We start from the raw sequence: 40812 nt of genomic DNA, 5'->3' as shown, positions 1-40812 counted from the left end.
TTAACCCCTGTCAGCTCTAGTATCTCTTTTGTTGTCTTTCCTTCAATTTTCAATTCAATTACTTTCTCTTTGACTTCAAGAGAATACGCCATTTTTTTCTTCATCAAAAGCACCTCCGCTAAATTTATTATATAAAATAAATTCAACGGAGGTGCCTCTTTTTTATATTCTCATTCTTGGGGGTCAGTGCCCTTCTGTCACAACCTCTTTCTATTTATTCTCTCTATTCTTCCTTCAACAAGCCCTTAAACAAGCCTAAAGCAAAATCATTAGCATCAAATGGTTCTAGGTCGTTGATGCCTTCTCCTAAACCGACCAGTTTTACTGGTAGATGAAGTTCGTTACGGATTGCCAGAACAATCCCACCCTTGGCGGTACCGTCCAGCTTGGTCAGCACCAGTCCAGTAACATCTGTTGTTTCTTTGAACTGTTTGGCTTGTGCCATTGCGTTCTGTCCAGTTGTTGCATCGACTACTAATAAAACTTCATGAGGGGCATTAGGGATTTCCCGCTGAATGACCCGCTTGATTTTTTCCAGCTCGTTCATCAGATTAACTTTGTTCTGCAAGCGACCCGCTGTATCAACCAGTAGGATATCGGCATTTTCGGCTTTTGCTCGAGCGACTGCATCAAAGACAACTGCCGCTGGATCGCCGCCGGCATTGCCGCGAACGACTTCTACTCCGGCCCGTTCGCCCCAAACAACAAGCTGATCAATGGCGCCGGCCCGAAAAGTATCGGCAGCTGCCAACAGAACTTTTTTACCGTCTTCCTTAAATTCATGGGCTAGCTTACCAATACTGGTTGTCTTACCAACACCATTCACTCCTACAAAAAGAATAACAGTTAGCCCGCCTGCCTGAATATTCAGGGCATTGTTCTCATCGACACCCTCAGCTTCATACAGGTTTACCATTTTTTCAATGATTGTATTTTGTACTTCTGCCGTTTTCTTCGCATTGCGCAGTTTTACTTCCTGACGCAGCTCTTCAGTAATTTTAATCGCTGTCTCAAAACCGACATCAGCACCGATTAGTGTCTCTTCCAATTCTTCAAAGAAGTCTTCATCCACACTACGGAAATTCGCCATCAGCTCATTGAAGCGCTGAGAAAAAGTTTTTCTGGTTTTTTCCAGTCCTTTTTCATATTTCTTCTGAACCTGAATTTCTTCTTTTTCCTCTACTTCAGCTACTGGTTCAGTAAAAGGTGCAGACTCTTCTGATATCGGCTGTGCAACAGATTCATCGGGTTCAGATAACTGATAATCAGCTGTATTTTCAGTATGTCCATCCGCCGTCGGGACAGTTTCCACTGATTCTGGTTCGGCCTGAACTTCTTCTTTTAGCTCTTCTTGCTCCTGCTCGGCCTTTTTATCCGCTTTAAAAGCGTTTTTTATCTTATCAAAAAATCCCATCACTCTGCTCCCTTCAGTGCATCCAGCACATATTTCTGCACGACATAGGCTACACCGGCCTGATCGTTTGTTTTGGTTACTACATCTGCTGCAGCTTTAACCATTGGTACAGCATTTTCCATTGCCACGCCAATTCCGGCATATTCAATCATTGGCAAATCGTTTTCTTCATCACCAATTGCCATAACTTCTTCTTGGGAAATAGTCAAATCTCTAGCTAGCAGTGAAATTCCATACGCCTTTGTAATGCCTTTTGGCATAAATTCCAATAAATTACTGCGGGTTTTAATCACTTCATACCGCTCGTAAAATGCCGCTGGAATTTCTTTAATCCGCTCATCCAGATAATCTGCATCAATTGCTACAACTGCCTTATTATAAATCCGATCTGTAGTCATTTGTTCCAGCTTCGTCGGTTCAAAAGTCAATAAATTGTTCAACTGTCCGTAAATAGACGTGTACTCAGATGACGTAGGCAGTTGAAGAACTGTTCCGTCAGACAGAACGTCTAATGGGACATTTAATGCTACTGCCAATTCATGAAGCTCATGAATATTCTCCAAAGGCATCAATGCCTTTTCAATGATTTCACCCGTATCATTCTTTTGAACCAATCCGCCGTTAAAGGTAATACTATAATCTCCCGGCTCTGTTAAAGCCAGCTCTTCCAAATAAATTTCAATACCAGCCAAAGGACGGCCTGTGCAAAGGACAACCTTTATCCCTTGTGCTTTTGCCTGCTGCAGGATTTTTTTATCTTCTGCGCTAATTTGCTTTTGGCTATTCAGCAGTGTTCCATCCAAATCAATGGCAATCAGTTTGATCATTTCATTTCCTCCTGCTTTCTATGCACTGGTGGAGATTGCTCCGCCTTCTTTTACATCCTCCAAACGAACCGAAACTATCTTAGAGACACCTGATTCCTGCATTGTTACACCATACAGTACATCCGCAGCCTCCATTGTTCCTTTTCGGTGGGTAACCACTATAAACTGTGTTTCGTCTTCAAAATCACTAAGGTAATGACCAAAGCGGGAAACATTGGCATCATCCAATGCTGCCTCAACCTCATCCAGAATACAGAAGGGAACTGGTCGAACACGAATAATTGAGAACAGCAGCGCAATGGCTGTCAACGCCCGCTCACCGCCGGAAAGTAAACTCAGGCTTTGCAGTTTTTTACCTGGCGGCTGCGCTTCAATTTCAATCCCTGTATTTAACAAATCATCTGGATTGGTCAAAACCAGCTCGGCTCGTCCACCACCAAACATATTCGGAAAGACAACCTTAAACTGAGCACGAATTGCTTCAAAAACTTCACTGAAACGAAGCTTCACTTCCTGATCCATCTCCTCCATTGTTTCAAAGAGCTGATCCTTCGCATCCAGTAAATCGTCCCGCTGTGTTGCCAGGAACTCATGACGTTCGTTCACTTGCTCATACTGCTCAATCGCATTCAAATTGACTGGCCCTAGTCGATCAATTGCCTGCTTCAACCGTCGAACCTCAGTTTTAGCCATTTCAGCAGCCATTGTCAGCTGGTAGTCCATTACAGCCTTTTCATAGGTCATATTATATTCTTCCTGTAGATACTGCAGAGCATTATCCAGCTTAATCTCAGAACGATTCTTAGTAACTTCTATCTGTGTTTGATTCGTTAAGGTCTGCTGCTGCAGCTTGTGTTCTTCTGTTAAACTATTGTCCAAAGCGTCTACCTGATCCTGCAGTCCCTGACGTTTTATTTTCCCGTCCTGAATACTTGTTTCCAGATCAGCTCTTTTCGCTGCCAGCTGTTCCAACTGCACTTCTAAACTGCCTTCGGTTACCTGATGGTCAGTAGAATGATTACTCAGCTGCTGCAGCTGCTGTTTCAAGCCGCTTTCCCGCAAAAGCATTTCATCCAGCTGTGCCTGCTTGTCCGATGTTTGTTCCTGCAAATGCGTCAGCTGTTCACCGACAACTGCCTGTTCTGCCTGAATCCGATTTAGACGTTCCTGAGCATTAGCCTTATAGGTTTCCATCTGACTGGCTTCCTGATCAATCTGCTTCATTTCCTGATCAAGGCGTTCTTTTTCACCTGTCAGCTCCTGCTGCCGCTGTTCAAGCTCCTGATGTTTTTCCTGATATTCCTCTAAGAACTGGTGCAACTCCCGGCTTTCAAACTCAAACAGTTGTTTTTCCCTAGTCAGGCGGTTGACTGTTTCTTCTTTATTCGCCCGTTTGTTTTCCAGCTCCTGCTGGTTCAATCGGCTTTTTTCTCCAGCTGAACGCAGCAGTTCCAATCGTTCTGTCGTTCCTTTGACTTTTTCTGTCAACTGCTGAACCAATGCTTCACTATCAGCAAGCTGCTGTTCTAAGCGCTTCTGCTGCTCAGTTAACGCCTGAAGCTCTTGAGTTTGAGAAAACAGACTTCCCTGATTTCCCTTTTTGGTTGCTCCTCCAGTCATTGAACCGCCGGGGTTCATAACATCTCCGTCAAGTGAAACTACACGATACTGATAATGAACCAGCTTAGCTAAGCGATTGGCACTTTCCAGATTTGCGGCAAGAATAGTAACACCTAGCAAATTTTGAATAACTGGACTAATCTTCTCTGGATATTGAACACGTTCACTGGCAATTCCTAGAAATCCTTCTATACTGTCTATTTTTTCGCGGACTGCTGCAGACATTTGTCTCGGTTTAATTGTTGTCAGCGGCAAAAAAGTGGCACGTCCGCTATGCTGCTGCTTCAAAAAGGTAATCGCAGCCCGGCCATCGGTTTCATTTTCAACAATAACGTTTTGGGCAGCCCCCCCCAGAGCAGTTTCCACTGCTAGTGCGTACTCTTTAGGTACTTCAATCAGCTCAGCTACAGCCCCGACAATCCCATTCAGCTGATTCTTTTGCTTCAGAACTGCTCGAACGCCTTGATAAAAGCCAGCATAATTCTCCTGAATTTCCTGTAGACTCTTTCGGCGAGCCTTCACCTGCTGCACCTGATTCATCATCTGATACATTTGCTTCTGTCTGGTTCCCAGCTCCTGCTGTTCCTGCTCCTGCTGCTTTCTCGCAGCTGTATATTCTGAACGCTGCTGCTCCAGCTGTGCTTCTGATTCTGCCAACTGTTCAATAAGTACTTCCTGCTCATTAGAAGCTGCGGTAAGCTGTGCTTCCAGTGATTCATGTTTTTCCACAGCTTGCTGATTTTTAGCTGTTTCCTGCTGATACTGGCGCTCCAAATACTTCAAGTCATTCGTTGTGTTTGCCTGGGACTGCATGACCTCTACATATTCGCTACGCAATTCTTCCAGCAATTCTTTTGAAGATTTGCTGTACTTCTCGACTTCCTGCTCCGCTTTTTCTATTTCGATAGTCAGCTCCTGCTGCTCCTGCTGTTTTATATTTCTTTTTTCTTTCAACTTTTGGAGCTCTTCACGAAACTGCTGAATCTTTTCTGCCGTTTCTTCCAAGGACTCCTGGTACTCACTAGTGGTCTTCAATGTATGCTTAGACCGTTCAATCAGTACCTGCTTCTGACCTTCTGTCTGCTTCAAAGCTTCGGTAATTTTTAAAAGCTGCTGCTGTTGTTGTTCCAGCTGTTCGTCCAGACGGTTTCTCTGACTTCTCAATTGAAGCAGTTTCCCTTCTGAATGATGAATCCGCTGACTGATTTCAGCTAATCCGGCTTCTACATCTGCCAGCTCTTTGGCTTTGCCTTCCCAGACAGCCTTGGTTTCTTCAATTTCAGAGACAGTTAAGCTGACATCAATTTCCGTCAGTGTTTTTTTCAGCGCTAAAAACTCCTTAGCTGCTTCGCTTTGTGCAGCAAGAGGAGTCAGCTGATCTTCCAATTCATAAATAATATCCTGAACACGATTTAGATTATCTTCTGTTTCAAATAATTTTTGTTCAGCCTTTTTTTTCCGCTGCTTGTACTTCAACACGCCAGCAGCCTCTTCAAAAATACCGCGGCGGTCTTCTGGCTTACTGTTGAAAATCGCTTCGACCTTCCCTTGAGAAATAATCGAGAAAGATTCCTTTCCTAAACCGGAGTCCATAAATAAGTCCTGAATGTCTTTTAAGCGGCATGCCTGCTTATTGATAAAGAAATCACTTTCCCCCGTTCGGCGATAACGTCGCGTTACGCTTATTTCAGAAAAATCCAAGGGTAAATAATGGTCTCTATTATCAAGAACCACTGTTACTTCTGCAATGTTTAACGGCTTTCTGCCTTCCGAACCGGCAAAAATAATATCCGGCATCTTACCGCCCCGCAGACTCTTGGCTGACTGCTCACCCAAAACCCACCGGACAGCTTCCGTGATGTTGCTCTTGCCGCTGCCGTTCGGTCCGACAACTGCTGTCACGCCGTTTTCAAATTCTATTACTGTCCGATCGGCAAAGGATTTGAATCCCGCGATCTCGATTCGTTTTAAAAACAAGAGTACATGCTCCTTCCAAGTAGTAAAAGCTAAAAAAGTCGGGTAGTCCACAAGCAATATAGGAAACTAGACGATGATGCCCTTCAGCATCAGCTAGAGTTTCTCTTATTGCCGCAGTGGGCTGACTTTTGAAGCTGGATAATGTAAAAGCTGAGCAAGCTGTCAAACTTTGAACAAATCAATAAATTTTAAGTAAGCCGCTGGCAGTCAGCTCATTTAAAATTCATTGATTCATATTTTGCAGTTGCTTCTGTTATTCAGAGTATTCCTTCAATGCTCTTTCGGCCGCATCCTGCTCCGCTAGTTTTTTCGATTTCCCTTGACCTGTTCCAATCAGTTGATCATTTAGGAAAACCTCGATATGGAAGACACGTTCATGAGCCGGGCCCTCCTCCTTCACTAGACGATAGTCAATCGTCACATCTCCCTGACGCTGCAAAACCTCCTGCAGCCGGGTTTTATGATCCATCTCATGTGAAAAAGCACCTGCATCGATTTTCGGGAATATAACTTTGGCTGCAAATTCCCTAACTGCTTCCAAATCCTGATCCAGATATAACGCACCTAAAAATGCTTCGAATACATCACAAAGCAATGCCGGGCGCTCTCTGCCGCTTGAATTTTCTTCACCTTTACCTAAAAGAACATAGGTATCAAAGTGACATTCCTTTGCGAATTTGGATAAGCTATCTTCACGGACAATTGCTGCCCGCATTTTTGTTAGTTTCCCTTCAGAAAGCTCTGGAAAGCTATTGTACAAATATTGTGAGACCAATAACTCAAGGACTGCGTCCCCTAGGAATTCCAGACGTTCGTTGTCGGAAAGCTTCATATATCGATGCTCATTCACATAGGATGAATGGGTAAAAGCCTGCTCTAATAAATTGACATCATGGAAAACAATGCCGTAACGCTCTTTCAATTCAACTGTTAACTGATTGTTCATTCTCCACATTCCTTTAAAATTATTTGCAACCTTCTCTATTATACTTTTTTTGATGGAATATTGAAAGGTTGTCACTTAAACTGTCCGCAATACTTATGAAAAAACAGCTGCTGAATCGTTCTAACTAAAAAAGCAAAGAGCAGGACTGTAACCACAAAGGATTACGTCCTGCTCTTTATTCACGAATACATAACTGGGTAAGCCAAGTATCCCATACTAACCATTTGACAAGAAGCACTCAGCAAAGCTCAGTATTTGCGAAATTCTTAACCTATTTCCAGCCTGCTCTATTTTATCAATTATAGATGATTGACAATATAATCTACAGCGGCACCCACGGTTTCAATTTGCTCTGCATCTTCATCAGAAATTTCTGTTCCGAATTCATCTTCCAACTCTAAAACAAATTCCATCACACTGATTGAATCTGCATTCAGGTCATCTTTAATATTCAGTTGATCTGTCACATTCTCTGCATCAACATCAAAGTGATTTGAGATAATCGTCGCTACTTTTTTTAATACTTCTTCACGAGTCAACTGCTTTCACCTCCACTGCTTTAACAAACATTAATCTTTAAAAGTCTTAAGCACTATGGTACATTTTACTCAGAAATTTATCATTTGTCTACATTTTTTTCAATTTTATTACAGTTGAGTTGCAATTCAACTGCAAAAATCAGCATTAGAACGCTGTTTTTACCTACTTGCCTTCGTAATATTCCACTAGCTGAGCAACAACATCAGTAATCAGCATTGTCCGAATTTGGCGAATCGTATAACGAACCGCTTCCGGCCCTGTAGCACCATGCGTTTTAACAACTGGAGCTTTCAGTCCAAAAAGAACCGCACCCCCATGCTTGGAATAATCCATCTCTTCTTTCATACCCTTTAAGGCATTTTTCAGCATCAAGGCACCCATCTTACCCTTAACACCTTCTGCTAAAATTGAAGTTTTTAACAACGACATCATGTTCAGCGCTGTGCCTTCTATTGACTTCAGTACTGCATTCCCGGTAAACCCGTCTGTCACAACAACATCCGCAGGTCCATTCAGTAAATCTCTAGCTTCTACATTACCAATAAAATTAATCGTTTTATTTTCAGACAGCAGCTCAAATGATTTCTTAGTTAGCTCACTACCCTTATTTTCTTCTGTTCCATTATTCAACAGACCAACTTTGGGACTTTGAATTCCACGAACTCGACTTGCATAAAATGAGCCCAGCACTGCATACTGCACAAGATGCTCCGGCTTATTATCGGCATTCGCACCTAAATCCAGCATATCAAAACCGCCATTCGACTGACCTAATACAGGTAGCGTAGACATCAAGCCCGGACGCTCCACATTTTTAATCCGTCCGACAATAAACAAGCCTGCCGCCAGCAAGGCACCTGTATTTCCTGCTGAGAATACTGCATCTGCTTGACCTTCTTTTACTGCCTGAGCCGCTAGAACCATAGAAGCCGTTTTTTTACGGCGAATTGCTTTGACTGGTTCGTCATCACTCGCTATTTTTTCATCTGTATGAATAATTGTAATATTTTTTTCATCTGTTACATATTCTCTGATTGCTTCTTCTTTACCATAAAGTAAAAACTCAATATCTGGAAAATCTTTCTTTGCCAGCATCACACCTTCAACGATTGCTTGAGGTGCATTATCTCCACCCATCGCATCAACGGCGATTCTCATAAATGATTCCTCCTATTTCTTTGCTCAATCTAATTAAGTATAGCATATTTTCTGCTAATCAAAATACTGATGCTCTCCTTCAGCGGGCTGAACCTCCTCAGCCAAATCCCTATAGTCGGGAAGCAGCCACCATTGCTTTTTCTTCCAGATTAAGCTGGCTTCCTGACGGGCTGCTTCCAGAATATTAAAGTCTGTCACGATATCGCCAATTGCAAACTCGGGCAAGCCTGATTGGCGGGCACCAAAGACTTCTCCAGGCCCTCTAAGCTCCAAATCTTTCTCACTAAGAACAAATCCATTGTTTGTTTCCGTCATAATCTTCATTCGCTCAATTCCCATCTCATTTTTAGGATTGGCAACCAAAATACAATAAGAGGCTTCTGAGCCACGACCAACACGACCTCTAAGCTGATGAAGCTGAGCCAATCCAAAACGGTCCGCATCCATAATCAGCATAATTGTTGCGTTTGGAACATTGACTCCCACTTCAATTACGGTTGTGGACACGAGCAGTTGCAGCTTATTCTCTTTAAACTGCTGCATAATCTCATCTTTTTCCTGATTTTTCATTTTTCCGTGAAGCAGTCCTACTTGATAGTCAGGGCTAAAAAATTCCGACATATGTTCAAAAATTTCTGTTGCATTTTTAACGTCTAATGCCTCAGATTCCTCAATTAGCGGACAAATTACATATGCCTGATGTCCACGGGCCAGCTCTTTTGTCGTCCATTCCAACACTGTATCCAGCTGAGGCGGACGTATCCAGCGGGTCTCTATGGGAATCCGGCCAGCCGGCATCTCATCAATAATCGAAACATCCATTTCTCCGTAAGCAGTAATTGCTAACGTTCTTGGGATTGGCGTAGCTGTCATAAACAGAACATCCGGCTTTTGTCCTTTTTCCCTTAAAATTTTCCGCTGATTCACACCAAAGCGGTGCTGTTCATCTGTAATAACAAGTCCAAGACGTCGAAAAACCACATCATCCTGAATCAAGGCATGAGTACCAATAATCACATCAATTTCTCCAGAAGCCAGCTGCTCTAAAATCTCCCGGCGTTCCTTCGCCCGGGTCGAACCTGTCAGAAGTGCTGTACGAACCTCTAATGGGTCAAAGAGCTGCTGAAGGCTTTCCATATGCTGCTGAGCTAAAATTTCTGTTGGAACCATCAGGGCACCTTGGAAACCAGCCGTCATCACAGCATACAGCGCAATAGCTGCAACAACTGTTTTACCACTCCCAACATCCCCTTGCAGCAGCCGCTGCATATGCTGAGGACTCATCAAATCCCGACAGATTTCATTGGTTACTTTCTTCTGCGCCTGCGTCAACTCAAAAGGCAGCTTTTTAGTAAAAGCCTTTAACCGCTGCACGTCATATTGAATAGCTAAACCGTTTTTTTCTGCCTTCTCCTGCTTCTTCAGCCCCTGCATCTTCAGCTGAAAAAGCAAAAATTCCTCAAAGACCATCCGCCGCTTGGCTAAATGGCTTTCTTCCGAATTTTTCGGAAAATGCATAGCAAACATTGCTTCCTGACGATCCATCAAACGATATTTCTGCATCAGCTCCAGCGGCAGAGTCTCTTCCACTAGATGACCATATGCATCAAATCCAGTGCGTATCAGCTGAATCAGACTGCTTTGGCGAACACGTTTATTCACATGATAAATAGGCGCAAAATCTTCACCTTCATTTTTAGAAGCAAGTATCTTCATGCCATTTAGCGCTTTTCTTTTGGCATCCCACTTCCCGTAAACAGCAATTTCCTCTGACAAAATGATTTTGTCTTTTAAATAGGGCTGATTAAAGAAGGACACATTAATCACCGCATGATCCTGCATGATTCGAAAATTCAGCCGGCTTTTTTTATAGCCGTAGCGACTGAGAACAGGCTCTGAAACAACTAACCCTTTTAATGTAACTTTTTCCTGATCTTGTATTTCTTCTATTTCCTTCTCCTGAATATCTTCATATCGGAAGGGATAGTAGGTAAGCAAATCCAGCACCGTATAAATGCCCAGCTCACTAAATGCCTCAGCTCTTTTCGGCCCTACGCCTGAAAGAGTATGAAGAGGATCTGTTAGCTTCATCATCACGCCTCCTTTCTCATTATGTTTGTCTCTCTATGTATCACTCATTTACTCTTCTTAAATATCAGTAAAAACGAAGGCTACTGTCATTAACCCCAACTGTCCGTACACTACTTGAATCAACTAGAAAATCTGCAGGAGTTTGTTCAGCTCTTGAGTAATTAGCAGGAGCCAGTTCCATAATACTCCTTACCATGCATGCTACCAGCTCGGCTCATTGCCGAAAAGTGCTTGCTCATGAAGCTGGATATTCGCTAAATACTCCCTTTACCAATAAAATAAAGAATAGGACAGAAGCAGCCGCTAAGACAAGAAGTCTTGTAGAATTCTTCTTGTCTCCTGAAGCGAATCACTTCTGTCCCAATCGCAGGCTCTTTATAATTGTACGAGTAAAACGGTTATTTTAAACAATTTTTACTCACAGATGTACTCAATCATTCAGCTGAAAATAGGTACGGATAAACCGGCTGATTTCCTTCGTGAATTTCTGTTTCTAAATCTTCATACTCAGTGGTCAAGTCGGCAGCAAGTTTTTCAGCTTCTGCGGCAGTTCCGCCTTCACCGATGATGATTGTTACAATTTCTGTATCCTCATCCACCATACGCTTCAATGTATCTAAAGAGGCAGTATACATATCCGGCTCAGAAATCACTATCTTGCCGTCAACCATTCCCAGATAATCATCTTTTTTGATTTCAACATGATCTATTGTTGTATCACGAACTGCTGTCGTTACTTGTCCGCTGACAACACTATCCAGCATCGCAGTCATGCTTGCTTTGTTTTCCTCAAGTGTTTGCTGTTCATTAAAGGCCAGCATCGCAGTCATGCCTTGAGAGATTGTTTTAGATGGTACAACAACGACTGGAATATCTGCCACCTCAGCTGCCTGGTCTGCAGCCATGAAGATGTTTTTATTGTTTGGCAGAATGACTACCTTGTCGGCATTGACTTCTTTCACCGCTTTAAGGATATCTTCTGTACTTGGATTCATTGTCTGTCCGCCGCTGATAATGTAGCTGGCACCTAAACTTCTGAATAACTCTTGTACACCTGATCCAGCAGCAATTGCAATCACTGCGTATGGAACACGGGCTTTTTTCACAGGAGCAGCAGTTCCCTGCTGGTCATGCTCAAGAATTGTTTCATGTTGCAGGCGCATGTTGTCAACCTTTACTTTTACCAGAGAACCAAATTTTTGTCCGTAATTCATTACTTCACCAGGGTGTTCCGTGTGAACATGAACCTTGATGATTTCATCATCGTTGACTACTAACAGCGAGTCTCCCAGACCATCCAGATAATTTCTAAATGTATCGTAGTCAAAGTTGCTGTCTACAGTTGGTCCTTCACCAATCTGAACCATGATTTCGGTACAATAACCAAACGTAATATCCTCTGTTGACAGCTGTCCTTGCACACTGCGGTGATGCTCTGCATTCACCATCTCATCCATTTCACCTGGTGTCGGTTCATAAACTGCTGCTGGGTCATAATTACCGGAAAGAGCGTCTAAAAAACCTTCATAAATAAACAGTAGACCTTGGCCGCCGCTGTCGACTACACCGACCTCTTTTAGTACAGGAAGTAAATCCGGCGTCTTATCAAGGGCACGCTTGGCTCCCTTAACTACAGCCTCCATTACTTCAATACAGTCATCTGATTCCTTTGCTTTGCGTTCACCAGAACGCGCTGCTTCACGGGAAACCGTTAGAATAGTTCCTTCGACTGGCTTCATTACCGCTTTATAGGCTGTTTCCACTCCATGTGTAAGAGCTGCTGCCAAGTCCTTGGCATTCAAGGTTACAACATCTGGAATATGCTTTGAAAAGCCTCTGAATAATTGCGACAGAATAACACCGGAATTTCCCCGGGCTCCCATCAGCAAACCTTTAGATAACGCAGTTGCTAATTCCCCAACCTTCTCAGAGGGAGAATCGGACACTGCCTTTGCACCACTGGTCATCGATAAATTCATATTTGTTCCTGTATCGCCGTCCGGCACAGGGAAAACATTCAACGAGTTGACATACTCTGCATTTACGTGCAGACGAGAAGCACCTGCCTGAACCATTTCTTGGAACTGACTTGCGCTGATTTCTGTTACATTCACCTAAAATATCCTCCTTTAGATCACTGCAGGTCTATTGAGCTGCTGCTCATTTCCGGCAGCAGGCTGTCCTAGTCTGGCAGCACACGAACCCCTTGCACAAACACATTGACAGAATTTGCAGTAACTCCCAGTAATGTTTCAAGATTATACATTACTTTTTCCTGCACATTGCGGGAAACCTCAGAAATTTTCGTACCGTAGCTTACGATTGTATAAACATCGACAGCCACGCCATTTTCTTCCTGACGGACCACAACGCCCTTCGAATAGTTTTCTCTACGTAAAATCTCATTCAGATTATCTTTAATTTGATTTTTACTAGCCATGCCGACGATTCCGTAAATATCTGTAGCGGCACCACCAACCACAGTGGCAATCACCTCATTGGTAATCTCAATGGTACCTGCTGATGTTTTGATTTTTACAGCCATTGATGAAAAGCCTCCTTATAAGAGCATACTTGCCCTATTTTCTTCCTTAACATTCTAACATAGCTGAAGGTTAATGAAAAGAAAGGAAATCCAAGAATCGAGGGAAAGCGCTCGGCTTTATACAAAAATAAACATTCGTCATTAGAATAAATAAGTCAATATGTCACTATTATTTTAGACGGCCTATAGCACATTCACCTATCAGGAAACACATTAAAACAGGATACCATCCAATAGAGTCAAGTGCGCCCGCCGCTAAACCCTGTGATTTCAGCCTTGTTTCTCAAAATAGGATGCTTTTACCTCAGTGTACATCAGTTGTTCTCATGGAAATTTTCAGGAAAGACCTGTAAAAACAAAAATTTTCTTGCAAAATTAATCTGAATATGATAAATTAGTCAGGTATGAGCAGAAGACTATCGCTCCAAGATCAAAGCAAAGGAGGAAATTAACAATGGCAAAAGTATGTTACTTTACTGGTCGTAAAACAAGCAGCGGAAATAACCGTTCTCATGCTTTGAACGCAACAAAACGTACTATTAAACCAAATCTACAAAAAGTTCGTGTATTAGTAGATGGTAAACCTAAAAAAGTTTGGGTGTCAACTCGTGCTTTGAAATCTGGTAAAATCGAGCGTGTTTAATAGATTATAATTCAAAACCTGTTTCCGATACGGAAACAGGTTTTTTTGTTTGGGCTGGGTTGACTTCTACGGGAACTTTTAACTACCAGCTGCAATCGAAATAGAACTGCAATTGTTAAAATCACTTTCTCTAAGGAGCCTCGCTGAGTACAAAGAATAGTATCCCCTAACAGCATAAGCAACTGGAACAGAACCCAGTAGAATTTCGTTACGAGGCGTATGCAGCCCGATTTTAATCATACTCGATTTCTTTGCTGGATGACTTCTCGGAAAGAAACAATCCTGCTGTTGTCAAAAGCGTACCCAGTGCTACTGCCAGTGTAAAGCTTTCTTTTAGAAACAGAACAGAAGTTATCACTGTAATGGCTGGAACAGCATAGATATACATACTTGCCTGCACTGCACCCAACACACTGACGCTGTAGTTCCATGTGACAAAGCATATTGCAGAAGCACCAATCCCCAGAAATAGGATATTGAGTACCGCATCGCTAGACCATTCAGAAATCCGAGGAAAAGATTCCTTTGAAAAAAGAAGAATCGGCAGCATAAAAAGAAGTCCGTAAAAAAGAGTCCGGCGTGTTGCCAACAATAAGTTATGTCCAAATTCACTGATTTTTCTGGATAAGAGCGAATATGCTGCCCAGATAAATGCTGCTAAAATTCCTAAAAAATCGCCAACAGGGTGTATTTTCAACTCGGAAAAGCTACCAAAGCTAATAATAGCAATACCTGATAAAGCCACTACTAAGCCCACATAAAAATAACCATTCACTTGCTTTTCCGCAGTCAGCCATTTTGCAAGTAATACTGTGAAAAAAGGGGCCAACGAAACAACTACGCCTACGTTAGAAGCATTTGTATAAGTCAACGCAATGTTTTCCACAAAATAATACGATGTAATCCCCAGCAGTCCGGCCAAAGCAAAAATCCCTTCCTCTTTTTTCCCTTGAGGCTTCAATACTTTGGGGCAAATCAGCCATAGAAAAAGATACCCTAATAAAAATCTGGAGAATAATAACTGAAACGGAGTAAATTCCGCGAGTAAAAGCTTGGAGGAGATAAACGTTGTCCCCCATACGCCTACTGTAAAAATCGCTCCAATGTGTCCTCTTGCTTTTCCATTTATCCCTTTATGCATTTAATCCCTCCTGATGAAAAATATCCATATATTGTTTTGGTGTCACACCAATCAAATGCTTAAAATATCTCGAAAAATGACTCTGATCTGAAAAACCGCTATCTGTTGCTGCCTGGGCAGGCGGAATTCCTTGTTCCAACAGTTTTTGTGCTTTACTAATACGAACTGTCCGCAAGTACTGATGAGGGGTAACCCCTTTATTTTTTACAAATTGGCGTATCAATGTAAACTGATTAACCCCGAACTGTTCACTAAGCTCCTCCATCACGATTGCTTCAGCATAGTACTTGTTAATATAGCTGCACACCTGCTCAAGCATGCCTGAATACTCATAGGCTTGTGTCCCCTCATAGTCAGAGTATTCAATAAGCATTCTTTTTAAACATTGATCAAGAGCCTTTGTTTTCCTATGACTATCAGCTGATGTCACCATGAGAGAATGCAGCTCTTTTAACGCTGTTAGATTTGTATAAGCTGGGATGACATTTTGAGAAAACAAGAGCCGTTTTCTCAACCCAATAATTCGTTCCGTCAGCTCCAGCATAACCAGCGGACTAATGTGAATACTTCGATAATCCAGTGTCTCTTCACCCAGCTGTTCGCAAAAATGATTATCGTAAGGATTAATCAACAGCAAATCGCCAGCTTCAACTATATATTCCTGTTGCTTACACGACAAAAAGCGCCGCCCCTTTTCAATAAATCCAATAACGTAAAATTCATGAAAATGATTAGGGAATTTCTGTTTAACGCCTTGAAACTGATAAGCTTCTATAGATAAATCTGAATCAAATACGACAAGTCGTTTTTCCATACTACCCCTCCCCTTTGCCCTATTATACTTAAAATGACTTTCGTGTATTGTACAAAATTGACATTTTTCTAAAAAAATTACCGATCTCCGAAAGCTAGATTTGTGTCTAGCTTTCAGAAATCGGTTTAAATGAAAAAATTTGACTATTTTTATTAATGCTAGTCTTTGCTCTGGATCACTGCAATCACACCCGCTGTAAAGGTAAAGCTTGCAGTATCTCCAATAAACTCATTACTGGCGTACGAGGTAGGCACAGGTACTTGCTGCTCATGAAGTAAATACCTGCTGTCTTTTAATGTAAGATCACTAACAGCTGTTAAACAACAATAAGCTAGATAAGACATCTCAGGTTCACGATAAACAGTATACTCTCCTGGTAAGTAGTAGCTGATTGTATTCTGCTGATTCTTCAAATGAATCTGTCGAATAAACGGCTGAAAACGAGGCTCCAGCGGCAGCCATAAATTAGCTAAAAAGTGATCCAGCCGTCCGCCGGTAGCTCCAATTATTGTAATCTCAGCATTTGGCATCTGTTCCAGCACCTTTGCCAGCGCTAATTGGGTGTCAGTGTCATCCTTTTCCGCTCGGGCCGGATAGAATTCTTTCGCTTCCTTTTTCACAAGCTGCTTCTCCTGATTGGACAAAGAATCAAAATCTCCTACAGCTAGATCCAATGGCCAATTATTCTCCAATATAAACAAGCTGCCCCGGTCTACTCCTGTAAAAAAGTCATAATCTGTTTTCTCAAGCTGAGGCCAGTCAGCAGATGAGCCGCCGGCGACAATCAAAACCTTCATTTATTCAACACATCTCTTAACGCATCGATACGTTCCTTTGGATTTTCCGCATTATAGATATAGGAACCGGCGACAAAGACATCAGCACCAGCTTCCTTACACTTCGCAGCTGTTTCAGGTACGATACCGCCATCTACTTCAATCTCGTAAGTATAGCCTTTCGTTTCCTTCCATTCCTTCAGTCGAGCAATTTTATCCAACTGACTCTCGATAAAGCTTTGACCTCCAAAGCCCGGATTCACCGTCATAATTAATACTAAATCAGCCATATCCAAAACATGCTCAATAGCGCTCAAAGGAGTCCCTGGATTAATGACTACACCAGCCTTTACACCAGCTGCTTTAATCATCTGCATCGCCCGATGAATATGAGGCGTAGCCTCCTGATGAACGGTAATAATATCTGCTCCTGCCTCAGCAAATGCATCAATGAATTTTTCCGGCTGCTGAATCATTAAATGAACATCCAGCGGCAGCTTTGTTACTGGACGAATCGCTGAGACTACATTAGGACCCAGCGTAATATTCGGAACAAATTGACCGTCCATGACATCTACGTGAATGTAGTCTGCCCCCAGTTTTTCTACTAACTGGATGTCTCTTTCTAAATTCGCAAAATCTGCACTTAAAATCGATGGTGCTATTTTCATTCTTGCTCTCCTCCTAAATTGCAGCGTTCCTTTCTCCCACACGAAGGGTAAACGCAGCAGCTAATTTCCTTTACTTTTTTTCTTATACACAGGTCTACGATCCTCTATTTCAGATAAAAATTGTAGATAGTTGTCATATCTGACTTGAGCAATAGTTCCTTCTGCTACTTCTTTTTTGACTTCACAGCCCGGCTCTTTTCGATGCATGCACTCTCTAAATTTACAGCCTGTTGAGGCTTTAACAAATTCGGGAAACTGTTTTGGCAGTTCAACTGCATCCATCTCCAGAAATTCAATCGAACTAAAGCCTGGTGTATCCGCCACCAAGCCATCGTACAAGGGAATTAATTCCACGTGACGCGTTGTATGTTTCCCACGGCCCAGTGCTTCGGAGATTTCTCCAGTCGTCAGCTGAAGTTCAGGTGATATCTTATTCAAGAGTGTCGATTTTCCTGCACCAGACTGTCCCATAAATACAGTCAGCCGATCAGGGAAATATTGTTCCAGTTCACGAATTGAGCGCTGATCTTCATCAGAGCGGTCGCCAATAATTATTGGATACGACGATTGATAAACCTGCCGGATATTATCCAGCTGCTTAAGTCCTGCTTCCTCTAGTAAATCAATTTTTGTCAAATAAATGACTGGCTGAATTCCTTTGTGCTCCAAGGCAACTAAAAAACGATCAAGTAAATTATACGAAAAATTCGGTTCGATCATACTCATAACTACAACACCAATATCAACATTCGCTACAGATGGACGGACCAGTTCGTTTTCTCTGGGAAGAATTTCCAGCAAGTAGCCATCTGTCAGGTTATCGCTTTCAAAAATCACATCATCCCCTACCAAAGGTGTAATTTTTCGGTTTCTAAAATTCCCTCTGGCTCTGGTTTGATATGTTTCACCTTCTGCATATACATAATAAAAACCACTTAGTGCTTTTCTGATTTGACCGTTCAATCTATCACTCCTAACCACTCCGAATATACAAGAAAAAAAAAGAAAAAGCAAGAACAGCACTGAAACAGCTCCACGGTTCTTCACTCAAAAAAACATAAAAGAGCTTGAAGTATATCACTCCAAACTCTTTTATTAAACGAAACATCCAATCAACAAATTACTGATCTGTCTCTTCTTTATTTTGATCATTCTGGGGCGTCGGGTCAGCTGGACCACTTGAATAGATAATTGTCACTGTGGATCCCTTCTTGATGCTTGAACCAGCAGAAGGGTCTGTTCGTATCACCGTATCCTTGGTCTGTGTTGAATTTTCCACTTGCTCAACGACCACAAAACCTTCTTTTTCCAACTCAGATTTTGCAGCCTGTCTAGTCATTGTTCCTACATTAGGAACCTTAACTAATTCTGCGCCCTTACTTACAATCAGCTTGATACGACCGGTCTTAGGGTCGAACGTAGAGCCAGCAGCAGGTTCTTGGGAAATAACAGAACCGCTCTCTACAGAATCACTGGCTTGTTCTTCCTTAGTAATCCGGTCGGCACTAATTCCCTCTGCTGCCAAAGCATTTACTGCATTATCATAGCTGTAGCCAGCATAATTGCCCAGGGTAATCTTATCTGAGCCAGTACTAACAGTCAGGGTAATCTTATCATTTGATGGATCAAACGATGTTCCTGCTCCTGGATTTTGAGAAATAACCAGCCCTGGACCTACTGTGTCACTGGCTTCTTCAGCATAATTGATATTACCTTCCTTGATACCTAAAGTCAGCAAAGCTGCTACCGCATTATCATAGCTATAGCCCACATAGTTATCCAACGTAACATTTTCAGGTCCCATGCTGACCACTAGTGTCGCCTGATCGGTCTTTGGATCGACCTCTGTATTCGCTTCAGGTGTTTGACGGATGATCTTATCCGCACTAACTTCAGAGCTGTTTTCCTTTTCAATCTTAATATTGCTTTCAGGGAAGCCTAATTTCTTCATTGCTTCAATGGCATCCTTATAGTTATCGCCCGTATAGTCTGCCATATTGATTTTCTTATTTCCAGTACTGATGTACAGCGTCACTTCCCGGCCTTTTTTAACCGATGATTTTGCTTCAGGGTCTGTTTTAACAACGTTTCCCTCGGCGATTGTATCATCAGGCAGTTGCTTCACATCGTCAACTACAGTCAACTCAGCATCTTCCAACAATTTGCGGGCCTCCGCTTCTGTTTTGTCCCGAACATCAGGAACCTTCACTTCACCTTTGCTGCTGCCGGCATAAAATAAGCCTACCCCTATCGCTGCAATGGCCAGCAGCAGAAGACTAACGATTATGATAATCTGTTTTTTCTTCTTTTTGGGTTTTCCAACAGTTACTTCTTCCTCCGGTGTTTCTGCTTCTACAGCCTCTTCTTTGGGCCCTTCCATCGCTGCGAATGCCTCCGGCATCTCCTCTGTCAACGGCGTCAGCACCTTGGTCTCTCCCATAAGTGCTGTTGGCTCCCACCTTGGTTCATTTAGACGATTAGCGGCTAATACCGTATATAAATCTTCAGACATTTCCTCCGCTGTCTTATACCGGTCAGCAGGATCTTTAGCTGTCGCATGTAAAACAACGTTTTCCAGTGATTGGGGAACATTTGCATCAAATGCCCGAACAGAAGGGATTTCCTCTTGAAAATGCTTCAATGCAATCGTCACCGCAGACTCTCCATCAAACGGAACGTTTCCTGTCAGCATCTCATAAAGTATTACACCCACGGCATAAATATCTGACTGATTGGTTGCCATGCTTCCTCTAGCCTGCTCTGGAGACAGATAGTGTACAGACCCCAGCATTGTATTAGTCTGAGTAATCGATGTTTCAGAAAGAGCAATTGCAATCCCGAAATCCGTAATCTTTACTACGCCATCTTCGTCTATCAGAATATTTTGAGGCTTTAAGTCACGGTGAATAATCCGATGTTCATGAGCCAGTGCAACTGCAGATAAAATCTGCTCCATAATATCTACAACTGTACCATACATCATTGGGTAACGGGTTTGAATATAACGCTTCAAATCCATGCCTTTAACGTACTCCATTACCAGATATTGTAAGCCGTCTTCCTCACCCACATCATAGACACTAACGATATTCGGATGGACCAACTCAGTAGCGGCAAGAGCTTCACGCTGGAAGCGCCGAATAGCTGCCTGATCGTTTTGGAAGTCAAAACGCAGTACCTTTACTGCTACATCCCGATCGAGAATCAAATCATGAGCTAAGAATACATTGGCCATACCGCCGCTGCCAATATTTCCAATAATCTGATAACGGCCATTTAGTTTTCTGCCGATTTCTATCATTGGTTCCCCTCCTTATCCTTATCAAAGTGTATGACTAATACCGTAATATTATCCATGCCTCCAGCCTCATTAGCTAGAGAAATCAGCAAGTTCACTTTTTCCTCTAAAGAGTGTTCGGAAAGCAGTGTTTCCAAAATCAGCGCTTCAGGAACCATGTTGGTTAATCCATCAGAACACAACAATATATAATCATCATCTACTCTTAAATGACTAGCTACATCAACTTCTACAGTATTCGGCATACCCAGCGAACGGGTCAAAACGTTTTTTCGAGGGTGATTTGCTGCCATCTCCTCTGTAATTTCACCGGATTTCACCAGTGCGTTGACGAGCGAATGGTCTTCTGTCAGCTGGACCAGTTGTCCGTTGCGGACTAAATAAGCTCGGCTATCGCCAATATTTGCCAGCACAAAGGACTGCTCCAGTAAAACTGCTCCAACGATGGTTGTTCCCATCCCGGCATACTCTGGTACGGATTGTCCTTTTTCATAAATCGCTTCGTTTTCTTCCTGAATCAGCTGAATCAGCCACTGTGCTGCTTTATCGGCACTGCTGATATCAGCTGCTGTCCAGCGCTCGCCAAGATGATTGACAGCCATTTCACTTGCCACATCTCCGGCAAGATGGCCGCCCATCCCATCAGCTAAGATAGCCAGCGGGATACCCGCCTGATTCTCGAATACGCCAGCGTAATCCTGATTGGTATTACGTTTACGCCCAACATCTGTTTGAAAATTGATTTCCACTTGTTTCACCTCATTTAAGAAACTTTCTGCATACAGCAAATAAAGAATCCATCTGTTAAAAACTGATGGGGATAAATCGTCAGCATTTGATCTGTAACTGCCTGTTGAATCAGCTCGTTACCTGCTATATCGATTTTTTTAAATTCAGGATGTTTTGCTAGAAATGCTGCAACGACCTCCTGATTTTCTTCTTTCGCAATCGTGCATGTGCTATAGACCATTATACCCCATTGCTTTAATGTATGTGCAGTACTTTCAAGAATTTCTAACTGAATCTTAGGCAATTGCTCAAAGTCCTGCTCTGTTTTATGGTATTTGATATCCGGCTTTCTTCTCATCAAACCTAAACCTGAACAAGGTGCATCTACTAGAATGCGGTCGAAGGTTTCCGCCGGAAAATTATCTTTCACTGAACGTGCGTCCATCTTTTCTGGAATGACCACGTCTTCAACACGCAGCCGAACTGCATTTTCCTCTATCAGCTTCACCTTATGCTGGTGAATGTCTAATGCTGTAACCCGGCCTCCTGCTGAAGCTTCTAAAAACGCAGCTATATGGGTTGTTTTTCCACCTGGTGCTGCACAAGCATCTAGAACCTGGTGATTTTTTTCTATCTGCAGAGCTGGAGCAACCAGCATAGAGCTTTCATCCTGAACAGTAATTTGTCCTTCTTTAAACAATGTACTTCCAGCTAGAAAGCCTTTTTCAGCGATAATTCCATACGGGGAAACCACACTTGGGACTGCTTGAATTTCTTCTTGTTCAAGATGCTCAATGGCCTCTGCACAAGTTAGATGACGTACATCTACCCGTGCACTGGCATGGCTGCGTTCAAAAAGGGACAGCCCTAATTTTCGAGTCTCCTCCAAGCCAATCTGATTAACAAGTTTTTGGGTCAGCCAAAGAGGCATACTGATTTCTACAGACAGACGCTCTAATGGATCAGCAATTTTTTCTATTGAAGGAACTCCTTGTCGCTGAATACTTCTCAATACACCATTAACAAACTTGCCCGCCCCTACATTTCCTCTTTGTTTAGCAATTTCTACTGCTTCATTGATAATAGCGTGATCTGGAATTTTATCCAGATACTGTGACTGATACAAGGATAAAATCAGCAGATTCTTCACCCAGCTGTCCACTTTCTGTGGCTTCTTGATAAAAGGCGTCAGAAAGTATTCCAACAGCAGCTTGCGGCTGACTGTTCCATAAACAAGCTCTGTAAAAAGCCGAATATCATTTTCCTGTAAATTGGATTTTTCAATCATTTCACTCAAAAGCAGATTTGAATACGCTCCGCCCTTATCAATTCGTTCAATAGTCTGCAGTGCAGCGAACCGTACAGACTTTTTGACCTTTGCCGACATTCGTTTTCCCATACTAGTCCACCTTTTCTGATTCCTTAACCCCTTGGCCGGAACCGTTCAAAAACTCCTGAATAGATAATTTTCCTTTACCTGAAGGCTGCAAACGATTCACTGAAAGAACCGTTCCAGCTCCACAGGCGATCCATAATTCTTTTTTGCTTCGTTTAATAATTGTGCCGGCTTCAGCGGTGGTTGTTTCCAACAGCGGCGTTGTTTCCCAGATTTTCCAATTCGTTCCCTGATAAACAGCAAAGGCTGTCGGCCAAGGACGCAGCCCGCGAACCTGACAATCAATCTCAGCGGCGGTTTTCTGCCAGTCAATCCGTTCCTGTTCCCGCGTGATATTCGGCGAGAAGCTCACCTGTGATTCATCCTGAGGAACTGGCTTGGTTTCCCCAGACAGAATCCCCGGCAGAGTTACCAGCAACAGCTCTTTTCCAACTAAGCTGAGTTTATCAAACATCGTCCCCACATCATCTAGTTGTGAAATCGGTATGCTCTTTTGCGCATAGATGCCGCCTGCATCCATTTTTTTAATCATTTCCATAATGGTTACGCCTGTTTCCTTTTCTCCATTCATAATGGAATAATGAACAGGTGCTCCGCCACGGTATTTCGGCAGTAAAGAAGCGTGAACATTCACTGCACCAAACGCTGGAACCTGCAGCAGACGTTCCGGTAAAAACTGGCCAAAGGCTGCTGTAACAATTACATCTGGAGCCAATGCGATGATTGTTTCCATTTCCTCTGATCCGGAGATTTTCTCCGGCTGCAGAACCTGCAGACCATGCTTCACCGCTGCCTCCTTAACAGGAGGAGGCGTCATGATGCGTTTTCTCCCAACTGGTCGATCCGGCTGTGTAACCACAGCCTGTATATCATACCCCGCTTCAATCAGTCCTTCTAATATTGGAACTGAAAAAGCCGGTGTTCCCATAAAAATAATTTTAGTCATCTAACTGTTCCTCCATATAAGCTTCTAAATCTTCCGGAGCAATCTCTTCGATAATTTTATCAATGAACAGTTCTCCGTTCAAATGATCGATTTCATGCTGAAACGCCCGTGCTAAATAGCCATAGGCAGTTACCTCTATTTCTTCCCCTTCCCGGTCAAAATAGCGGACAGTTATTTCCTCAGCACGCTGTACTGTCCCATACCGGTTGGGTACACTAAGACAGCCTTCCACGTCAACATCCTTACCGACACGCTCAATAATTTCCGGATTGATTAGTTCAAACAAACCGCTTTCTTCATCAATTTCAACTACCGCCAGCTGTAAATTTTTACCAATCTGGGGCGCAGCAATTCCGATTCCGTCATGAGCAGTCATTGTTTCATACATATCGTCCAGTAATTGAACGATTTCATCCGTAATTAGCGTTACTGGCTTCGTTTTTTTCGTCAGCTTAGCATCCGGATAGATTACTATTGGATAGCGCATGCGTACCTCCTTTTGTTTATTAACTACTGTTCACCATTCTGAGTACTGAACAGCATAATCGTTCCATCAACAGTCATTTTAAATTGGTTTATTTTTGAAAATGGCAAACATTCTTTTTGAAACTTTCTATAGTATCGCTTTCAATAATTTTGCAGCATTTCGGTTAAATAAAGTTCATCGGCTCTGCATCAATTGATAGTTTCATCCCTTTTGCGGTTGCCGCCTGCGTGTCTGATAGAATTTTTTTCAGAATCCCGTGCAGCTGCTCTTCTTTTTTATACTTAATAATCATTTGGTAGTAATACCGGTTGTTCACCCGCATAATTGCATTAGGTGTTGGACCCAGCAGTATACTCTGATCTGACAAACCCTGCTGCAGCTCTTTCATAATAGAAAACATCTGCTTAGCAGCATAGCTTTCTTCCGGATGACTGGCTGTAATTTGTACAGTGAAGTAAAACGGCGGATAATCTCCTCTATGGCGAATCTGCATCTCCTGCTGATAAAAGGCTTCGTATCCCTGCTCCTTCGCCAGCTGAATAGCATAGTGCTCTGGATTAAAGGACTGAATTACCACTTCACCCGGTTTTTCAGCCCGGCCAGCCCGGCCGCTTACCTGCGTCAGCAGCTGGAAGGTGCGCTCACTAGAACGAAAATCCGGCAGATTCAATGCTGTATCAGCATTCAACACCCCAACTAATGTAACATTAGGGAAATCCAAGCCTTTAGCAATCATCTGAGTACCTAGAAGAATGTCTGCTTCCTGACGTTCGAACGCTGAAAGGATTTTTTCATGGGCCCCTTTACGTCTAGTGGTATCCACATCCATCCGTAAAACCCGGCTATCAGGAAAAAGCGCCTTTAATTCTTCCTCTACTTTTTGCGTTCCTGTTCCATAGTAACGAATTTTATCGCTTGCACAATTAGGACATTTGTAAGGAATCCCTTCTTCATGACCACAGTAATGACATTTCATCGTTTTACTATCCATATGCAGCGTTAATGAGATATCACAGTTCGGACAAGGCAATACATAACCGCAATCCCGACACATGACAAACGAAGAGTAGCCGCGCCGGTTCAGCATCAGTACACTTTGTTCTTTCCGCTCCAGACGTTCCCTGATTTTCTCCTGCAGCAGCCGTGAAAATGAAGAAACATTTTTCTGTTGAACTTCCGCACGCATATCAACCACATCGATGGCAGGTAAGCTTGCTGAAGTATTCGCCCGCTGAGTCAAAAGCAGATGCTTGTAGACCTTCTTTTGCGCCCGTGCTCTGGATTCCAATGATGGTGTAGCACTTCCCAGTACAATGGGACATCCATGAAACGCTCCCCGCCAGATAGCAAGGTCTCTGGCATGATAACGCGGTGTTTCCTCCTGTTTATAGCTTGCTTCATGCTCCTCATCAATAATAATTACACCTAGACGAGACAGCGGAGCAAAAATAGCAGAACGGGCACCAACCACAACTTGTGCTTCTCCACGTTCTATTTTACGCCATTCATCATATTTTTCTCCTTGGGACAAACCACTATGGAGAACCGCAACTTGTTCGCCAAAACGGCTTTTGAAACGCTGAACCATCTGTGGTGTTAATGAAATTTCCGGTACTAGCATGATTGCTGTTTTCTCTTGAGCCATTACTTCTGCGATAACTTGGAGATAGACCTCTGTCTTACCACTGCCGGTTATCCCTTCCAGCAAATAAGAGTCTGGCTGTTCTGTTTCCATCGAGTGGAGAATATCCTCAACAGCTATCTGTTGCTCTGCATTCAACTGCAGTGCTTCCGTCTTCGCAAACTCCTGGTCTGCAAAAGGATCTCGATAGGTTTCTTTTTCGATAAAACGAAGCCAGCCTTTTGCTGCACCATCATTCAAAACAGCCGTGCTAAAGCCTTTCTCCTTCATATCTTTAACAGCAATCAGCTGCTCTTCATTTAATGTTTGGAGAAACTGCAGCAGCTGTTCCTTTTTTCTTGACCCTTTTCGCAATGACTCTTTTTCTTCTTCCAGTCGTTCAAAGGACATTGCTGTCTGCACATAACGGGTCATTTTAACTCTATTTTTCGTCTGAACCTCATAACGAATATCGACCTTCTGCTGTGTACGGAGCTTCATCAACTGAGGCAGAATATTTCTGGCTTCCGCCTCCTCCCAGGATATCTCCTCCAGTCCGTAAAACAACTCATCTTGAAGGGCTTCATCAATTTCATCCGTTAAATAAATATATTTATGATAGGCAGAACGCATTACACTGGGAAGCATCGTTTGAAGACAGGTGATTTTAAAGGCAAAGACCTTTTCTTTCATATAATCAGCCAATGCCAGCATTTCCTGATTCAGCACAGGCTTCAAATCTAAAACTGACGTAATCTCTTTTAGTTCATAGGCAGAATCCTCTGCTGCTTCTCGATCATCAAGAGCAACGATAAAGCCCTGAACGTGTCTATTGCCCATCCCAAAAGGGACTTCTACCCGCATACCTACTCTAATCTGTTCTCTCAGCTTTGAAGGAACCAGATAGGTAAACGGCTGATCTGTCTGCATGGTTGGTACATCAACAATGACTTGTGCAACTTTTTCCATATCGATCCTTCCTTTCTATGTACTGAAAATCTCTTTGCCTATTGTACTAAAGAATCGGCTGTTTGTCTTGTACCTCTGTCGGACAATATTAGACGAAAAAAGCCGGGACGCAGATTCGTTATCTTTGCCCCCGCTTCTAACTATCAATAATCAGTGAACAAGCTGAGGCTATTCTCCTTAAGCTCATGAATTAATGAGAAGGACTGCCGCCCTCTATGCCTGATTTCACCTTGTTCATTTCTATAAATTGCTTTCTTCCCGAATACGTTCTTCCAGTTCCTTTTGTTCCTGTTCTTTAAGCATTTTCTGCTCTTCCTTAGCCATCCGCAGACGTTCACGCTTATCTTCTGGATTCGGATCATTGATAACCATTGCAGCATCAATTTCTTCCAGTGCTTGTCCAACACTTTTAACAGACTCAAAACTTTCGATTGTCGGCTGTGCGCCAGCTTCTAATTCATGGGCACGTTTACTTGCCAGAATAACTAGTGAATACTTTGAAGGAACTTCTTTTAATAATGAGTCAATAGACGGTTTCAACATCATTTGGCTACATCTCCTTTAACATTTTAATATATTTTCCAATCACTCGATCAACACGGAAATGTTCGCTTGCTATAATCCGCTTGATTCGTTCTACTGCTAATGATACTTTATCATTCACCACAGCGTAATCGTATAGTGCCATCATTTCAATCTCTTCTTTTGCGACCTGCATCCGCTGCTCAATCACAGCCATATCATCTGTTCCCCGATTGACTATCCGGGATTTCAGCTCAGCCAAATCCGGCGGTGTCAGAAAGATGAAGACGCCGTCAGGAACTTTTTCTTTAACCTGCTGCGCTCCCTGCACCTCAATTTCCAGAAAAACATCTTTTCCTTCATCCAGTGTCTGGTTTACATAAGAAAGAGGGGTCCCATAGTAATTGCCTACGTATTCTGCATACTCCAACATTTCCCCTGCTTCAATCATTGCTTCGAATTCTTCCCTGCTGCGGAAGTAATAATCGACGCCCTCTACTTCGCCCTCGCGCTTTTTACGAGTCGTCATAGAAACAGAATATTGAAATTCATGTTCTTCGCTTTCAAAGATTGCTTTGCGAACTGTACCTTTGCCAACGCCAGAAGGACCTGACAATACTATTAGTAAACCGCGATCTGCCATGATGACTTCCTTTCAATTATATGTCTTTGTCATTATTTCTATAATGCACTTTTTTTCAGCAATTTTCAAGACTTTATCATTAAGGTTTTCTAAGAAAATCACTTCTTACACACAAAATAGATAGCTGCGCTTGATTTCCACTATTTTTCAATGAAAAAAGCCTCCACCTAAGTTGCTCTTTCTCTCTTAAACAATACTCTTACTGTTTGCAGAGCTGTCAAAAACGTTAAAGAAGACCTGCACTATTTTGTTTCCTGCTGTTTTTTTCTACTAAGCTTGTCCATAAACGTTGCCAATACCGGTTCAAATTTTGTTGGAAGCAGATAATTGACAAGAATCGCCACACCCAACCCAATAAAGCTGTCTACTACTCTATTAAGCGCATAAACATAAGAAGAATGGGCAGGAATCATAAATACAATGGTCAATAATGTGGCAGTTGCACCGACTACGCCCTCTTGAAATTGAAACCTTACCAGAATCGTAATCATCGCTACAATTGTCAGCGGAACAGCAATCAGCTGGACGAGTTCTGAATCCCCAAACAGATTAAAGATGAAAATCACAAAAACTGACGTAAGCGCACCGATTGTATTGCCTGCTACTCGATGCTTGCCAAAAGAAAGGGTGTTGCTCATATCCTCTCTAAGGGTAAATACCGCGGTAATAGCCGATACCACATACGTTTCTCTACGAAGCAATATACTTAATAAAATACAGATAAACACACTAACTCCAGTTTTTATGGTCCGCAGACCAATCTTAAACCCAAACATACATACTTCTCCTAATCAATACCATTGCTTTCCATTCTAGCATAAAAACCTATTGAAAACCGCTGATTTTACGACAATGAACCAGGAAATGAAGTGAATCTCTTTTTTTATTAATAAAAAGCATAGAAACAAGAAAGCTGTCCAGATACAGGACGAATAAACGTCCCTTCTCTAAACAGCTGATTATTTGTTCGATTTTCTCCTTAGTACAAATATCTCTTACTCATCCGCTGCTTTTTGCCTGCAGACAGCATTGAAATGCATTTAGCCTTCTAGCGAGCTCTTACCGCGGATAATCTGTGCATGGTTGTACTTCTTGATCAGAAATTGCTTATGAGGAGGAAATGCGGTTAAGTTGTAATATCTTTCATAATACTTCACAGTTGGGGAATCAAACTCCTCGTGCCATGGTTTAATGTGTCCTGAATAATGGATAATTTTAGGCTGCTTTCTGGTTTCTCTATATTCCTGTTCACCTTGGGCAGTTGGATGCTGTTTGCTCCTTTCCATTATATAGCTTTGTGCATTCCAGCTGGGATGCAGCCGCAGCCAACGATCATGCAAAACAGCATTCAATGCGTCCTGGTCATGAAAACGGAGTTTTTCTGGGTATTTGTCGATAAAGTTCAGGACTTTTTGGGAAATATCATTTTTCAGCCATGCATCAACATTAATCAGCATCAAGCCTGAATTGAAGTAGCAGGTGGATACAACGGGAAGCTCCATTTTTTCTAAACGATGATGGAAGCCTGCATCCTCTACCGCAGCCAATAAATAGTCGGATAGGTCAACGGACCAGAGATTGGTAATGTCTGCTGCAGCAACCATGTCGCAATCCAGATAAAGCAGTCTCTCTACCCCTTTATCTTGAAATAGTTCAGGAATAACAATCCGGAAATAAGCCGTTTTCGGTATTCGGTCACTTTCCACCGCATTTGAAAAGTACTCCTCGTTTACGTTTAAAAAAATAGCCTGCACATGGTAGGGCGCTAGACTTTGCTGAAGGAGTTCCTTATTCTTATAACTAATATTGTCTTCAACAACATAGAATGCAAAATTAGAAAATGGTTCACAGGTATTTTCCAAAATCGATATAAACAAAGTGGTTAGATGAGGGACAAAAGCATCGTTACAGCAGGAGACAATAGTGATTTTTTCTTTATTCATTAGAAACCACTTCCTTTTTAGTATTTTTAAAAATGCTTGCTCCCAGTTTCTCCATGTACAGCTGCTGATATGGATGATCCACCAGGGTATTCCACGGCTTGTCATGGCCAGTAAAATGAATGATTGCAGGATCATCATTGCCTTCTTTATACAACATCTGATAATGCTCATTTGGCGCCGGATGTCTTTCAAAAACCAACGAAGTCTGCATATTCCAGCGGGGATGCAGCGGCGCCCATTGCTCATAAAGAACAGCATTCAAGGCATCCTGATCATGATAAATGATTTTATCTCCATGTTCAGTCAAAAATGCCAGAGTCTTTTCTGTAATCCTTTTTTCATTCCATTTTTTTAGGTCTACCAGTAAGACACCTGAATTAAAATAGTAATCCTGCGATTCAATCCCCAGACGCGCCAGCGCTTTTGTTTGTCCTGGATCAATCACTGCACCAATCACTTTATCCTGCAGCGGGCAATCGTACAATTTCCTGACATCATCCAATATTAGCGTATCAGCATCAATGTAGAGAACCTTAGTATACTCATAATCCTTTAGGAGTTTAGGTAGAGAAATTCTAAAGTAAGCTGTTGTTGTAATGTGGTCGCTGACTAGGAAATCGGCATACAGGCTGTTATCAACTGGTAAGAAGCTGATTGAGGCTTGATTAGAATGGATTTTGACAGTTTGCTTCAAATAATTTTTACTTGTCCTGGATATTTTATCATCCAGTATATAAAAATCGATGGCTTCATTCGGAGAAGTGTTTTCCAATAAAGAAGTGATCATTACACACAAGAATGGTGCATAATGTTCATCGGAAGCACTCACAACAGGTATTTTTTCAAATTGCATATAAGATCTCCCCTTTCTTAAAAATAAGATTAAAACTAAATGATATTTTTTTCAAAAAAAACGACTTAAAATCAAAAATACAGGAACAAAAAGCGAGAAATAAGGGAAATTTATTGTTTTTCTATGCATATTTTTGAGTATAAATTAAAACGAGGAATTATTTCAAGGTCCTATAGCTTATCTCCCATCTCACAAATTGAAATGAAAAAATCACTAAATTTCTAACAGCTTAACTGCTGAAAAAAACGAATAAAGATTGAACAAGAAAACTTACACCTGTTATGATAGTTTTAGGAATCAACCAAAAGTAATGACTATCTCTCTTGTAAAATAGAACCTGGAAGCATTTAAAAAGTCGATCTGATAGTCCAGCTTCCGGCATACCATTAGCCAAAAAAATACGCGAGGTGAAAATCATGGATACAGCCTTAACATTACGGCTGGCTTGTGAAAAAAATCAGCCAGTTGATGACAAAACAGCGTTGCAGCTCTTAGAGACATCTTCTTTGGTCAGCAAATTGACTGAACAGCCAATCTCTGAAAATAATTTGTCTAACTTGTTCAACTTGGTAGCCTTAGCAGAAATTCCCTTTGCCGGTCATTTAGAACATACGAAAGAACTACTGAATAAAATAGAACAGACCTTGGCTACACCTGAGGGGTTTTCCTATACAGGTGCTGGAAATGATATTGTTCCATGCTATAATGCTATGCTGCTGGAGGCTTATACCCGTTTAGGTCTGAGTCAATCCGCTTCCGCACAGAATGCGTTAAACTGGATTAAGAAGTATCAGCTATTTGAACGGGAACAACAAAGTACTTGGAATGGAACAGGTATTTTTAAACACGGTGGTTGTCTAAATACTGTACCCTGTTATATTGGTATTGGAAAAACCATGCGGGCGCTGCTGACCTATCGGGAATACCAACAGGAACCTGATTTAGAAGTAGCTGAGCTTATCAAACAAGGCTTAGCTTATATGCTGAAGCATCGTTTTTTCCTACGTTTGTCAGAAGAACGACCAATAAGCAAACATATCACTGCTTCAGCTTTTCCCCAAAGCTATTTTTTAAGCCTGACTGATTTAGTCTATATCATGGGAAAAGGCAGTGTAACGAATGACCCTCACGCACAACCCTTGCTTGAACTGCTTCAAAAAAAGCAGATTGGCAATAATCAATGGAAGCTTGAATATATATATTCCTATAAAGGCTATGTTAGCTTCGAGAGCCGCAGAAAGCCTTCTGAATGGCTTTCCCAACTTTACCCTCTCTGGCTGCTGAATGGCTGAAAAAAGAAAACCGTTGAGGCTGTAGCATTCCCTGCAATAGCCTCAACGGTTTTTTTAATATTTTCCAAGCTTCTCTAAAAGCCCATGTTTGACAATGTATTAACAACACCCATAAGCTCATCATGACGACGAATCTGCTTTTCCGCTGGTCCATCGACTTCTTCGGTATCAATCCGAACGACAAAGCGGCGGTTCAACGTTACAAAAGTGTCTTCGTTAATTCGCAGGTTAAACGCCTCTTCTGTGTATGACTCACAGGCATCCTGCCAGACGTCAAAGACCTCTTTCTCGGAAGAAATCTCTCTTTTCACAACTGACTTTCCGCTTAATTCATGAAATGTTACATCGTAGTATTTTATCATTACTGCCACCTCAGTTCAGTTTTTCTATCTCTATTATTATAGCTTGAAAAGGCAGAATCATAAACGAATAACCCTTATTCTACGTTCTGGATTTGTTCACGGATTTTTTCCAGTATGGTCTTGAGCTGAACAACAAAATTCTTAATTTCAATCGGGCTTGACTTAGATCCGATTGTATTGACTTCACGATTCATTTCCTGAATCATGAAATCCAGCTCCCGACCAACAGGCGCAGTTTGCATCAGCAGCTCTTCCAGTTTTTCAATATGAATAACCAGCCGATCCAGCTCCTCATGAATATCGCCTTTTTCTAAAAGCAGTGCCATCTCCGTCAACAGACGACTTTCATCCACATGAGCACCCAACCATTCCTTGAGCTTCGTTTCAAAACGCTCTCTATAATCTGTTTCATAAGCAGCAGTGAACGTCGTTAGCTCTGTCACTAGTCCGGAAAAATCATTCGTATGTTCCTGCAGAACCTGTTGGATTTTCTCGCCTTCCCGGCAACGGCTCTGATCCGCTTTTTGAACGCCAGCCTCAACTGCTGCCAGGAAAAGCTGTGCAAAGTGTTCATCCGTTTCCTTACTCTCTATAATTTCCACATATTCCGAGTTGTTCAACAATTGGTTAACACTAGCAGCTGGATTAAATTCTCCAATAGAATAGCGGTTCTGAAGCTCTGTCTGAATGTCTTCCAGCAGCTGATGAATCAAGTGCCAGTGAACCTGAACCTCTTTGCTGCTGTCGCTGTTTTTTTGAATATTTACATAGACCTCTACACGGCCCCGCTGAAGCTTTTCTTTAATCAGCTGACGGACATCCAGCTCATAAGCATTTGTTTCTTTAGGCATTCTTAGCTGTATGTCCAGAAACCGATGATTGACTGTTTTTATTTCTACATCAATCTGATACTGCTCGTTTTGTAGTGTTTCTCTTCCAAAGCCGGTCATACTTTTCATTGACAGGGTGTCCTTTCTACATGGATTTTAGTGTTTCACGCAATGTCTCAAACTCTTCATTGGTTAAGGTAATCCCTTTTCCCATTTTTTCATGATCAGGCGCCCAGTCTCTTAAATCAAATTTTGGCGGACGGTCGTTCCAGCTGACTAGATTCAATTCCTTACGCCAGCCTTTTGCATTTTCTGAAAGTACAGCTATTTCTTCTACAATTTCGTATGAAAATTCTTGAGCCACTAGTTATCTTCTCCTTCTTCTCGTATAAATTCTTTAAGTAATACCAGTAAAACCATTACTGGAAAACGGTCAAACAATAATTTTAATCGTTGGTTTTTTTCTACTTTTTCCACGCTAAGGAAATCAGTCAGCAGCTGCAGCTGTCTTCGCTCAGACAATAAGAAAAACTCCTCGTAATATCTTCCCATCCATTCCTGTACAGAAACCATTCCCAGAAAATCATTTTCAGCGGTTTTTTCGGTCTGGTTCTTAATCGACTGGATAAACTCAGCGAATGTATATAACCGGTTAGGCAGTAAATCAGCTGATTTACCCAACAGCTCCAGCAATGCCATACTGATGTTTTCTTCGTACACCCTGTCTTTATAATATTTACGCAGTTTTTGGTAGAACTTTTTTCGCTGCTCTCTGTTTTTCCATAACGACAGCTGATAATTTTTTCGGAGATACTTGAAAAATTTTTCTTGCAGCTGTTCAGACACCTCCACCGAGTCACTAAACGTGTACCAGTATCCGCTGTATTTTTCTAAGGCTTTCATCATTTCAAAATACCCAAGCTGAATGTTGACAGCAGAGCGTGCACCATCAAAAAGTAATACAGTGCCTAAAGACCAAGGTGTTTTTAAATAGAGTACCGGATGGGCATCAGGGAAACTAATCCGTTTAGTATAGCCAGGACCCTTAACATCCACAATTATCGATTCTGTTCCGCCATTTGCCAGGGCCACATCTGCTGGTATATTATTTTTATAGCCTCCGTCAACATAGTATTTTCCATCAATGTTAGCAGCTGCCATTGCCGGAAAAAAGGAAGATGAGGCTAACAGCCATTGCTGCCACTGCTGATCTTTACAGGTATTGAAATGAATGACTTTCTCCGTTACTCCCGGAAGCTCGGTCGTCACAAGATAGAAATCCTGTACAGCATTATTTAGTTTTTCTTGTGAAAAGGTATCTTTCAACAGCTGCTGCAGAGGCTGTGTAGAAACACCTCTAGTCTGAATAGCTGCTATAGTAAATGAAGCAATTTGGCTAAGCATATCGGAAAATGTATTACTTGAACGCTCTTTCATCGGAAATGAGAGAATTTGATTGGTTTCAATTCTTTCCCACATCGTTCTAGCTTCTTCCAAATCATCTTGAATAATCAACGCGCCATTGAGCGCGCCAACAGAAGTTCCTGTAATCAAACGAATGGAAATCTCCTGTTCCTTTAGCGCCTGCCAGACACCAATCTGATAAGCGCCCCGTGCACCTCCTCCGCCTAAAACTAATGCGGTATGATAAGTTAGTTCTTTACTTGCGACACGGTTTCCCTGAATCTGATACCCCTGTTTAAACAATCTATATGTTTCCGGTTCTGTCAGTAAGCGATAGAATTTTATTATGATTATCCGTTCAAAACTGCGCTTGCTTATATTCTCGATGCAGTCAAAAACAAACTGCCAGCCGATCGTTAATAGACGGGGCGTCAAAAGATTCAGCAGCTGCCCATCTTTAATACTGAGAAACACTGTCGGGGTATTATCTTTAAAAATAACATAGGTCTTCGTTTTATAATCAAGCAACTGTTCAAAGAAATCCTGCTGTGCTTCAGAATGAGTGCCGTATAAAGGCAAAACACTCAGGGACTGACTGATGTCTAGTGAGAAATCGTAGCTATCCGAGGGAAATAATCTTAGCACCTTCATTGAGTCCGCTCCAATCTGAGAAGTTTTCTATAACTCTTACACATAATTATAACAAAAATTACAGGTTTCCCGCTGATTTTACTATTTGTATCAGCAAAAAGGGCGAGGGAAGCACCCTAAATCTTTTATATGAAATAAGCAGAGCAATCAACGATACTACAACCAATAGCCGAACCACACCTAAAAATCCGCTTCTTGATTGAGCCTTATTCTGTACCCTTTTGTTGTTCTTCACGCCATTCTGTATATGCATCATTCAATTGCTGAATATAAAAAGGAATCCGTTCAGGAGTATTTTTTAACAAACCTAACGCTCGTTTTTCTGCCTCCAGCATTTTTTGATCCACAATGTGCATGAGTTTCTGCATCTCGACTTCAATTTTGTGAAGCTCATCTGCAACGTGAAGCTCATCCGCTACTCTTTCAGGATTATCCGGATAATGATTTTCCAGCTCCTTTTTCAGCTGTTCACGTACAAAGGGATAGTGCTTCACATGGTCAATCTCCACGTTTATTTGCGGTCGTTTATCGTCCATACAATTCCTTCTTTCCTGTTTCAATAATTACAATTCAATAAAATATTAGCAGCTTGATAATTCAATAGTAGACACTCATGTTTTCACTTTTTCTTTCAGTTCCCTTACAGTGTATATACCGATAGTTTTTTTGCAAGCAACGGAAAAACCAACCAAATAAATCAGTAATAAACTCGATTATCTATGCTAAAAGCAGCATTTATATCTCCCACTAATTAAAACTATTCTAACATATATAATTCTATTAAATAAACGAATGAAAAATAGGCAAAAAAGTGAGCGGGACATAACTCAATGAGTTATGTCCCACTCACGTGGAATTCGGATAAACGGTGGGAGCAGTAGCACATACCAGCATTGAACTGTGACGAGTAATCGCAGGAGCACTCGCAAAGCACTTTAACTGCGACGAGTAACCGCAGGAGCAAAACCTTCAAAAATAAGCCGAAATTCACAAAAATTTGAAAAACACCAGGTAGGAATCAGTCAACATCGACTGGCTCACATTCGTGTTTCCTGTCATTTTCGTGAATTTCTTCTTATTGCTGAGAAACACAATGAGGAACGAGCTGATGTTAAACAGTACCTATTTGGTTCTCGAGACGAAACACTCTTGTCCCATCCTCTGCATCTCTTCTATCTTTTTCTATTACTTCGTTGTTATTGTTTTTTCAACTATTAGCAAAACCGCTGCTAGCTGTTTTCCTGCTCAATCCTCACCATAATTCCGCTGGGATCAAGAAGAACAAGCTCATCTGATGTTTCCTTTAAAAAGGTAAGCCCATACTCTGTAATATTCGTTTTGACTTTAAGAAATGCTTCCTGATTGGAAACAACTAGAGTAAAGTAATCCAGACCCAAATCATTTTCTTTCGGTGCCGGTAGCTCCTTGCCCAGCCATACATTCGTTCCTATATGATGGTGGTATCCGCCAGCGGCAAAAAAACTGGCTTGACTACCGAAATGATCTTTTAATCCTAAGCCGAGTGCTTCTATATAAAAAGCTTCTGTTTTGGCCAAATCTGCTACAGAGAGATGAACATGACCCACTGTAGTACCCGCAGGAAATTTGTCGGTTGCTTCATCTCGGCTGGCTAGTACGCCTGCTGCATCCATTTCCACAGTGATTCCTGAAATTCGACCATCCGGCTGAATAGACCATTCAGTCTTCGGTTTATCCCGATAAATTTCAATCCCGTTCCCTTCCGGATCTTCCAGATAAAGTGCTTCACTATAGCCGTGATCAGAAGCGCCAATAATCGCTGCTTCTTTTTTTAGTAAGCTAAACAAGGTGTTGCCCAAATCCTTACGTTCCGGAAGCAGAAAAGCAATGTGGTACAACCCAGCCTTTCTTTCTCTACGATTTGGCTGTTCAACTTTTCTCAGCATCAGAAGAGGCAGTCCCTCCACACCTAATAAGGCGGTTTCTGTATTGAATTCCAGTAGTGTCAAACCAATGACTGATGTATAAAATTCAATTTGTCCTGTAAGATCAGCAACTTTCAACCCTACCATGCCGGTATGAGCAGTTTTATCTATTGAAAAAGTTTGTGTTAGCATAATTATTCCCCCTTTTATATCAGTAGTTCATTAACAGAATATCACTTACTTTTAGTAAGTTGAAGTTTTTTGCTTATTGCCTTAAAAATTTTAAACAGAAAACCATTGAAGTAGGTCAAGCAAACAGGCTATACTGGTGGAAAAGGAGAAAAGTAATGACTATCAGTTATTTTGACAATAAAGAACAAGAGCCGCAGATTACAGAACTCTATGAGGTGCTAGGCGATGCGTCCACATTATGGCAGCAGATAGATGAGGAATTATTTAAAATAGCTGCTGAAATGACAGGGTATTGGAAATTTCCAACAAAAAAAGCTGGCTGGACATGGATTAATAGCTTGAAAAAGCGCGTACTTCTCTATCGTCAACCCTGTCAAAATTCGTTTCGAGCAACAATTGTTCTAGGAGAAGCTGCTGTTCAGTCCTTTTTGAATAGCGACGGACCAGATATCTTGAAAGATAAAGTTAGAGAAACACGAGTCTATGCTGAAGGACGTAGTATCCTTTTTGAAATTTCTTCTAATCAGGACTTACAGGAACTTCTAATACTACTTCCATATAAACTCAATTAACCAAGGGGTGGTTTCTGGATACCGTTCATTTGGTTTTAGGCATACTAAAAGTCTGGGAATTTATTTATATACCAGACTTTGACGCTTTTTATGTGAATACATTTTAAATAACAAAAGTTATCCAAAATGTATTCAGCTGTGAAAAATAAGTCGAAATTTACTGGAAATAGAAGAGCAGCTATTTTCCGTATATTTCGGCTTATTTCAAAAGGGGCTGCTTGAGGACTCTAATTTACTGGATTTTATAAGGGCTGGTGTACCTTCGACTATCCTACTCTTGTTTAGCTATAAACTTCAGTAAAAAGTAAAAAAAGTATCCATATTTCCCCCCATTTCCGATAAAATAGAGTTATGTGTATAAAAAAATAAAAGGGGTATTAAAAATGATTGGAATAGACTTAGGAACATCGAACAGTGTAGTATCTTATTGGGATGGCGAACAGGTTCAGCTAATCCCCAACCGATTCGGCAAAGTGTTGACTCCATCAGTTGTTGGAATTGATGATGACGGAAAAGTTTTAATTGGTGAAATTGCCAAAGAACGGCTGATTAGTCACCCTCAGCTGACAGCAGCTGCTTTTAAACGTTTTATGGGTACTACTAAGCATTATGAGTTGGGAATACATTCTTTTTCTCCAGTTGAGCTGTCTTCTTTAATCCTAAAGAGTTTAAAAGAAGATGCAGAGAATTATCTAGAGCAGGATTGTACACAAGCGGTTATCAGTGTACCAGCTTATTTTAATAATATTGAACGGGAAGCAACGATTGAAGCGGCTAAATTAGCAGGCTTAGACGTTCAGAACTTGATTAGCGAACCAACGGCTGCAGCTATGGCCTATGGTCTGCATGAGGACAAGGATCAGGCAATTCTTGTTGTCGACTTAGGCGGCGGGACTTTTGATGTCTCTCTCTTGGAAATGTTTTCTGGAGTGATGCAGGTAGAAGCTATCTCTGGCGACAACAACCTGGGCGGTGAGGATTTCACACAAATTATCGTCCATGATTGTTTGAATAAGCATGGTTTAGCTGATCAGGTGCTGCCCGCAGCAGTGCAAGCGGTTCTTTATAGAAAAGCTGAAGGGCTAAAAATTAGTTTCTCTTCTCAGCCTAAAAGCAGCTTTTCTTTTGAAGTAAATCAAACCATTTATGAGTACGAGTTGACTATTCAAGAGTACGAAAACCTATGTCTGCCTCTTTTGAAGCGCATGCGTCAGCCAATTGGCAGAGTACTTAGTGATAGCCATATGGATATAAAGGATATTAATCAGGTAATCCTGATTGGCGGAGCAACGAAAAATCCCAGTATTCGCAATTATTTTTCTCGGCTGCTTAAGGTTATTCCCTACACACAGATTAATCCTGATGAAGCTGTGGGACGCGGTGCCGGCATTCAGGCAGCACTAAAAACACAACGTGAAATGGTAAATGAAATGATGATGACTGATGTCTGTGCCCATACGCTAGGAGTAGATATCATTAGCCGCGGACCAAATGGCTATACCGAAGGAGTTTTTGCACCAATTATTGAGCGGAATACGACTATTCCAGTCAGCAGAATCGAAACTTTCTATACTGTAAGAGACAATCAGGAAAAAGTCGATTTTTCAGTCTATCAAGGCGAGCATCCCATGGTCAAGGATAACTTAAAAATTGGTGAGCTGATGGTCTCTGTCCCGCCCGGACCAGGAGGAACACCGGTAGACTGCCGCTTTACTTACGATTCTAATGGTGTTTTGGAAGTTGTTGTTACAGACATTCAGGGTCAGACAACTCAGCTGATCATCGAGAGTCATCCTGGCAAGCTAACAGAAGCTGAGCTTCAGGAAAGCTTAAAAAAGATGGAAGGCTTAAAAATCCATCCGCGGGATCGTGCTGAAAACCGATTGCTTTTAGCACGGTTGGAACGTGTTTATGCAGAAGCCTTAGGAGATAAGAGGGCGTATATTCAATCCCTTATTTTAGAATTCCAGCATACACTGGATAAACAGAATGATTTGGAAGTCAAACGTCTGTCTGCAAAGCTTCAGCAGCAGTTAAATGAATTGGAGCAGCAGCTATGGACATAAACATTTGGGAAATACTAGGCATCGAAGCTACACAAGATAAAAAGAGAATCAAAAAAGCATATGCTGAAAAACTAAAGACATTAAAAATCGATCAGGAAATCGACGCTTTTCAACAGCTGAAAGCTGCCTTTGACCAGGCATTAGCTTATGCCTCTTCAAGTAAAGCTGACACTGCGGACAGTATACAAACAGCAGCAGAGCCGAACAGCAAACTAAATGATTTGGAAGAAGAATCAGAGTCAAACAACCTTAGCACTACAGACTGGGGTGAACTGAAAATTTTCTCTCTTGAACTGGAGAAAATCAAACAGACTCATGCCTACTACGATGATTTGGCATTGTGGGAAGAGCTGACAGACCCCATGTTTGACTGGAGCAAAGAAGAGTATTGGGAAAATGTCTATTTACTTCAGCAATTCTTAGCAGAAAATTATATGTGGCTTTCTAAAAAAGTTCTCAGCTATTTATTTGATATTTTTGATTTAGACAGCTTGATTAACGGCGATGGTCCAACAGGAGTTCTTGCGCCTGATTTTCATCACGTTATCATGCCGATTCATTTTGCGCCTGATTTTTCCTTTGCTATTTGGCGTGCAATTCCCGCTGATTACAGAGAGCAGTATTTTTATTGGCGTTTTCAGGCTTACCTGATGCTGATGAGAGGTTCAGTCTACAGCAGTGATTTTCAGACCTTAACAGTCAAATGTCTCGACCTTACAAAAGAAGATAGCGATATCTACAATTTACTTTTGTTGGAGCTTTTGCAGCACAGAGACGGCATCCTCGTTGAAGAACAGGTGAAGCCATTTGCTGACTTATTAGCACAAGCTGAAAAATTCCATAGTAATCAGACAACCGCTTTTCTAAGAAATTACTACGAGACGGTTATTCTCAAAAACAAAGATGCTGCCACACGCCATTATAGGTGGAAAAAGGAAGAATTGATTTTTTCAGGAAATATGTACAGTC

Annotated in this window: 36 protein-coding genes (1 of these 36 running past the window's edge); 5 read left to right on the top strand and 31 right to left on the bottom strand. The window is 41.7% G+C overall.

Annotated elements, in window-relative coordinates; translation table 11 throughout:
• Positions 1-223 precede the first annotated feature (223 nt).
• The 9 genes from ftsY to AC1Z3K_RS09935 all read right to left on the bottom strand — a co-directional run bounded on the left by ftsY (position 224) and on the right by AC1Z3K_RS09935 (position 13118).
• The gene (gene ftsY, locus AC1Z3K_RS09975) at positions 224-1414 is read right to left on the bottom strand and encodes a signal recognition particle-docking protein FtsY (RefSeq protein ID WP_461732625.1); all 1191 of its coding nucleotides are present in this window, start codon (positions 1412-1414) and stop codon (positions 224-226) included.
• The gene (locus AC1Z3K_RS09970; RefSeq protein ID WP_461732624.1) at positions 1414-2241 is read right to left on the bottom strand and encodes a Cof-type HAD-IIB family hydrolase; all 828 of its coding nucleotides are present in this window, start codon (positions 2239-2241) and stop codon (positions 1414-1416) included. The genes ftsY and AC1Z3K_RS09970 overlap by 1 nt, the downstream gene beginning before the upstream one ends.
• Before the next feature lie 18 nt (positions 2242-2259).
• The gene (smc, locus tag AC1Z3K_RS09965) at positions 2260-5838 is read right to left on the bottom strand and encodes a chromosome segregation protein SMC (RefSeq protein ID WP_461732623.1); all 3579 of its coding nucleotides are present in this window, start codon (positions 5836-5838) and stop codon (positions 2260-2262) included.
• Between the two features lie 253 nt (positions 5839-6091).
• Positions 6092-6784, bottom strand: a complete 693-nt coding sequence (gene rnc, locus AC1Z3K_RS09960; RefSeq protein ID WP_426083548.1) for a ribonuclease III — start codon at positions 6782-6784, stop codon at positions 6092-6094.
• 299 nt (positions 6785-7083) lie between these two features.
• Positions 7084-7323, bottom strand: coding sequence for an acyl carrier protein (gene acpP, locus AC1Z3K_RS09955; protein ID WP_426083546.1), 240 nt, complete (start codon positions 7321-7323; stop codon positions 7084-7086).
• Positions 7324-7486: 163 nt separating this feature from the next.
• Entirely contained in the window at positions 7487-8482 is a 996-nt protein-coding gene (plsX, locus tag AC1Z3K_RS09950; protein WP_461732622.1) for a phosphate acyltransferase PlsX, read from the bottom strand.
• 54 nt (positions 8483-8536) lie between these two features.
• Complete coding sequence (gene recG, locus AC1Z3K_RS09945; protein ID WP_461732621.1) at positions 8537-10576, bottom strand: ATP-dependent DNA helicase RecG; 2040 nt, start codon at positions 10574-10576, stop codon at positions 8537-8539.
• A 431-nt stretch (positions 10577-11007) separates the two neighbouring features.
• Positions 11008-12687 carry a DAK2 domain-containing protein gene (locus AC1Z3K_RS09940; protein ID WP_426083540.1) on the bottom strand — a complete coding sequence of 560 codons (1680 nt, stop codon included), beginning with the start codon at positions 12685-12687 and terminating at the stop codon, positions 11008-11010.
• Positions 12688-12755: 68 nt separating this feature from the next.
• The gene (locus AC1Z3K_RS09935; RefSeq protein WP_086348579.1) at positions 12756-13118 is read right to left on the bottom strand and encodes an Asp23/Gls24 family envelope stress response protein; all 363 of its coding nucleotides are present in this window, start codon (positions 13116-13118) and stop codon (positions 12756-12758) included.
• 454 nt (positions 13119-13572) lie between these two features.
• On the opposite strand from AC1Z3K_RS09935, the gene rpmB reads away from it, so the two are divergent.
• Complete coding sequence (rpmB, locus tag AC1Z3K_RS09930) at positions 13573-13761, top strand: 50S ribosomal protein L28 (RefSeq protein WP_426083538.1); 189 nt, start codon at positions 13573-13575, stop codon at positions 13759-13761.
• A gap of 232 nt (positions 13762-13993) precedes the next feature.
• Here rpmB and AC1Z3K_RS09925 read toward each other — a convergent pair whose 3' ends face one another.
• The 16 genes from AC1Z3K_RS09925 to AC1Z3K_RS09850 form a co-directional block, all read right to left on the bottom strand.
• Positions 13994-14902: a DMT family transporter gene (locus AC1Z3K_RS09925; protein WP_461732620.1), complete on the bottom strand. Its 909-nt coding sequence runs from the start codon at positions 14900-14902 to the stop codon at positions 13994-13996.
• Entirely contained in the window at positions 14895-15716 is an 822-nt protein-coding gene (locus AC1Z3K_RS09920) for a helix-turn-helix domain-containing protein (RefSeq protein WP_461732619.1), read from the bottom strand. The genes AC1Z3K_RS09925 and AC1Z3K_RS09920 overlap by 8 nt, the downstream gene beginning before the upstream one ends.
• A 158-nt stretch (positions 15717-15874) precedes the next feature.
• Positions 15875-16513 carry a thiamine diphosphokinase gene (locus tag AC1Z3K_RS09915; RefSeq protein ID WP_461732618.1) on the bottom strand — a complete coding sequence of 213 codons (639 nt, stop codon included), beginning with the start codon at positions 16511-16513 and terminating at the stop codon, positions 15875-15877.
• Positions 16510-17163: a ribulose-phosphate 3-epimerase gene (rpe, locus tag AC1Z3K_RS09910; protein ID WP_461732617.1), complete on the bottom strand. Its 654-nt coding sequence runs from the start codon at positions 17161-17163 to the stop codon at positions 16510-16512. Before rpe ends, AC1Z3K_RS09915 begins: the two co-directional genes overlap by 4 nt.
• A 60-nt stretch (positions 17164-17223) precedes the next feature.
• On the bottom strand, positions 17224-18144 hold the full coding sequence (gene rsgA / locus AC1Z3K_RS09905) for a ribosome small subunit-dependent GTPase A (RefSeq protein WP_461732616.1): 921 nt from the start codon (positions 18142-18144) through the stop codon (positions 17224-17226).
• Positions 18145-18283: 139 nt separating this feature from the next.
• Positions 18284-20464, bottom strand: coding sequence for a Stk1 family PASTA domain-containing Ser/Thr kinase (gene pknB / locus AC1Z3K_RS09900; RefSeq protein ID WP_461732615.1), 2181 nt, complete (start codon positions 20462-20464; stop codon positions 18284-18286).
• The gene (locus tag AC1Z3K_RS09895) at positions 20461-21210 is read right to left on the bottom strand and encodes a Stp1/IreP family PP2C-type Ser/Thr phosphatase (protein ID WP_426083524.1); all 750 of its coding nucleotides are present in this window, start codon (positions 21208-21210) and stop codon (positions 20461-20463) included. Before AC1Z3K_RS09895 ends, pknB begins: the two co-directional genes overlap by 4 nt.
• A 14-nt stretch (positions 21211-21224) precedes the next feature.
• On the bottom strand, positions 21225-22589 hold the full coding sequence (gene rsmB / locus AC1Z3K_RS09890) for a 16S rRNA (cytosine(967)-C(5))-methyltransferase RsmB (RefSeq protein WP_426083522.1): 1365 nt from the start codon (positions 22587-22589) through the stop codon (positions 21225-21227).
• Between the two features lies 1 nt (position 22590).
• Positions 22591-23532: a methionyl-tRNA formyltransferase gene (fmt, locus tag AC1Z3K_RS09885; protein ID WP_461732614.1), complete on the bottom strand. Its 942-nt coding sequence runs from the start codon at positions 23530-23532 to the stop codon at positions 22591-22593.
• Positions 23525-24019, bottom strand: coding sequence for a peptide deformylase (gene def / locus AC1Z3K_RS09880; RefSeq protein WP_426083519.1), 495 nt, complete (start codon positions 24017-24019; stop codon positions 23525-23527). Before def ends, fmt begins: the two co-directional genes overlap by 8 nt.
• A gap of 163 nt (positions 24020-24182) precedes the next feature.
• Positions 24183-26609, bottom strand: coding sequence for a primosomal protein N' (gene priA, locus AC1Z3K_RS09875; RefSeq protein ID WP_461732613.1), 2427 nt, complete (start codon positions 26607-26609; stop codon positions 24183-24185).
• A gap of 240 nt (positions 26610-26849) precedes the next feature.
• Positions 26850-27155, bottom strand: a complete 306-nt coding sequence (gene rpoZ / locus AC1Z3K_RS09870; protein WP_426083515.1) for a DNA-directed RNA polymerase subunit omega — start codon at positions 27153-27155, stop codon at positions 26850-26852.
• A gap of 4 nt (positions 27156-27159) precedes the next feature.
• A complete protein-coding gene (gene gmk, locus AC1Z3K_RS09865) occupies positions 27160-27774 on the bottom strand; it encodes a guanylate kinase (RefSeq protein WP_426083513.1) in 615 nt (204 codons plus the stop codon).
• Positions 27775-28016: 242 nt separating this feature from the next.
• The gene (locus AC1Z3K_RS09860) at positions 28017-28550 is read right to left on the bottom strand and encodes an FUSC family protein (protein WP_426083511.1); all 534 of its coding nucleotides are present in this window, start codon (positions 28548-28550) and stop codon (positions 28017-28019) included.
• A gap of 264 nt (positions 28551-28814) precedes the next feature.
• On the bottom strand, positions 28815-29717 hold the full coding sequence (locus tag AC1Z3K_RS09855) for a glycosyltransferase family 8 protein (protein WP_461732612.1): 903 nt from the start codon (positions 29715-29717) through the stop codon (positions 28815-28817).
• Positions 29710-30570, bottom strand: coding sequence for a glycosyltransferase family 8 protein (locus tag AC1Z3K_RS09850; protein ID WP_426083507.1), 861 nt, complete (start codon positions 30568-30570; stop codon positions 29710-29712). The genes AC1Z3K_RS09855 and AC1Z3K_RS09850 overlap by 8 nt, the downstream gene beginning before the upstream one ends.
• Positions 30571-30986: 416 nt before the next feature.
• Between AC1Z3K_RS09850 and AC1Z3K_RS09845 the strand changes: the two genes are divergently transcribed.
• Positions 30987-31862, top strand: coding sequence for a hypothetical protein (locus AC1Z3K_RS09845; RefSeq protein ID WP_461732611.1), 876 nt, complete (start codon positions 30987-30989; stop codon positions 31860-31862).
• A 74-nt stretch (positions 31863-31936) separates the two neighbouring features.
• On the opposite strand, the gene AC1Z3K_RS09840 is transcribed toward AC1Z3K_RS09845, so the two are convergent.
• The 6 genes from AC1Z3K_RS09840 to AC1Z3K_RS09815 all read right to left on the bottom strand — a co-directional run bounded on the left by AC1Z3K_RS09840 (position 31937) and on the right by AC1Z3K_RS09815 (position 37211).
• Positions 31937-32224: a hypothetical protein gene (locus AC1Z3K_RS09840; RefSeq protein WP_461732610.1), complete on the bottom strand. Its 288-nt coding sequence runs from the start codon at positions 32222-32224 to the stop codon at positions 31937-31939.
• A gap of 74 nt (positions 32225-32298) precedes the next feature.
• Positions 32299-33183, bottom strand: coding sequence for a YicC/YloC family endoribonuclease (locus AC1Z3K_RS09835; RefSeq protein WP_461732609.1), 885 nt, complete (start codon positions 33181-33183; stop codon positions 32299-32301).
• A 16-nt stretch (positions 33184-33199) separates the two neighbouring features.
• Positions 33200-33418 (bottom strand): YdbC family protein, encoded by a 219-nt coding sequence (locus AC1Z3K_RS09830; RefSeq protein WP_426083500.1) that lies wholly within the window; start codon positions 33416-33418, stop codon positions 33200-33202.
• Positions 33418-35109, bottom strand: a complete 1692-nt coding sequence (locus AC1Z3K_RS09825) for a patatin-like phospholipase family protein (protein WP_426083498.1) — start codon at positions 35107-35109, stop codon at positions 33418-33420. The genes AC1Z3K_RS09830 and AC1Z3K_RS09825 overlap by 1 nt, the downstream gene beginning before the upstream one ends.
• Positions 35110-35315: 206 nt before the next feature.
• Complete coding sequence (locus AC1Z3K_RS09820) at positions 35316-35645, bottom strand: hypothetical protein (RefSeq protein ID WP_426083496.1); 330 nt, start codon at positions 35643-35645, stop codon at positions 35316-35318.
• A gap of 693 nt (positions 35646-36338) precedes the next feature.
• Positions 36339-37211, bottom strand: coding sequence for a VOC family protein (locus tag AC1Z3K_RS09815; RefSeq protein ID WP_461732628.1), 873 nt, complete (start codon positions 37209-37211; stop codon positions 36339-36341).
• 149 nt (positions 37212-37360) lie between these two features.
• Between AC1Z3K_RS09815 and AC1Z3K_RS09810 the strand changes: the two genes are divergently transcribed.
• The 3 genes from AC1Z3K_RS09810 to AC1Z3K_RS09800 all read left to right on the top strand — a co-directional run.
• Complete coding sequence (locus tag AC1Z3K_RS09810) at positions 37361-37777, top strand: DUF3788 family protein (RefSeq protein WP_426083248.1); 417 nt, start codon at positions 37361-37363, stop codon at positions 37775-37777.
• Positions 37778-38160: 383 nt separating this feature from the next.
• On the top strand, positions 38161-39843 hold the full coding sequence (locus AC1Z3K_RS09805) for an Hsp70 family protein (RefSeq protein WP_461732608.1): 1683 nt from the start codon (positions 38161-38163) through the stop codon (positions 39841-39843).
• On the top strand, positions 39834-40812 hold the 5' end (the start) of the coding sequence (locus AC1Z3K_RS09800; RefSeq protein WP_461732607.1) for a hypothetical protein. The gene runs 1121 nt beyond the window's last position; the window shows 979 of its 2100 coding nt (coding positions 1-979); the start codon lies at positions 39834-39836; the stop codon falls past the right edge of the window. Before AC1Z3K_RS09805 ends, AC1Z3K_RS09800 begins: the two co-directional genes overlap by 10 nt.

The organism is Enterococcus sp. LJL128 (genome assembly GCF_056924295.1).
This window is presented reverse-complemented; position numbering and strand designations above follow the sequence as displayed.

Bases quoted from the DNA above. Each gene is read 5' to 3' on its own strand.
- ftsY (WP_461732625.1), bottom strand. From the start codon at position 1,414: ATGGGATTTTTTGATAAGATAAAAAACGCTTTTAAAGCGGATAAAAAG.
- AC1Z3K_RS09915 (WP_461732618.1), bottom strand. From the start codon at position 16,513: ATGAAGGTTTTGATTGTCGCCGGCGGCTCATCTGCTGACTGGCCTCAG.
- AC1Z3K_RS09835 (WP_461732609.1), bottom strand. From the start codon at position 33,183: ATGAAAAGTATGACCGGCTTTGGAAGAGAAACACTACAAAACGAGCAG.
- AC1Z3K_RS09845 (WP_461732611.1), top strand. From the start codon at position 30,987: ATGGATACAGCCTTAACATTACGGCTGGCTTGTGAAAAAAATCAGCCA.
- rnc (WP_426083548.1), bottom strand. From the start codon at position 6,784: ATGAACAATCAGTTAACAGTTGAATTGAAAGAGCGTTACGGCATTGTT.
- AC1Z3K_RS09925 (WP_461732620.1), bottom strand. From the start codon at position 14,902: ATGCATAAAGGGATAAATGGAAAAGCAAGAGGACACATTGGAGCGATT.
- AC1Z3K_RS09855 (WP_461732612.1), bottom strand. From the start codon at position 29,717: ATGAATAAAGAAAAAATCACTATTGTCTCCTGCTGTAACGATGCTTTT.
- AC1Z3K_RS09850 (WP_426083507.1), bottom strand. From the start codon at position 30,570: ATGCAATTTGAAAAAATACCTGTTGTGAGTGCTTCCGATGAACATTAT.
- AC1Z3K_RS09860 (WP_426083511.1), bottom strand. From the start codon at position 28,550: ATGTTTGGGTTTAAGATTGGTCTGCGGACCATAAAAACTGGAGTTAGT.
- AC1Z3K_RS09920 (WP_461732619.1), bottom strand. From the start codon at position 15,716: ATGGAAAAACGACTTGTCGTATTTGATTCAGATTTATCTATAGAAGCT.
- rpmB (WP_426083538.1), top strand. From the start codon at position 13,573: ATGGCAAAAGTATGTTACTTTACTGGTCGTAAAACAAGCAGCGGAAAT.
- AC1Z3K_RS09935 (WP_086348579.1), bottom strand. From the start codon at position 13,118: ATGGCTGTAAAAATCAAAACATCAGCAGGTACCATTGAGATTACCAAT.
- pknB (WP_461732615.1), bottom strand. From the start codon at position 20,464: ATGATAGAAATCGGCAGAAAACTAAATGGCCGTTATCAGATTATTGGA.
- AC1Z3K_RS09970 (WP_461732624.1), bottom strand. From the start codon at position 2,241: ATGATCAAACTGATTGCCATTGATTTGGATGGAACACTGCTGAATAGC.
- rpe (WP_461732617.1), bottom strand. From the start codon at position 17,163: ATGAAAATAGCACCATCGATTTTAAGTGCAGATTTTGCGAATTTAGAA.
- recG (WP_461732621.1), bottom strand. From the start codon at position 10,576: ATGATGAAGCTAACAGATCCTCTTCATACTCTTTCAGGCGTAGGGCCG.
- AC1Z3K_RS09825 (WP_426083498.1), bottom strand. From the start codon at position 35,109: ATGAAGGTGCTAAGATTATTTCCCTCGGATAGCTACGATTTCTCACTA.
- rpoZ (WP_426083515.1), bottom strand. From the start codon at position 27,155: ATGATGTTGAAACCGTCTATTGACTCATTATTAAAAGAAGTTCCTTCA.
- AC1Z3K_RS09820 (WP_426083496.1), bottom strand. From the start codon at position 35,645: ATGGACGATAAACGACCGCAAATAAACGTGGAGATTGACCATGTGAAG.
- AC1Z3K_RS09805 (WP_461732608.1), top strand. From the start codon at position 38,161: ATGATTGGAATAGACTTAGGAACATCGAACAGTGTAGTATCTTATTGG.
- gmk (WP_426083513.1), bottom strand. From the start codon at position 27,774: ATGGCAGATCGCGGTTTACTAATAGTATTGTCAGGTCCTTCTGGCGTT.
- priA (WP_461732613.1), bottom strand. From the start codon at position 26,609: ATGGAAAAAGTTGCACAAGTCATTGTTGATGTACCAACCATGCAGACA.
- def (WP_426083519.1), bottom strand. From the start codon at position 24,019: ATGCGCTATCCAATAGTAATCTATCCGGATGCTAAGCTGACGAAAAAA.
- plsX (WP_461732622.1), bottom strand. From the start codon at position 8,482: ATGAGAATCGCCGTTGATGCGATGGGTGGAGATAATGCACCTCAAGCA.
- fmt (WP_461732614.1), bottom strand. From the start codon at position 23,532: ATGACTAAAATTATTTTTATGGGAACACCGGCTTTTTCAGTTCCAATA.
- rsmB (WP_426083522.1), bottom strand. From the start codon at position 22,589: ATGGGAAAACGAATGTCGGCAAAGGTCAAAAAGTCTGTACGGTTCGCT.
- AC1Z3K_RS09840 (WP_461732610.1), bottom strand. From the start codon at position 32,224: ATGATAAAATACTACGATGTAACATTTCATGAATTAAGCGGAAAGTCA.
- AC1Z3K_RS09810 (WP_426083248.1), top strand. From the start codon at position 37,361: ATGACTATCAGTTATTTTGACAATAAAGAACAAGAGCCGCAGATTACA.